At 67.9% G+C, this 54,451-nt stretch carries 66 protein-coding genes (1 of these 66 cut by a window edge); 22 read left to right on the forward strand and 44 right to left on the reverse strand.

Going from position 1 to position 54,451, the window contains the following annotated elements:
• Positions 1–565, reverse strand: partial view of an APC family permease gene (locus tag EXE63_RS10385; RefSeq protein ID WP_168141874.1) — the beginning only. It extends 881 nt beyond the left edge of the window; only the first 565 of its 1,446 coding nucleotides appear in the window; it begins with the start codon at positions 563–565; the stop codon falls past the left edge of the window.
• A gap of 141 nt (positions 566–706) precedes the next feature.
• Here EXE63_RS10385 and EXE63_RS10390 point away from each other — a divergent pair, with 141 nt between their 5' ends.
• From EXE63_RS10390 to EXE63_RS10415, 6 genes are read left to right on the forward strand one after another with little or no spacing between them, the layout of a single operon-like run.
• Positions 707–2,080 carry a PucR family transcriptional regulator gene (locus EXE63_RS10390; protein WP_168141875.1) on the forward strand — a complete coding sequence of 458 codons (1,374 nt, stop codon included), beginning with the start codon at positions 707–709 and terminating at the stop codon, positions 2,078–2,080.
• 23 nt (positions 2,081–2,103) lie between these two features.
• Positions 2,104–3,039, forward strand: coding sequence for an efflux ABC transporter ATPase subunit, DrrA-related (locus EXE63_RS10395; protein WP_168141876.1), 936 nt, complete (start codon positions 2,104–2,106; stop codon positions 3,037–3,039).
• On the forward strand, positions 3,036–3,767 hold the full coding sequence (locus EXE63_RS10400; RefSeq protein WP_168141877.1) for an ABC transporter permease: 732 nt from the start codon (positions 3,036–3,038) through the stop codon (positions 3,765–3,767). The genes EXE63_RS10395 and EXE63_RS10400 overlap by 4 nt, the downstream gene beginning before the upstream one ends.
• The gene (locus tag EXE63_RS10405; protein ID WP_168141878.1) at positions 3,764–4,564 is read left to right on the forward strand and encodes an ABC transporter permease; all 801 of its coding nucleotides are present in this window, start codon (positions 3,764–3,766) and stop codon (positions 4,562–4,564) included. The genes EXE63_RS10400 and EXE63_RS10405 overlap by 4 nt, the downstream gene beginning before the upstream one ends.
• Positions 4,565–4,583: 19 nt before the next feature.
• Entirely contained in the window at positions 4,584–4,955 is a 372-nt protein-coding gene (locus EXE63_RS10410) for a VOC family protein (protein WP_168141879.1), read from the forward strand.
• Between the two features lie 3 nt (positions 4,956–4,958).
• On the forward strand, positions 4,959–5,531 hold the full coding sequence (locus EXE63_RS10415) for a TetR/AcrR family transcriptional regulator (RefSeq protein WP_168141880.1): 573 nt from the start codon (positions 4,959–4,961) through the stop codon (positions 5,529–5,531).
• A 7-nt stretch (positions 5,532–5,538) separates the two neighbouring features.
• On the opposite strand, the gene EXE63_RS10420 is transcribed toward EXE63_RS10415, so the two are convergent.
• From EXE63_RS10420 to EXE63_RS10435, 4 genes are all read right to left on the reverse strand, one after another.
• On the reverse strand, positions 5,539–5,979 hold the full coding sequence (locus EXE63_RS10420) for a DUF5078 domain-containing protein (protein ID WP_372513078.1): 441 nt from the start codon (positions 5,977–5,979) through the stop codon (positions 5,539–5,541).
• A 14-nt stretch (positions 5,980–5,993) separates the two neighbouring features.
• The gene (locus EXE63_RS10425) at positions 5,994–6,323 is read right to left on the reverse strand and encodes a DUF732 domain-containing protein (RefSeq protein ID WP_168141882.1); all 330 of its coding nucleotides are present in this window, start codon (positions 6,321–6,323) and stop codon (positions 5,994–5,996) included.
• Positions 6,324–6,337: 14 nt separating this feature from the next.
• Positions 6,338–9,235 (reverse strand): MMPL/RND family transporter, encoded by a 2,898-nt coding sequence (locus EXE63_RS10430; protein WP_168141883.1) that lies wholly within the window; start codon positions 9,233–9,235, stop codon positions 6,338–6,340.
• Between the two features lie 126 nt (positions 9,236–9,361).
• Positions 9,362–9,790: an MmpS family transport accessory protein gene (locus tag EXE63_RS10435; RefSeq protein WP_168141884.1), complete on the reverse strand. Its 429-nt coding sequence runs from the start codon at positions 9,788–9,790 to the stop codon at positions 9,362–9,364.
• Between the two features lie 197 nt (positions 9,791–9,987).
• Here EXE63_RS10435 and EXE63_RS10440 point away from each other — a divergent pair, with 197 nt between their 5' ends.
• Positions 9,988–10,593, forward strand: coding sequence for a TetR/AcrR family transcriptional regulator (locus EXE63_RS10440; protein ID WP_168141885.1), 606 nt, complete (start codon positions 9,988–9,990; stop codon positions 10,591–10,593).
• On the opposite strand, the gene EXE63_RS10445 is transcribed toward EXE63_RS10440, so the two are convergent.
• Genes EXE63_RS10445 through EXE63_RS10455 form a run of 3 tightly spaced genes read right to left on the reverse strand, consistent with a single transcriptional unit; the run spans position 10,536 to position 12,401 of the window.
• Positions 10,536–10,844 carry a DUF3349 domain-containing protein gene (locus EXE63_RS10445; RefSeq protein ID WP_168141886.1) on the reverse strand — a complete coding sequence of 103 codons (309 nt, stop codon included), beginning with the start codon at positions 10,842–10,844 and terminating at the stop codon, positions 10,536–10,538. The two genes, EXE63_RS10440 and EXE63_RS10445, sit on opposite strands and share 58 nt — an antisense overlap.
• Before the next feature lie 10 nt (positions 10,845–10,854).
• A complete protein-coding gene (locus tag EXE63_RS10450) occupies positions 10,855–11,130 on the reverse strand; it encodes a hypothetical protein (protein WP_168141887.1) in 276 nt (91 codons plus the stop codon).
• Positions 11,131–11,153: 23 nt separating this feature from the next.
• Complete coding sequence (locus EXE63_RS10455) at positions 11,154–12,401, reverse strand: inorganic phosphate transporter (protein ID WP_168141888.1); 1,248 nt, start codon at positions 12,399–12,401, stop codon at positions 11,154–11,156.
• 287 nt (positions 12,402–12,688) lie between these two features.
• On the opposite strand from EXE63_RS10455, the gene menE reads away from it, so the two are divergent.
• Both menE and EXE63_RS10465 read left to right on the forward strand, forming a co-directional pair.
• Complete coding sequence (menE, locus tag EXE63_RS10460; RefSeq protein ID WP_168145507.1) at positions 12,689–13,831, forward strand: o-succinylbenzoate--CoA ligase; 1,143 nt, start codon at positions 12,689–12,691, stop codon at positions 13,829–13,831.
• Positions 13,831–14,463 (forward strand): pyridoxamine 5'-phosphate oxidase family protein, encoded by a 633-nt coding sequence (locus EXE63_RS10465; protein ID WP_168145508.1) that lies wholly within the window; start codon positions 13,831–13,833, stop codon positions 14,461–14,463. The genes menE and EXE63_RS10465 overlap by 1 nt, the downstream gene beginning before the upstream one ends.
• Here the strand turns inward: EXE63_RS10465 and EXE63_RS10470 are convergent.
• From EXE63_RS10470 to EXE63_RS10480, 3 genes are read right to left on the reverse strand one after another with little or no spacing between them, the layout of a single operon-like run.
• Entirely contained in the window at positions 14,457–15,278 is an 822-nt protein-coding gene (locus EXE63_RS10470) for a GNAT family N-acetyltransferase (RefSeq protein WP_210000678.1), read from the reverse strand. The genes EXE63_RS10465 and EXE63_RS10470 overlap by 7 nt on opposite strands.
• 23 nt (positions 15,279–15,301) lie before the next feature.
• Positions 15,302–15,625, reverse strand: coding sequence for a branched-chain amino acid transport AzlD family protein (locus tag EXE63_RS10475; RefSeq protein WP_168141890.1), 324 nt, complete (start codon positions 15,623–15,625; stop codon positions 15,302–15,304).
• Positions 15,618–16,274, reverse strand: a complete 657-nt coding sequence (locus EXE63_RS10480; protein ID WP_168141891.1) for an AzlC family ABC transporter permease — start codon at positions 16,272–16,274, stop codon at positions 15,618–15,620. The genes EXE63_RS10475 and EXE63_RS10480 overlap by 8 nt, the downstream gene beginning before the upstream one ends.
• Positions 16,275–16,317: 43 nt before the next feature.
• Between EXE63_RS10480 and phoU the strand changes: the two genes are divergently transcribed.
• The gene (gene phoU / locus EXE63_RS10485; protein ID WP_168141892.1) at positions 16,318–16,980 is read left to right on the forward strand and encodes a phosphate signaling complex protein PhoU; all 663 of its coding nucleotides are present in this window, start codon (positions 16,318–16,320) and stop codon (positions 16,978–16,980) included.
• A 127-nt stretch (positions 16,981–17,107) separates the two neighbouring features.
• Positions 17,108–17,812: a cutinase family protein gene (locus EXE63_RS10490; protein ID WP_168141893.1), complete on the forward strand. Its 705-nt coding sequence runs from the start codon at positions 17,108–17,110 to the stop codon at positions 17,810–17,812.
• Here EXE63_RS10490 and EXE63_RS10495 read toward each other — a convergent pair.
• A complete protein-coding gene (locus EXE63_RS10495; RefSeq protein WP_168141894.1) occupies positions 17,792–18,622 on the reverse strand; it encodes an adenylate/guanylate cyclase domain-containing protein in 831 nt (276 codons plus the stop codon). The genes EXE63_RS10490 and EXE63_RS10495 overlap by 21 nt on opposite strands.
• Positions 18,623–18,639: 17 nt before the next feature.
• Complete coding sequence (locus tag EXE63_RS10500; RefSeq protein ID WP_168141895.1) at positions 18,640–19,770, reverse strand: nitronate monooxygenase; 1,131 nt, start codon at positions 19,768–19,770, stop codon at positions 18,640–18,642.
• A gap of 96 nt (positions 19,771–19,866) precedes the next feature.
• On the opposite strand from EXE63_RS10500, the gene EXE63_RS10505 reads away from it, so the two are divergent.
• Entirely contained in the window at positions 19,867–21,222 is a 1,356-nt protein-coding gene (locus tag EXE63_RS10505; protein ID WP_168141896.1) for a hypothetical protein, read from the forward strand.
• On the opposite strand, the gene EXE63_RS10510 is transcribed toward EXE63_RS10505, so the two are convergent.
• Genes EXE63_RS10510 through EXE63_RS10530 form a run of 5 tightly spaced genes read right to left on the reverse strand, consistent with a single transcriptional unit; the run spans position 21,148 to position 24,670 of the window.
• Positions 21,148–21,627: a hypothetical protein gene (locus EXE63_RS10510; protein ID WP_168141897.1), complete on the reverse strand. Its 480-nt coding sequence runs from the start codon at positions 21,625–21,627 to the stop codon at positions 21,148–21,150. The genes EXE63_RS10505 and EXE63_RS10510 overlap by 75 nt on opposite strands.
• A complete protein-coding gene (locus EXE63_RS10515; protein WP_168145509.1) occupies positions 21,624–22,715 on the reverse strand; it encodes a molybdopterin-dependent oxidoreductase in 1,092 nt (363 codons plus the stop codon). The genes EXE63_RS10510 and EXE63_RS10515 overlap by 4 nt, the downstream gene beginning before the upstream one ends.
• A 5-nt stretch (positions 22,716–22,720) precedes the next feature.
• Positions 22,721–23,350 (reverse strand): class I SAM-dependent methyltransferase, encoded by a 630-nt coding sequence (locus tag EXE63_RS10520; protein ID WP_168141898.1) that lies wholly within the window; start codon positions 23,348–23,350, stop codon positions 22,721–22,723.
• A gap of 1 nt (position 23,351) precedes the next feature.
• On the reverse strand, positions 23,352–24,008 hold the full coding sequence (locus EXE63_RS10525; RefSeq protein ID WP_168141899.1) for a TIGR04282 family arsenosugar biosynthesis glycosyltransferase: 657 nt from the start codon (positions 24,006–24,008) through the stop codon (positions 23,352–23,354).
• Positions 24,008–24,670 (reverse strand): glycosyltransferase family 2 protein, encoded by a 663-nt coding sequence (locus EXE63_RS10530; RefSeq protein WP_168141900.1) that lies wholly within the window; start codon positions 24,668–24,670, stop codon positions 24,008–24,010. Before EXE63_RS10530 ends, EXE63_RS10525 begins: the two co-directional genes overlap by 1 nt.
• A gap of 104 nt (positions 24,671–24,774) precedes the next feature.
• Here EXE63_RS10530 and EXE63_RS10535 point away from each other — a divergent pair, with 104 nt between their 5' ends.
• Both EXE63_RS10535 and EXE63_RS10540 read left to right on the forward strand, forming a co-directional pair.
• Positions 24,775–25,482 (forward strand): response regulator transcription factor, encoded by a 708-nt coding sequence (locus EXE63_RS10535; RefSeq protein WP_168141901.1) that lies wholly within the window; start codon positions 24,775–24,777, stop codon positions 25,480–25,482.
• The gene (locus tag EXE63_RS10540; protein WP_168141902.1) at positions 25,479–26,495 is read left to right on the forward strand and encodes a sensor histidine kinase; all 1,017 of its coding nucleotides are present in this window, start codon (positions 25,479–25,481) and stop codon (positions 26,493–26,495) included. Before EXE63_RS10535 ends, EXE63_RS10540 begins: the two co-directional genes overlap by 4 nt.
• A 7-nt stretch (positions 26,496–26,502) precedes the next feature.
• Here the strand turns inward: EXE63_RS10540 and EXE63_RS10545 are convergent, their stop codons facing one another.
• The 3 genes from EXE63_RS10545 to EXE63_RS10555 are packed head-to-tail and all read right to left on the reverse strand — an operon-like array spanning position 26,503 to position 28,528.
• The gene (locus EXE63_RS10545; RefSeq protein ID WP_168141903.1) at positions 26,503–27,534 is read right to left on the reverse strand and encodes an NAD-dependent epimerase/dehydratase family protein; all 1,032 of its coding nucleotides are present in this window, start codon (positions 27,532–27,534) and stop codon (positions 26,503–26,505) included.
• A complete protein-coding gene (locus EXE63_RS10550; protein WP_210000680.1) occupies positions 27,531–28,310 on the reverse strand; it encodes an S-methyl-5'-thioadenosine phosphorylase in 780 nt (259 codons plus the stop codon). Before EXE63_RS10550 ends, EXE63_RS10545 begins: the two co-directional genes overlap by 4 nt.
• Entirely contained in the window at positions 28,307–28,528 is a 222-nt protein-coding gene (locus EXE63_RS10555; RefSeq protein WP_057170085.1) for a hypothetical protein, read from the reverse strand. The genes EXE63_RS10550 and EXE63_RS10555 overlap by 4 nt, the downstream gene beginning before the upstream one ends.
• Positions 28,529–28,611: 83 nt before the next feature.
• Here EXE63_RS10555 and EXE63_RS10560 point away from each other — a divergent pair, with 83 nt between their 5' ends.
• Positions 28,612–29,481: a 1,4-dihydroxy-2-naphthoate polyprenyltransferase gene (locus EXE63_RS10560; RefSeq protein WP_168141905.1), complete on the forward strand. Its 870-nt coding sequence runs from the start codon at positions 28,612–28,614 to the stop codon at positions 29,479–29,481.
• Positions 29,482–29,560: 79 nt separating this feature from the next.
• On the opposite strand, the gene EXE63_RS10565 is transcribed toward EXE63_RS10560, so the two are convergent.
• Positions 29,561–30,247 carry a DUF3159 domain-containing protein gene (locus EXE63_RS10565; protein WP_168141906.1) on the reverse strand — a complete coding sequence of 229 codons (687 nt, stop codon included), beginning with the start codon at positions 30,245–30,247 and terminating at the stop codon, positions 29,561–29,563.
• Between the two features lie 64 nt (positions 30,248–30,311).
• On the opposite strand from EXE63_RS10565, the gene EXE63_RS10570 reads away from it, so the two are divergent.
• Positions 30,312–31,052: a helix-turn-helix domain-containing protein gene (locus EXE63_RS10570; RefSeq protein ID WP_168141907.1), complete on the forward strand. Its 741-nt coding sequence runs from the start codon at positions 30,312–30,314 to the stop codon at positions 31,050–31,052.
• On the opposite strand, the gene EXE63_RS10575 is transcribed toward EXE63_RS10570, so the two are convergent.
• Positions 31,032–33,329: a S9 family peptidase gene (locus EXE63_RS10575; RefSeq protein WP_168141908.1), complete on the reverse strand. Its 2,298-nt coding sequence runs from the start codon at positions 33,327–33,329 to the stop codon at positions 31,032–31,034. The genes EXE63_RS10570 and EXE63_RS10575 overlap by 21 nt on opposite strands.
• A gap of 81 nt (positions 33,330–33,410) precedes the next feature.
• Complete coding sequence (locus EXE63_RS10580; RefSeq protein ID WP_210000682.1) at positions 33,411–33,683, reverse strand: DUF4229 domain-containing protein; 273 nt, start codon at positions 33,681–33,683, stop codon at positions 33,411–33,413.
• A 79-nt stretch (positions 33,684–33,762) separates the two neighbouring features.
• On the opposite strand from EXE63_RS10580, the gene EXE63_RS32875 reads away from it, so the two are divergent.
• Positions 33,763–33,924, forward strand: coding sequence for a hypothetical protein (locus EXE63_RS32875; protein ID WP_234904436.1), 162 nt, complete (start codon positions 33,763–33,765; stop codon positions 33,922–33,924).
• Here EXE63_RS32875 and EXE63_RS10585 read toward each other — a convergent pair whose 3' ends face one another.
• The 7 genes from EXE63_RS10585 to hemL are packed head-to-tail and all read right to left on the reverse strand — an operon-like array spanning position 33,925 to position 40,833.
• A complete protein-coding gene (locus EXE63_RS10585) occupies positions 33,925–35,064 on the reverse strand; it encodes a MinD/ParA family ATP-binding protein (protein ID WP_168141910.1) in 1,140 nt (379 codons plus the stop codon).
• A gap of 3 nt (positions 35,065–35,067) precedes the next feature.
• Positions 35,068–36,033: a c-type cytochrome biogenesis protein CcsB gene (gene ccsB / locus EXE63_RS10590; RefSeq protein ID WP_168141911.1), complete on the reverse strand. Its 966-nt coding sequence runs from the start codon at positions 36,031–36,033 to the stop codon at positions 35,068–35,070.
• Positions 36,030–37,592, reverse strand: a complete 1,563-nt coding sequence (gene resB / locus EXE63_RS10595) for a cytochrome c biogenesis protein ResB (RefSeq protein ID WP_168141912.1) — start codon at positions 37,590–37,592, stop codon at positions 36,030–36,032. Before resB ends, ccsB begins: the two co-directional genes overlap by 4 nt.
• Complete coding sequence (locus tag EXE63_RS10600) at positions 37,589–38,269, reverse strand: cytochrome c biogenesis CcdA family protein (RefSeq protein WP_168145510.1); 681 nt, start codon at positions 38,267–38,269, stop codon at positions 37,589–37,591. The genes resB and EXE63_RS10600 overlap by 4 nt, the downstream gene beginning before the upstream one ends.
• A gap of 58 nt (positions 38,270–38,327) precedes the next feature.
• The gene (locus EXE63_RS10605) at positions 38,328–38,888 is read right to left on the reverse strand and encodes a TlpA disulfide reductase family protein (protein WP_168145511.1); all 561 of its coding nucleotides are present in this window, start codon (positions 38,886–38,888) and stop codon (positions 38,328–38,330) included.
• 23 nt (positions 38,889–38,911) lie between these two features.
• On the reverse strand, positions 38,912–39,499 hold the full coding sequence (locus EXE63_RS10610) for a histidine phosphatase family protein (RefSeq protein WP_168141913.1): 588 nt from the start codon (positions 39,497–39,499) through the stop codon (positions 38,912–38,914).
• Between the two features lie 23 nt (positions 39,500–39,522).
• The gene (gene hemL, locus EXE63_RS10615; protein ID WP_168141914.1) at positions 39,523–40,833 is read right to left on the reverse strand and encodes a glutamate-1-semialdehyde 2,1-aminomutase; all 1,311 of its coding nucleotides are present in this window, start codon (positions 40,831–40,833) and stop codon (positions 39,523–39,525) included.
• 360 nt (positions 40,834–41,193) lie between these two features.
• On the opposite strand from hemL, the gene EXE63_RS10620 reads away from it, so the two are divergent.
• A complete protein-coding gene (locus tag EXE63_RS10620) occupies positions 41,194–41,577 on the forward strand; it encodes a nitroreductase family deazaflavin-dependent oxidoreductase (RefSeq protein WP_168141915.1) in 384 nt (127 codons plus the stop codon).
• Here the strand turns inward: EXE63_RS10620 and EXE63_RS10625 are convergent.
• Genes EXE63_RS10625 through EXE63_RS10640 form a run of 4 tightly spaced genes read right to left on the reverse strand, consistent with a single transcriptional unit; the run spans position 41,561 to position 43,743 of the window.
• The gene (locus EXE63_RS10625) at positions 41,561–42,040 is read right to left on the reverse strand and encodes a pyridoxamine 5'-phosphate oxidase family protein (RefSeq protein ID WP_168141916.1); all 480 of its coding nucleotides are present in this window, start codon (positions 42,038–42,040) and stop codon (positions 41,561–41,563) included. The genes EXE63_RS10620 and EXE63_RS10625 overlap by 17 nt on opposite strands.
• Positions 42,041–42,049: 9 nt before the next feature.
• The gene (locus EXE63_RS10630; RefSeq protein WP_168141917.1) at positions 42,050–42,244 is read right to left on the reverse strand and encodes a hypothetical protein; all 195 of its coding nucleotides are present in this window, start codon (positions 42,242–42,244) and stop codon (positions 42,050–42,052) included.
• Between the two features lie 37 nt (positions 42,245–42,281).
• On the reverse strand, positions 42,282–42,881 hold the full coding sequence (locus EXE63_RS10635) for a TetR/AcrR family transcriptional regulator (RefSeq protein WP_168141918.1): 600 nt from the start codon (positions 42,879–42,881) through the stop codon (positions 42,282–42,284).
• Positions 42,868–43,743 (reverse strand): oxygenase MpaB family protein, encoded by an 876-nt coding sequence (locus EXE63_RS10640; RefSeq protein WP_168141919.1) that lies wholly within the window; start codon positions 43,741–43,743, stop codon positions 42,868–42,870. The genes EXE63_RS10635 and EXE63_RS10640 overlap by 14 nt, the downstream gene beginning before the upstream one ends.
• Positions 43,744–43,845: 102 nt before the next feature.
• On the opposite strand from EXE63_RS10640, the gene EXE63_RS10645 reads away from it, so the two are divergent.
• Positions 43,846–44,445 (forward strand): hypothetical protein, encoded by a 600-nt coding sequence (locus EXE63_RS10645; protein ID WP_168141920.1) that lies wholly within the window; start codon positions 43,846–43,848, stop codon positions 44,443–44,445.
• 77 nt (positions 44,446–44,522) lie between these two features.
• The gene (locus EXE63_RS10650) at positions 44,523–46,226 is read left to right on the forward strand and encodes an HNH endonuclease signature motif containing protein (protein ID WP_168141921.1); all 1,704 of its coding nucleotides are present in this window, start codon (positions 44,523–44,525) and stop codon (positions 46,224–46,226) included.
• An 11-nt stretch (positions 46,227–46,237) separates the two neighbouring features.
• Here EXE63_RS10650 and EXE63_RS10655 read toward each other — a convergent pair whose 3' ends face one another.
• Genes EXE63_RS10655 through EXE63_RS10695 form a run of 9 tightly spaced genes read right to left on the reverse strand, consistent with a single transcriptional unit; the run spans position 46,238 to position 53,013 of the window.
• A complete protein-coding gene (locus tag EXE63_RS10655) occupies positions 46,238–46,471 on the reverse strand; it encodes a hypothetical protein (protein ID WP_210000435.1) in 234 nt (77 codons plus the stop codon).
• Entirely contained in the window at positions 46,468–46,959 is a 492-nt protein-coding gene (gene mce1N, locus EXE63_RS10660) for a transport-regulating membrane protein Mce1N (RefSeq protein WP_168141922.1), read from the reverse strand. Before mce1N ends, EXE63_RS10655 begins: the two co-directional genes overlap by 4 nt.
• Positions 46,956–47,399, reverse strand: coding sequence for a hypothetical protein (locus EXE63_RS10665; protein ID WP_168141923.1), 444 nt, complete (start codon positions 47,397–47,399; stop codon positions 46,956–46,958). The genes mce1N and EXE63_RS10665 overlap by 4 nt, the downstream gene beginning before the upstream one ends.
• A gap of 12 nt (positions 47,400–47,411) precedes the next feature.
• Positions 47,412–47,837 (reverse strand): hypothetical protein, encoded by a 426-nt coding sequence (locus EXE63_RS10670; RefSeq protein WP_168141924.1) that lies wholly within the window; start codon positions 47,835–47,837, stop codon positions 47,412–47,414.
• Positions 47,834–48,814 (reverse strand): porphobilinogen synthase, encoded by a 981-nt coding sequence (gene hemB, locus EXE63_RS10675; protein WP_168141925.1) that lies wholly within the window; start codon positions 48,812–48,814, stop codon positions 47,834–47,836. The genes EXE63_RS10670 and hemB overlap by 4 nt, the downstream gene beginning before the upstream one ends.
• On the reverse strand, positions 48,814–50,481 hold the full coding sequence (locus tag EXE63_RS10680) for a bifunctional uroporphyrinogen-III C-methyltransferase/uroporphyrinogen-III synthase (RefSeq protein ID WP_168141926.1): 1,668 nt from the start codon (positions 50,479–50,481) through the stop codon (positions 48,814–48,816). The genes hemB and EXE63_RS10680 overlap by 1 nt, the downstream gene beginning before the upstream one ends.
• A complete protein-coding gene (gene hemC / locus EXE63_RS10685; RefSeq protein WP_168141927.1) occupies positions 50,478–51,413 on the reverse strand; it encodes a hydroxymethylbilane synthase in 936 nt (311 codons plus the stop codon). Before hemC ends, EXE63_RS10680 begins: the two co-directional genes overlap by 4 nt.
• A complete protein-coding gene (locus EXE63_RS10690; RefSeq protein WP_168141928.1) occupies positions 51,410–52,753 on the reverse strand; it encodes a glutamyl-tRNA reductase in 1,344 nt (447 codons plus the stop codon). The genes hemC and EXE63_RS10690 overlap by 4 nt, the downstream gene beginning before the upstream one ends.
• 50 nt (positions 52,754–52,803) lie before the next feature.
• A complete protein-coding gene (locus tag EXE63_RS10695) occupies positions 52,804–53,013 on the reverse strand; it encodes a glutaredoxin family protein (protein WP_234904437.1) in 210 nt (69 codons plus the stop codon).
• A gap of 80 nt (positions 53,014–53,093) precedes the next feature.
• On the opposite strand from EXE63_RS10695, the gene EXE63_RS10700 reads away from it, so the two are divergent.
• Positions 53,094–53,894, forward strand: coding sequence for an HAD family hydrolase (locus tag EXE63_RS10700; protein WP_168141930.1), 801 nt, complete (start codon positions 53,094–53,096; stop codon positions 53,892–53,894).
• A 26-nt stretch (positions 53,895–53,920) separates the two neighbouring features.
• Entirely contained in the window at positions 53,921–54,451 is a 531-nt protein-coding gene (locus EXE63_RS10705; RefSeq protein ID WP_168141931.1) for an FAS1-like dehydratase domain-containing protein, read from the forward strand.

A 54,451-nucleotide genomic window follows, 5' to 3' on the forward strand; every position in this document is an offset into this window, starting at 1 on the left:
CGCCGGTGAAGAGCACCGACAGCGAGTTCTGCCGGTGGAACAGCAGCAGCCACGTGCCCAGCACCACCGAACCGATGACCTCGGCGATGATGCTGCCGATCATGAAGATCTTCAGCGCCTGCCGCCCGGCCAGGTTGACCGCGGTGCCGGCCAGCAGGATCACCAGTGCGATGAGGGCCAGCGTCGTCCCGGATGGCTCTTCGATCCCGAAGATATTGGCGGCGAACCCGGCCGCACCGAGCGCGACCGTGGCCATCGCGATCACCAACGTCCACATGTACGCCCAGCCGGCGAACCAGCCGTAGGTGGTGCCCAGCAGGCGGCGCGACCACTGGTAGATGGAACCCTCCAGCGGCCAGCGTGACACCAGCATCGCGAAGACCAGCGCGACCAGGAACTGGCCGGCGAACACCAGCGTGAAACCCCACCAGAAGCTGGGGCCGGCCGCGGACAGGGCCAGGCCGAAGATGCCGTACAGCGCGACGATCGGTGAGATGAACGCGAAGGCGAACGCGAACGCCGACCAGAGGGAGAACTCGCGGCGCAGTACCTGTGGCTCGGTCATGGACGAACTATCACGCGCACGCCAGGTGAGCGCCATCGTTCGCGGCGAAGACGCTGCGAACCCACCGCAGCCCCGTCACCCCATTGTGCGATCGCACAATGCTTCCGGGCATTCATGTGACACCGACGTTACGATCGACCCATGAGCGAGCCGGGGGCCGACCAGGACGGCGTCGCCCCGACGTTCCGCGACCTGTTGATGCGGTCCGGCCTCGGCCTGCACGCCCTGACCACCGACACCGAGCAGCTCGGCCGGACGATCACCTGGTCACACACCACCGAGCTGCACGATCCCTCGCCATATCTGCGTGGCGGGGAGCTGGTGTGCACGGTGGGCATCAGCCTGCGCAGCGCGGCCGACTGCGACACCTTCGTCGACGCGCTGTCCCGGTCCGGGGTGGCCGGCATCTGCTTCGGCACCGGCGATGTGCACGACGCCACCCCGCAGGCCCTCGTCGACGCATGCACCCGGGTCGGCCTGCCGCTGCTGATCGCACCGCCGGCGGTGCCGTTCTCCACCGTCAGCCGCTATATCGCCGACTTCCAGTTCGGCGGCGCGGTCGCCACCGCGCGGGCCACCAATGCGCTGGTGCCCGAGCTGCTTTCCTCCCAGCGACGGCGCGAGTCGGTGCGACAGTTGCTGGACCGGGCCGGTCAGGTGCTGGGCTGCTACTTTCTCCTCGAACCGCCGGGACAGGCCGCCGATGCCGCGGTATCGGTACCGGTCGACGGGATGGGCACCGTGGTGTGGGTCGGGCGCGGCGACCCACCGGAACCCGCCGTGCTGGAGGTCATCGCCCGGTTCGTCGCCGCGGCCCAGGGCGAACGCGATATCGAGGCGGCGCTGGCCCGCGAGCGCGTCGGGCAGCTGCTGTCACTGGTGGAACGCCGGATGCTGCTGCCCGACGCCCTCAACCAGCTGCTGGACTGGCCTGGCCTGACGGCCCGCGAGATCGACTGTTCGGCGTGGCCGGCCGGCGCCGGGGCGCTGCTGTCGATGGCGTTCCCCGACGCGCTGGTCGCCGATGCCCCCGAGGTCTGCCTGGTGCTGAGCACCGGTGCTGACCGACTGGACGAGATCGCCACCGACCTGTCACTGCCCTCCGGTCATGCCGCCGCGGGACCGCTCACCGAACTGGGCGCCTCGATCGGTCAGGCCCGCATCGCGCTGGACCTGGCCCGGCAACGCGGCGGCAGCATCGGCCCCGATCAGCTGAGCACGTTCGGCAGCCTCCTCGAAGGGCTGCCGCCGAGCCGGCTGGCACCGTTCAAACAGCAGCTGATCGATCCGCTCGAAGAACTCGACCGGGATCGCGGCACTCAGCATGTGCGCACCCTGCGGGTGTTCCTGGCGGCCAACGGATCTCTCATCGATACCGCCCGTGAGCTGTTCCTGCACAGCAATACCGTGCGGCACCGGCTGGCCCGGATCGGCCAGATCACCGGCCGTAATCCGCTCGACTTCGAGGATCAGGCGGCCTTCACGATCGGCCTACGGGCAGCGGATCGACTTTAGGTTAGGCATGCCATACTCGGCCGGTGCCGGAGTATGCGATCGAACTGGACGACATCACCAAGTCCTTCGGGGAAAAACAGGCCCTGAGCGGCGTGACGTTCCGCATGCCGGCCGGCACCGTGCTCGGGGTGCTCGGGCCCAACGGCGCGGGCAAGACCACCACCATCAACGTGCTGTCCACGCTGATCCGGCCGACCTCCGGATCGGCGAAGGTCGCCGGCTACGACGTCGTCACCCAGGCCGCCCAGGTGCGCAAGAGCATCGGGCTCACCGGCCAGTACGCCGCGATCGACGAGATGCTGACCGGCCGGGAGAACCTGGTGCTGTTCGGCGAACTCAACGGGCTGACCCGCGCGCAGGCCCGCGCCCGCGCCGACGAACTGCTCGAGGCGTTCAGCCTGACCGAGGCCGGCGGGCGCCGGGTCGGCACCTACTCCGGCGGGATGCGCCGCCGCGCCGATATCGCCTGCGGGCTGGTCGCCGAGCCCGCGGTGGTGTTCCTGGATGAGCCGACGACCGGGCTGGATCCGCGCAGCCGGCGCGAGGTCTGGGATCTGGTGAGCTCGCTGACCGGCCGCGGCACCAGCGTGCTGCTGACCACCCAGTACCTCGACGAGGCGGATGCGCTGTCGGATTCGATCGTCGTCATCGATCACGGCAGGGTGATCGCCGAGGGCACCGCCGACGAACTCAAGGAACGTGTCGGCGGCAGCTTCTGCCAGGTGACACCGGTACACACCGCCGACGGGCCGCGCATAGCGCAAGCACTGTCCGGACTCGGGGACGTCAGCACGGACCCGGACACCGGGGCACTGTCGATTCCGGCACCGGGCGGCCTGAGCACGCTCAGCGAGGTGTTCCGCCGGCTCGAGGCACTCGATATCGAGGTCGGTGACATCGCGCTGCGCAAACCCTCGCTGGACGAGGTGTTTTTCACCCTGACGGCCCCGGCGCCGTGACCGCACTCGGCGCGCTGACCCGGCGGTCGGTGCTCGGCACCCTGCGCGGCGGTGACCTGGTGTTCGCCGTCGGCGGGCCGATCGCATTCTTCGTGTGCTTCGACATCACCCTGCGCAATGTCATCGACACCGGCACCATGAGCTACGCCCAGTACATCCTGCCGGTCATCGTGGTGCAGGCGATGATCTTCACCGCCATGACCACCGCCGACCGGGCAGCGCGAGACAACCTGAGCGGTATGGGTATTCGGATGCGCTCACTGCCGATCACCGCGCTGGCACCGGTGACCGCCCGGATGCTCTCGGCGCTGGTGCGGGCAGGCGCGGCGATGGTGGGCGCGGTCGTCATCGGATATCTGTTCGGCTTCCGGTTCTCCGGCGGTGTGGGCGCGGTGGCTGTCTTCGTGGGACTCGCGCTGCTGCTGTCGCTGGCGTTGTCGCTGGGCGCGGACGCCCTGGGATCACTGGCCGGCAGCACCGAGGAGGCCGGCCAGACCCTGTTGATCCCGCAACTGCTGCTGGTGATGCTGTCCACCGGAATCGCTCCGGCGGAGGCGTTCCCGTCCTGGCTGGGACCGTTCGTGCGGCACCAGCCGGTGTCGGTGATCGCCGAGACATTGCGGGGGCTGGCCATCGGCGAGTACCGCCACCTCGCGCTCAGCCTCACCTGGTGTGCCGGGCTGTTGGTGGCGTTCGGCGCGATCGCGGTCCGGATGCAAGGCCGATGAGCGCCTGCGCGAAGAGCAACGGATCCAGTGCCGTCGCGTTGTTGCGCCAGAGCCGCCTGCAGGCCCGCCGGCTGCTGCTGGGCTGGCAACGCGCCCCGGTCGTGTTGATCCAGTCGCTGATTTTTCCCACCTTCCTGCTGATCGTCTACAAGCAGGTCATCGGCGAATCGGTGCTGCACCTGACCGGCGGGAACAGCCTGTACGGCCTGGTACCGATGTGCGCGATCGCCGGGGCCCTGTTCGGCGCGATGGGCACCGGCGCGGCCATCCCCGACGAACGTGAGTCCGGTCTGCTCAGCAGACTGTGGGCACTGCCCGTGCACCGGGCCAGCGCGCTCACCGGCAGACTGCTCGCCGAGGGAACCCGGGCCTTCGTCGGCACCCTGGTGATCACCGCCGTCGGCGTCGCGATGGGCCTGCGCTTCGGCCAGGGTTGGCCGGCCGCACTCGCTTTCGTGGCGATCCCGGTGTTCATGGTGGTCGGGTTCGCCGCCGTCATCGTGGCCGTCGCCGTGCAGTCGAACGGGAAGAACATCATCACCGGCCTGTCCACGGTGTGCTTCCTGCTGTTGTTCTTCAACTCCGGCATGGTGCCGGTCGACGTGTTCCCGCACTGGCTCGAACCCGTGGTGCGGGCCCAGCCGATGTCCCCCGCGATCGAAGCGATGCGAGGACTGGCCGCCGGCGGGCCGATCCTGTGGCCCGTGCTGCAGTCCTCGGCGTGGGTCATCGGGTTGCTGGCGGTGTTCGGACCCATCGCGGTGCGCGGCTACCGTGTCGCGGCCGAATCCGCCTGACCCGTGCTAAACACGTCATATGGAGATCCTGGCCAGCCGGATGCTGATACGGCCGGCCGACTACCCGGCGTCCGTTGAGTTCTACCGCGACCGGATCGGCCTGGCCATCGCCCGCGAATACGGCGGTGGCACCGTCTTTTACGCCGGACAGTCGCTGATCGAGCTGGCCGGGCACGGCGAGCCCTCGGCGGGCGGGACTCTTTGGCTGCAGGTGCGCGACGTCTACGCCGCCCAGACCGAGCTGACCGGCCGGGGTGTGCCGATCGCGCGGGCCGCCGCCGAAGAGCCCTGGGGTTTACACGAGATGCACGTCGCCGATCCCGACGGTGTCACGTTGATCTTCGTCCAGGTCCCCGACACGCATCCGCTGCGCCGCGACACCAGGGACTGACGCATGGCCAAATCCGTGTTGGGGCGCGGCACTGCCCGCGCCCGCGTGCTGGAGGCCGCGCTGGCGCAGTTCGCCGAGCACGGTGTCAGCGGCACCACCCTGCAGATGATCGCCGACAGCATCGGCGTGGGTAAGGCGTCGGTCTACTACCAGTTCCACTCCAAAGAGGAGATCGTGGCGGCCGCCGCGCAACCGATGTTCGACGACATGGCGCGCGTGGTGACGATCGCCGAGGCGGTGCCCGACCCCGAGACCCGGCGCGAGATCACCATCAGCGGTTTCATCGAGTTCAGCGTGCGGCACCGGCGGCTGGCCGCGGTGCTGGCCGGCGACCCGGTGCTGGAGAGCCTCGTGCAGTCCCGCGAGGATCTCACCGATATCGTCGACCGCTTCACGAACCTACTGCTCGGCGGTGGGCACGGCCCGGCGGGCCGGGTCGTCATCTCGATGGTCACCAACGGCATCTTCGCCGCGGTCACCGACAAGTCGTTGGACGATGTCAGCGACGAGGACCTGCACCGCACGCTGCTGGAGGTGGCGCAGCAGTTGACGCGCACATCCTCCTACTTCGAATGAGCCCGCCCTACCAGGTCCAGACGCCGGGATCGCTGGGCGGATAACTCGCGCACTTCTTCGTGCCGTGCGCGACGACACCCTTGTTGTTGAAGAACAACTTGGCCCAGTTCGGCCAGTTCCAGGCCAGCTGTTCGTAGAACGCGTTGGTGGCGGTGTCCTCGGAGTACTGGCGCCGGCCCGCATAGTCCATGGAGAAGAACCAGGTGATGCGATCCCGCGCCCACCGCTGCACGTCGGGGGACTTGTTGTTGTAGTCGATCATGTAGCGCTCGTAGTACACCGGATTGGTGTCGCGGACCGCGGCCATGTACTGGTCCACGGTGCAGGTGGTCTTGAGCATGTTGCTCGGGATCGGATACTCGTCGGTGGCATCGGCGGCGGCGATGCCCGGCGTGGCCAGCAGTGCCGCGACGGCACCTGCGGCGGCGATGAATCGGTTGCGGCGGATCACGTTCGGTCCTTTCAACGTCGGTCGGCGGCGCGTTGCAATGCGGGCGCCTGTTCGGGGCAGTAGAGCGGGATCGCTCCGCCGACGAACTGCCAGGCCTGATCCGTCGTGGCCCCCCGGTTCAGTTGTTCGTGGACGAACTCCGCCGAGGCAAAGGCGTCCGCATCGTGCCCGTTGTTCAAACGCTTGCACATCAGCTTGGCTATCCAGGCGTTGAAGTCCTTCTGGCCATAGATCCCGTAGTCGTGCAACTGATCTGCAAACGCTTCATCGCGGTCGGCCTGCGCCACCGGTGCGGTCGCGACGGCCAGTGCCGCGACGCACCCGGCGATGGCCGACTTCATCATCGAAAACCTCATCACACCAACGCATCCTGTGGTCGACGCTGAATCGGCGGCCAGGCTTGCGGTTTCGGCCGCTGGCGCACATGTTGGGGCCACCAGAACCACTTGCCGAGCAAGGCGGCGATAGAAGGTGTCATGAACGAGCGGATCACCAGGGTGTCGAACAGCAGACCGAGACCGATCGTGGTGCCGACCTGACCCATGATCGTCAGATCGCTGACGGCCATCACCATCATGGTGAAGGCGAACACCATGCCTGCCGCGGTGACGGTGGAACCACTGCCACCCATGGCCCGGATCATGCCGGTGTTCAGCCCCGCATGTATTTCTTCCTTCATGCGGGAGACCACCAGCAGGTTGTAGTCCGCGCCCACCGCAAGCAGGATGATCACCGCCATCGGTAACACCATCCAGTGCAACTCGATTCCGAGCAGGTGCTGCCAGAGCAGCACCGAGACACCGAAGGACGCACCCAGCGAAAGCACCACCGTGCCGACGATCACCGCTGCCGCGACGATCGCCCTGGTGAGAATCAGCATGATCAGGAAGATCAGACCGATCGCGGCGATCCCGGCGATGATCAGGTCGTACTGCGTCCCGTCGGCCATGTCCTTGAAGGTGGATGCGGTACCGCCCATGTAGATCGTCGAGCCCTCCAGCGGGGTGCCCTTGATAGCGTTCTTGGCCGCGGTCTTGACCGGATCGATCCGCTCGATACCCTCGGCGGACATCGGATCGCCCTCATGGTTGATCATGAATCGCACCGCGTGTCCGTCCGGCGACAGGAACTGCTCCAATCCCTTTGCGAAATCGGGATTGTCGAACGCCTCGGCCGGCAGATAGAACGAGTCGTCGTTCATCGCATCGTTGAAGGCCTTGCCCATCTCGGTCGACGTCTCCGACATGATGCGCTGCTGCTCCTGCATACCCTGCTGGGTCTGCTGCATGGTCTGCATCATCTCTTTCATGTTGACCATGGTCTGCTTCATCTCGGGCATGATCGCAATCATCTGCGGCATCAGTTCGTTGAGCCGATGCATCTGCGGCATCATGTCGTTCATGTTGGTGGTCATCACATCGATGCCGTCGAGCACGTCGAAGACGGACCGAATGGACCAGCACATCGGGATGTTGTAGCAATGCGGTTCCCAGTAGAGGTAGTTGCGCATCGGCCGGAAGAAGTCGTCGAAATTGGCGATGCTGTCCCGCATGTCCTCGATGTCACCGACCATGAGGTCCATCGAGGACACCATCTTGGACGTGGTGTCGGCCATCTCCTCGGTGATCGTCTGCATCTTGTCCATGCTTGCGATGGTCCGGTCCATGTCCGCCACCTGATTGGTCATGTCGGCGGTGCGGTCGGAATTGTACTTCTCGTTCAACCGCTGCAGCGTGCTGTTCTGACTGATCATGTATGGGATCGAGGTGTTCTCGATCGGCGTGCCGTCTGGCCGGGTGATGGTCTGCACCCGGCCGATACCGTCGACCTGGAAGATGGCCTTGGCGATCTTCTCGATGACCAGGAAGTCGGCTGGGTTCCGCAGATCCCGATCACTCTCGATCATCAGGATCTCCGGGTTCAGCCGGGCCGGTGAGAAATGGCGTTCTGCCGCCGCATAACCCTGGTTGGCACTGATGTCATCCGGTAGGTACAACCTGTCGTTGTAGCTGGTCTTGTAACCCGGCAGAGCCAGCAGACCGATCAACGAGACGGCGATCGAGGAAATCAGGATCGCACCGGGCCAGCGCACCACCGCGGCCCCGACCTTGCGCCAACCCCGCACGCGCCCGGCACGTTTGGGATCCAGGAAGCGCGCGCCCACGGTGACCATGGCCGGCCCGAAGGTCATGGCCGTGACGATCAGCACCAGCATGCCGACGGCCAGTGGCACACCGAGGGTCTGAAAGTACGGCAACCGGGTAAAACTCAGGCAGAAGGTGGCGCTTGCGATGGTCAGACCGGAGCCGACGATCACGTGCGCGGTTCCACCGAACATGGTGTAGTACGCCTGTTCTCGATCCTCGCCGGCGCTCCTGGCCTCCTGATATCGGCCGATGAGGAAGATCGCATAGTCCACCGATATCGCGATGGCGAGCGTGACCAGCAGACCGGTGGCAAACGTCGAGAGACCAATGATCTCGTAATAGCCGAGCGCGGCCACCGCGCCTCGCACGGTCAGTAGGCTGACCGCGACCATCACGATCATCATCACCATCGTCATGAACGAGCGGTAGATGATGAGCAACATGGTGATGATGACCACGAAGGTCAACGCCTCGATCAACCGCATACTGCCGTGGCTGGCCTCGGTCTGCTCGGCCGTCATCGCTGCGGAGCCGGTGACAAAGACCTCGACTCCCGGAGGCGCCGCCACGCTGTGCACGATGTTCTTCACGGCTTCAATGGACTCCAGCGACAGCGCCTCGCCCTGGTTGCCGGCCAGGTTTGCCGAGACGTAGACGGCCTTACCGTCCCCGCTCTGCACACCGGATGCGGTAAGCGGATCGCTCCACAAGTCTTGAACGTGCTCAACGTGTTTGGTGTCCGCGCGCAGCTTTTCGATCAACTCCGAATAGTAGCGACGAGAATCGTCACCAAGCTTGTCCTTGCCCTCCAGCACGATCATCACCGAGCTGTTGGACTCGTATTCGTCGAAGACGCGGCCGATGTGCTCGGTGGCGATGACGGCCGGCGCCTCTTTCGGGCTCATTGAGACCGACCGCATCTCACCGACCGCTTCCAGCTGCGGGACGGCAACGTTCAGTAGGACCGCAATGGCGATCCAGCCCAGGATGAAGGGGATGGCCAACTTTCGGAACAGCCGCGCGATCCTGCCGAAATGGGCGGTTTCGTGTGCAGCGGGCACGACGGCGATGGGCCCGGTGGGCGCATCCGCACTATGCGCGCTCATGCGATCCCCTCGCAGGCTCGGGTCTCGCATGTCACCCGTCGATTCGCTCCGCAAGCCTCGCTCATGCGACCCCCTCGCAGGCTCGGGTCTCGCATGTCACCCGTCGATTCGCTCCGCAAGCCTCGCTCATGCCGACTTCACGATGCAGAAGGTCTGGACGTTGGTGCCGCTGGTGCTGCGCTCATCCTTGGTCTCCCCGTCGACGAGCACCCGACAACCCAGGAAGCTGGTCTTGCCCTGGGCGACGATGTTGGCCGCGGCCGAGGGTTCGGTCGTCTGCAGCGTGACCGACCACGGCAGGATTGCACCGTCGACGCGCTGCGGTTCACCCTGCAGGTCCACGTAGTTCACATCCACTGCCGCCCCTTCCGGGCCAAAGATCTCGTAGGTCACTACTTTTGGATCGAACGGCTCAGGGTCGTTGGCGAACTCGATCGGCGTGACCAGTGGCGGGTCGGATGCGAACATGCCGCGGACGCGGTCCACTGTGAAGCCGGCTACCCCCACCACCACGACGATCACCAGGGGCAGCCAAGCCCGTTTGAGCAGTTGCATGTCCGCTTTCCTCCTGCAGTGACGCGCCGGTTGGCTGGTCCGATGAACCCCTCAGCCATCGGTCGCACTCAAGTTATACAATCGGCTTACTTCATACAAGCCATACGGCTAAGTGTTGCTCATCACAGTGCGTAACATTGACTAGCCAAAGGGACGATATGGGCGTGCTTGAGTGCCGCAGCGAGGGAAAGGGCCCCATGGTCAGAGCACGTGGGGCAGCGCGCGACCGCGTGGTCACGGTGGCCGTCGAGTTGTTCGCCGAACACGGCGTGCAGGGCACCTCGCTGCAGATGATCGCCGACCGGATCGGCGTCGGCAAGGCCGCGGTCTATTACCAGTTCCGTTCCAAGGACGAGATTGTGCTGGCCGTGTTGCGGCCGGTGTTCGACGATGTCGCGCGACTCATCGAGGCCGCTGAATCGTTACCGCACAGCGAGTGTCGACGCGACGCCGCCATCGAGGGAGTCGTCGACCTGATGGTCCGTCAGCGCAACGCGGCGTTCCCGTTCCGCAGGGACCGCTACATCGACCACCTCGTCGCCCGGCACCCCGAGCTTCAAGCCATCGCCGACCGCTTTCGCGCCTTGTTGCTGGGGCCCGATCACGACTACTCGACACGCGTATCGCTGGCCGTGGCCGTCACCGGAAGCTACTACTGCACCACAGTTTCGACGCTGAACGATATCGCCGCCCCGCAGCTGCGCACGGTGCTGCTCAGCTACTTCAAGCGGTGCCTGGTGCCCGCTCAGCGAGCCGGTGCCGCCAGCGGCCAGCCCACCGAGGCCAGCCGCGACGCAACCTGATGCAGCTCTTCGGGATTGGGCTCCTTGGCGATGATCATCTGGATGGCGCCGCTGATCTCGGCCTCGGTCACCGGCGTGTCACCGTTGCTGGACCGCAGGACCGCCTGGGCGGCCTTGACCACTTCGTCCTCGGTGAGTGAACGCTTCAGCAACGCCAGCAGCGCGAAGTAGTCCGTCTGAGGAACGCCCTCGGGGTAACCCTGGTGCAGCCAGCCGAGGACGCTGTCCAGAAAGCTCTTGTTCTCACTCATATCCATGTACTCACTTCTTGGGCAGGAACGGGAAGAGGTCCACACCGGTGTGGTGAATGATCGTGGCCCTGGTGATCCAGAGCACCGCGGTCACGATCACCCAACCGACGAAGACGAACAGTGCGATACCGAGAAACTTCAACGCGGGGTTCGCAGGGGCCGCGGTGGCATCCGCGCCGTCGCCACGGGCGTAGGCCACCAGTCCGAGCGCGAACACGGCGGGCAGACCCGCTCCGAGCAACAGGCCGATACCCAGCACCTTCAGAATGCTCTCCATGTACACCATCAGAATTCCTTAGCTTGTTGCGGTCAGACCGATGCGGCGGGCTTGCTGTCCGAACCGATTTCGCGTAGCTCGGCCGGAACGACGGAGTTGGTCGACGCATCCCAGTCGGCGTTGACATTGCTGTGGTCGACCTTCTGCTGCTGGGCGCGCCACCACATGTAGGCGGACAGCCCGACGAGGAGCAGGAAGATCAGCCCATCGCCGACCAGGTCGGAGCCGGTCAGCGACTTCACCCCGTTGGACAGCCAGTACGACAGTGCGCCGACCAGCCCGGCGGCGGGCAGCGTGACCAGCCAGGCGACGGCCATCCGTCCCGCGACCGCCCAACGGACCTCGGCGCCGGGCTTACCCACACCGCTACCGAGGATCGACCCGGTGGCCACGTGCGTGGTCGACAACGCCATACCGGCGGCGCTGGAGCTCAGAATGATTGCCGCAGAGGAGGCCTCGGCGGCGAAACCCTGAGGTGACTCGATCTCCACCAGGCCCTTGCCCAGCGTGCGGATGACCCGCCAGCCGCCCAGGTAGGTGCCGAGGCCGATGGCGACCGCACAGCTGAAGATGATCCAGAACGGAAGGCCCTGCTCCTTGACATCACCGGTCAGGTGCCCGGTGGTGATGAGGGCGAGCGCGATGACACCCATGGTCTTCTGCGCATCGTTGGTGCCGTGCGCCAGCGCGACCAGCGAGGCCGTGGCGATCTGCCCCCAGCGGAAGCCCTCCCGGCGCTGCTTCTCGGCAACCTTGCGGGTGAGCCGGTAGACCATCCAGGTGCCGCAGCAGGCGACCAGACCGGCGATGACGGGTGCGGCGACCGCGGGGATCAACACCTTCTGGGTAACCCCGGACCAGTTGACGCCCGCGGTGCCCAGCGCGGCCAGGCCGGCGCCGATGAGCCCACCGAAAAGCGCGTGCGAGGAACTCGACGGGATGCCGAACAGCCAGGTCAGCAGGTTCCACAGAATTCCGCCGATCAGACCGGCGAAGATGATGGTCAGGCCCGTCGAAGCATCGATACCCGGCAACAGCGAACCGGTGCTGGAGTCCTGCACCTTCAGCACCGAGGTGGTGACCGTGACGGCCACCTCGACCGAGAGGAAGGCACCCACCAGGTTCAGCACGCCCGCCAGCACCACCGCGGTCTTCGGCTTGAGCGCCCCGGTCGCGATGGAGGTCGCCATCGCGTTGCCGGTGTCGTGGAAGCCGTTGGTGAAGTCGAATGCCAGTGCTGTGGCAATCAGCAACACCAGAATGATCAGCTCAGCGCTCATGCCGCAATTCTGAGACACCTCACAGCATTTCGCGTACTTTCCCCCAAGTCGGGAGTCGTCTCTCACCTGCGGGTTTGGGGTGGAGCCCGAAGTTGTTCTTCCAGCGTTCATGGTCGCGCCGGCCCGCGTTGGAGATTGTCGGCAACATCGGCGCAGGTGACACCCATCTGGCAGGCTGGCGCAGTGAACGCAATGCTGGCGGAAGACGCCGCACGGGTGCGGGCCCGGCTGTCCACCCCGGGCCGGCGCCTCGATGACCCGAGACAACAGGATCCGGAGGGCCCGGCATCACCGTCCTGAGCACTCTCCCCGTCGGCACCGGCGCCGCGGCCCTGGCAATACTGCCGGATCTGGAGACCGCACTCGCCGGGGGCGGGGCCCGTCTGCCGGTGCCGGCCACCGATACCCGCCAGCGCGACCTGCTGACCGCCACGCTGCGCGCCGGCGAACTCATCGACGACGATATCGCGGTCGTCGTGTCGACCTCGGGCACCACCGGAATCCCCAAGGGCGCCATGCTTTCCGCTGCCGCGCTGACCTGCAGTGCCACCGCGACCCACCGGCGCCTCGGCGGTACGGGCCGTTGGTTGCTGGCACTGCCCGCCTATCACGTGGCCGGCCTGCAGGTCCTGGTGCGCAGTGTCGTCGGCGGTAGCGCGCCCGTCGCACTGGGCGCGAGTTTCGAGCCCGCCGACCTGGTCGCCGCGGTGGCCGCAATGGGAACCGGGCGGCGGTACACCTCGCTGGTGTCCAATCAGCTCGACAAGGCGCTGGCCGACCCATCGGCCGCCGCGGCGCTGGCCGAACTCGACGCCGTCCTGATCGGCGGTGGCCCGATGCCGGCGGGGGTGCGCGAGAAGGCCGCGGCCGCTGGGGTTCGTGTGGTGCGGACCTACGGGATGAGTGAGACCTGCGGTGGTTGTGTGTACGACGGTGTGCCACTGGACGGCGTGCAGATACGCCTCGACGCGGGGCGGGTGTCCCTCGGCGGGCCGGTGCTGGCGTCCGGGTACCGCAATCCGGCCGACCCCGACCCGTTCGCCGAGCCGGGCTGGTTCCGCACCGATGACCTTGGTGCGGTGGATGATTCGGGTGTACTGAGCATCCTGGGCCGTGCCGACGACGCCGTCAGCACCGGCGGGCTGACTGTGCTGCCCCAGCTGGTGGAGAACGCGCTGGCAGGCCACCCCGCCGTCGCCGAGTGCGCGGTGTTCGGGGTGCCCGATGCCCGCCTCGGACAGCGCGTCGTCGCGGCGGTCGTGCTGGCGGCCGGGCAGCGCGAACCGACGCTCGCCGAGCTGCGGGCCCATGTCGGCAGGACCCTCGACCCCACCGCCGCACCGCGGCAGCTGCACTTCGTCGATGAACTCCCCCGGCGGGGCATCGGCAAGCTGGACAGGCGGGCACTGATCCAACGATTCGGGGCATGATGGATCGGGTGAGCACCGAACCAGTCGAGATCACGTCGGTTGACGCCCTGCGAGAGATCGTCGGCCATCCCGCACCTGCGGTGGCCAACAAGGTGGGCGACCGCCTGCTCGATGTACACCGGCAATGGGTGGCCAACTCGCCGCTGTGCTTCGTGGCCACCACCGACACCGACGGCCGGGTGGACGTCTCCCCCAAGGGCGATCCGCCCGGATTCGTGCACATCATCGATGACACCACCATCGCCATCCCGGAGCGCCCCGGCAACAAACGGGTGGACGGCTATCTCAACGTGCTGACCAATCCGCACGTCGGCACGATCTTCGTCATACCGGGTCGCGGGGATACCGTGCGGATCAATGGCCGGGCCCGAATCCTTTCCGACGCCGACTATTTCGACGATCTCGCGGTGCAGGGAAAGCGGCCCATCCTGGCACTGGAAGTGCACGTCGACGAGGTGTTCTTCCACTGCTCGAAGGCGTTCCTGCGCTCGGACGCCTGGAAGCCCGAGACCTGGACGCCGGATTCGGTGCCGAGCACCGCGGCGTTGGCCAAGTCGTTCAAGGCCGAGCAGAGCATGGCAGAACTCGAGGCGTACTACAGCGAAGAGAACTACCGCAAGATGCTCTACTGATCGCCCTTGACGAAGACGGCCCGGGTGTAGAGCAGGTGGAAGCCGCGTCGTTGCACATTGCGCTGCGACAGCGACCCGGGCGCCGTGGTGACCACGGCGATATCGGCGCCGGCGTGGACGGCATCGCGCAGGCGGGCGGCGAGCAGTGCGGCCTGAACGCCACGACGGCGGTGGTCCGGCGCGGTGGCCGCGCCGGTCAGCTGCGCCACACCATCGGTGACGCGCATGCTCCCGCCGCCGGCGATAGGCCCATCGACCACCGCCACATAGGGGGTCACGCCGGCCTCCGCGAAATCACGTTCGGCGCGGTCCACCACCTCACGCGGGAACTCTTCGGGGCTGGGAACCCCTTCGCCGTCCGGGTGCGCGAACCCCTCCACCACCACGTCGACCCAGGCGTCGAGTTCGTGTTCGGAAGCCGGACGCACCTCGATACCCTCCGGCACCGGTTCGGGTGTGTCGCCCAGGGCGCGCCCGAGTACGTCCTCGAAGGCCACCACCCGATAGCCGCGGGCACCGAGCAGTTCGGCGATCCGCGGATCGGCGAGGGTGCTCAGTTCGATCGGGGTCGGTGACCCGTGATCGGCGTAGGCGCGCTCGACCGCGCGGATATCCGCCTCGGTGGGCACTCCCGCGAATCCCAGTCCCACCACCTTGTTGAACGGCGCGCCCGGCCCTGCGTAGGCGGCCACCCCGCGGGCCAGCGGCAGCGCGAACCCGTCCGCGCCGCGCCGGCCGGCCGCAGCGACCGCCGCGCCGATGAGCGCAGCTTCGGCGTGCTCGATGCGCCGGCCCAGCTCGATACCGCAGAACAGGATGCTCACGGCGGGACACTTTGTCACCACAGCGACATCAGCGCCACATAAATTCCGGTGCCGACAAAGATGGACAGCAGCGCGTGCCGCCGCCACACCTGCAGGCTCACCGTCACCAGCACCGCGATGACCAGCCAGAGTTGTTGGCGTCCAGCCGCTTCGGGAACATCTCGAACGGTGTAGAGCGCCAGCATGACCATCACCCCCAACGGCATGTGCAGGCTCAGGTACCGGACCACGGTGCTGTGGCGCATCGGCGCCAGCACCACGAACGGCAAAGCCCGCAGCGCCCAGGTGACCGCGGCGCTGACCGCGACCAGCAGCGTGATGTAGCCGGTGTCAGGCATCGGCGATCCGGTACCGGGCCAGCAACAGCACGGTGAACGTCGCGAAGGCCCACACCAACAACTGCCCGGGCGCCACCAGCCAGGCGACGATGGCGCAGCTCACCGCCAGCAGCGCGGTCAACCGGTCCGGGTGCTGGCGGTAGGCATCGATGGCCAGCACGATGAACAGCGCGGTGAGCGCGAACTCAAGACCGTGCAGCCGCTCGATCGGCAGTGCCGCGCCGAGCAGGCCGCCCAGGCCCGCCGACACCGTCCAGGTCAGGTGCAGGCCCGCCTGCATGGTCAGGATCTGGCGGGAGGTCCAGTCCCTGGCGGCGGGACTGACACCGACCGCGTAGGCCTCATCGGAGATGACGTAGGTGCTGTAGAGCTTGCCGGGCAGCCCGGCAACCCGGTGCAGCGGAAAGGACAACGCGTAGAACACGTGCCGGGAATTCACGATCAACGTCGTCAACGCGACCGTCGCGACCGGCGAGCCGGCCGCGGCCAGCCCGACCATCAGGAACTCCAGCGAACCGGCGTAGATCACGGCCGCGAACACCGGCGCCCACCACCAGGCCAAACCGGCGTGCACCACCAGGAATCCCAGCGCCATGCCCAGCGGGAGAAACGCCAGGCCGATCGGGGCCGCCAGCCGGAGAACGGACATCCGGACAGTTTGGCAGCGCCGTCAACGGGTTATCCCGGATGCCATGAGGACTGAATTCCACGCGCAACTCGACCGGCTCACCGCCGAGCTCGGTGAGATGTGTGGAATCGCCGCCGACACCGCCGCCGAAGCCACCACGGCCGTGCTCGTCGGCGACGTAGCCGCGGCCCGGCGCGTTCGCAACCACCTGAGCAGCCTCGACGAGCTCAACGCACAGGTGGACCGGCGCGCCTTTTCGCTGTTGGCTCGGCACGCCCCGGTGGCCCACGACCTTCGTCTCGTCATGACCGCCTTCGCCATCGCGGCCAACGCCGACCGGATGGGCGCGCTGGCCACCAACATCGCCGGAATCGGCACCCGCGGGCGCACCGGTGTCGCCGTGCCGGCGACGGCACTGGGCTTGTTCGCGGACATGGGCCGCCACGCCGTCGATCTCGCCGAGCGGGCCCAGCGCGCGGTGATCGCCGGCGATACCGGCGAGGCCGCCCGCATCCAGCAGGGCGATGAAGCGATGAACGACTTGAACCGGCAACTGCTCGGCGCGGTGCTGAACGATCGCTGGTCCGACGGGGTGGCGGCGGCCACCGATGTGGCGCTGCTCGGCCGTTTCTACGAGCGTTTCGCCGACCACGCCGTGGACATTGCCCGGAAGGTGATTTTCCAGGTGTCCGGAAGGACCCCGGAAGTCGGTCAGATACCGATCTGATCAGCGATTCCGACGCCACAACTAGGTCACAGAATTGGCACAGATGTTAATAGAGTGAATATTGTCAACGATGATGGGCATTGAAGGGGGCACGTAGCCGACCAGACACCCTCGAGGAGAACACGTAATGGCCGCCCGAAGACTGGCCGTGCTCACTGCTGGGCTGGTGCTTGCCCTGAGCCCGCTCACCGCACCCATCGCATCGGCGGCACCGGAATGCTCCGATATCGAAGTCGTCTTCGCGCGCGGCACCGATGAGCCGCCCGGTATCGGCAAGGTCGGCAAGGCGTTCGTCGACACCCTGCGCCCCATGGTCAAGGGCTCCTCGGTCAAGACCTACGCGGTCAAATATCCGGCGACCTGGGACTTCATGAAGGCCGCGATCGGGGCCAACGATATGAGCAAGCGTATCCAGACCATCGTCGCGCAATGCCCGAAGACCAAGATTGTGCTGGGCGGATACTCGCAGGGTGCCGCCGTGGTGGACGTCGTCGCCACCGCACCCATCGCCGGCCTCGGCTACACCGCGCCGCTGCCGGCGGCAGCCGTCCCGCACATCGCCTCGGTGGTGGTGTTCGGCAACCCGTCGGCCCGCATCGGTAACCCGCTGACCCGGATGAGCACGGTCTTCGGGTCACGCACCGCTGACCTGTGCGCACCCGCCGACCCCATCTGCTCACTGGGCCGAGACTGGGACGCCCACGTCCAGTATCAGGAGTCCGGTCTGGTCAAGCTCGGTGCGGAATGGACGGCCAAGCTGATCAAGGCGGCGGACAAGAAACCCGAGACCACCAAACCCGTTCAGAGCACGTCAGCGTCCACGCCACGTTGACCCGTCCACCGGGTAGAGCACATGGGTGCCCCGCAGCCCCTTGAGTTCGACCTCACGCGGGGCGCCGAGCAGGATGTCGTCGAGACCGGCGACGGCCTCGCCCACCGGTGCGCTGAGCAGGATCTCGCCGCCGTCGGCCTGACCGGCCACCCGGGCCGCCATGGCGACATCCAACCCGAACAGGTCCTCGCCGCGGCGCACCGAGGTGCCCATGTGCACTCCGATGCGCACCTTGATGGACTCCCAGCGCTGCGGGTTGTCCTCCAACGCGGCCTGCACGTCCGCACTGCAACGCACCGCGTTCTCCGGGTCGGCGAAGGCCATCATGAAACCGTCGCCCTGGTTCTTCACCACATGGCCGCCGTGCTTACCGACCAGGGATTCGATCAGCTTGTTGTGCTTGCCCAGCACCCGCACCCAGGCCCGGTCCCCCATCGACTCGTTGAACTCCGTGGAGCCCTCGATATCGGAGAACACGATGACCACCCGGCCGTCCGCGGTGAGCCGGGCCAGGTCGGGCCGTTCGATCTGGGCCCAGCCCGCGAGGTCTTCGATCGAGTTGCGCACGGTGGCACCGAGCCCCTTGTTGATCAGCATGTCCGCGGTCTGGAACACCGTCTTGAGCGCCAACGGGGCGACGCCACGGCGACGTCGCCGGCGCTGAACGTCCTGCTCGGCCAGCATCCGGCTGAGTTCGCGGCGGACGTTGCCGAGTTGGCGGCGCGCGACGAGGAACAGCACCAGGAAGGTGATCAGTCCCGCGAGCAGAAGCCCGGCGGCGCCCAACAGGATGAGTTCGGTGCCGGCCACCCGCCGAGTATGACGGCTCAGTCGGGAAGCGAGTTGCTCAGACGCTCGGCGGCGGCCAGGTAATCCTCGATGAACTCGAGCACCACATCGCGGGCCGGCTTGACCTTGTTCATCAGGCCGACACCCTGACCGACGAAATACGTCGACAGCAGCCGGGCCCCCTCGTGGCCCTGATCGGCCAGCGCATCGATGCGGCGCAGAACCGGCTCGGACAGCATGTTCTGCAGCGGCAACGGCAGCGGCTGCTGACCGCCGGGGCTCGGCGCCCAGGCATCGGTCCAGTCCGAGCGCAGCTGGCGCGACGGCTTACCGGTGCGCCCCGCCGAGCGCACCGTGTCGCGCGAGCTGGCGGCCAGCATCTTGGTGACGGTGTGCGGCTCGGTCTCGGCCTCTTCGGTGGTCAGCCACACCGAACCGGTCCAGGCGCCCGCGGCGCCCATCGCCACCGCGGCGGCCATCTGCCGCCCGGTGACGATACCGCCGGCGGCCAGCACCGGCACCGCATCGTCGATGGCGTCGATGACCTCGGGGACGACCACCAGCGTGGACACCTCACCGCAGTGCCCGCCGGCCTCGGTGCCCTGGGCGACGATCAGGTCCACACCCGCCGCGACCTGCTTGACCGCGTGTTCCTTGGCGCCGACCAGCGCCGCGACCGGGATACCCCGCTCGCGGCCTGCCTCGATCATGTAGTCCGGTGGCACGCCGAGCGCATTGGCCATCATCGTGATCGGGTGGCTCATGGCGACCTCGAGCAGTTCCTCGCCGTTGCCGCCGGAGAGCACCGGCTTGCCGGTGCGGACCTTCGTGTCGGGCTCGATGCCGTGGTCGGCCAGCAGTTTGTCGACGAATTCCCGGTAGCTGTCCGGGATACGGGAGGCCAGGTCCGTACCGGACAGTGTTTCGCCCTTGCCCTCGAATTTGGCCGGCACGATGATGTCGATGCCATAGGGCTTGCCGTTGACGTGCTGGTCGATCCAGGTGAGCTCGCGGTCCAGCTGCTCCGGTGAGTACGCGGCACCGCCGAGGACTCCGAAACCACCGGCGTTGCTGACCGCGGCCACCACATCACGGCAGTGACTGAACGCGAAGAGCGGGAAGTCGATGCCGTAACTCGCGCAGAAGTCCGACGAAGATGAGGATGCCATCCGCCCATTATCGACAGGTGTCAACTCTGCGGTGAAGGGGCCCCCGTCACCGAATCGTCAGCAATGCTCCAGCCGGCGACCCATAGTGTGGACGGCATGCGCATCGGTCGACGAGAAGCAGTGGCGCTGACCGCAGGAGTGACACTGCTGGTCGCGGCGTTCGTGGTACCGCATCTGAACCTCGGCATCGTCACCCCGATGATCAACAGCACCCCCGAACGGCTGCGCGCGTTCGCCGATACCGCGCCGATCTTCGGGTGGTGGAATGCCCACGTCGGCTGGGGCACGGTGCCGGCGCTGCTGATCGCCGCGGCGGTGGTGTGGTGGGGCCCGACCGTGGCCGGCGCACTGCGCTGGCGTTCGCTGGTGGGCCTCACCTGGGCCACGTCATTCCTGTGGGCATTCTCGCTGGCCATGATCGACGGCTGGGAACGCGGTTTCGCCGGACGCCTGGCTGCGCGCCACGAATACCTGCGCCAGGTCCCGACCGTCACCGACATCCCCGAGGCGCTCCGCACGTTCTCGAGCAGAATCCTGGACTACCAACCGGATTCGTGGATCACCCACGTCTCCGGTCATCCGCCCGGGGCACTGCTGACCTTCGTCTGGCTGGATCGCATCGGCCTGGGCGGCGGCGCGTGGGCCGGACTGCTGTGCGTGCTGGTGGGTTCCAGCGCCGCCGCGGCGATCATCATCGCCATCCGTGCCGTCGCCGACGAGGCCACCGCGCGCCGTGCGGCCCCCTTCGTCGCGGTGGCTCCGACCGCCATCTGGATCGCGGTATCGGCCGACGGTTACTTCGCCGGTGTGGCCGCCTGGGGGATCGCCCTGTTGGCACTGGCCGTGCACGGCTCGACACGCTGGTCGATACCCACCGCGGCCGGTGCCGGGCTGCTGCTGGGTTGGGGCATCTTCCTCAACTACGGCCTGGGCCTGATCGCGGTCCCCGCGGTGGCGGTGTTGCTGACCGCCCCCGGGTGGCGCGCGGCGCTGCGCAGCCTGCTGCCCGCCGTCATCGCGGCACTGGCGGTCGTGGCGGTGTTCTACACAGCAGGCTTCTGGTGGTTCGACGGCTACCTTCTTGTCCAGGAACGCTATTGGCAGGGCATCGCCAACGACCGCCCGTTCCAGTACTGGGTGTGGGCGAACCTGGCCTCGACGGTGTGCGCGATCGGCCTGGGCAGTGTGGCCGGACTCGGCCGGGTCTTCGACATCAAGGCGCTGCGCGCGCGCTCCGGCGTGCATGTCCTGCTGACCGGAGCCTTCCTGTCGATCGTGCTCGCCGATCTCAGCATGCTGAGCAAGGCCGAAACCGAACGCATCTGGCTGCCGTTCACGGTGTGGCTGACCGCTGCCGCGGCGCTGCTGCCGCCGCGGTCACACCGGTGGTGGTTGGCGCTCAACGTCATCGGCGCCCTGGCGCTCAATCACCTGATCCTGACGAACTGGTGACCGCGAGCCCGCGACGCGCTTGAGGATGTAGTACACCGGCACGCACACCCACACCACGCCCACGGCGATCCAGAACCCGAGTGGATAGTCGCGGTCCAGCACCGTCGGGTTGTCGGGCCGCATCCCGGGCCTGCCGTAGACCGGAATGGCGAGCAGCGCCAGCACCACGGTGCACAGCCCCGCCACGGCGACCGGCGATTGCCAGCGCGCCGGCAGCAGCCTGCGCCCGCCCCAGCCCGCCGCCGCACACAGCGGCGCGAACACGAAATCGTGTACGACCGCGGCGACGACCGCCCACACCAGGATTCGCAGGATGATCACCGGCGGGTTGTCCAGCACCAGCAGCGCGCCATAACCGCCGAGACCGATCCCCGCCAGGGCCAGCAGAATCCGTATCGGCGTCACGACATCACCTCGATGCGGGACAGCCATTTGGTCTGCAGGACGCCCGGGCGGCTCGGGGCGATCAACCGGCACGGAAAGCCGTGGTCGAGATTGAGGGTCTCGCCGTTGACCTGCAAGGCGATCAGCGTCTGCGAGTCCCGGGCGTGCCGGGCGGGCAGCACCGTGCGCGAGTACGGGCCGGGTGGCTCCAAGGACACCATGCGTACGTCGGCATCCGGCGAACCACCCACCGTGGCAACGATTTCGGACAGCACCACGCCGGTCCATTCGGCGTCGGCGCTCCAGCCCTCCACACAGGCTATCGGCAACCTGAAGGTGGCCTGCGGCATCGCACGTAGCTCATCGAGGCTGAATTCCCGGGTGCGCGCACCGTTGGCCACCGTCAACCGGTACTGCGGTGATGACGCGGCCCGGCCAACCCCGGCCGCCGCGGCCGAGCGGTTCACCGGAACCCCTTGTGGCCCTTCCCCGGTACGCGGGGCGAGCACCGATACCCGGCGAAACACCGGGACCGTCTGGCCCACGGTGACCACCGTCGCCGCCGCCACCGCCAGCCAGGTCCCGCGCAGCACGGTGCGCCGACTCGGACCGACACGACCACCGTCGGCGAGATCGTCGAGTGGTTCACCGAGGGCGCGCCGGATGACCGGAAGCTTCACGGCCAGGTGCACGAGCACCGCCCCGGCCGCGACATAGGCCATCGCGTAATGCGCTGTGGGGAAATAGAATTCGAAGGCGTACCACTGGGCGATGTTCAGCAGGCCGGTCGACAGCTCGAACAGGATGGCGGCCACGAGCACCAGGATCGATGCCCGCTCCAGCATTCGGGCCGGCCCCCCGATGACGGGCCGCTCGAACAGCTTCGGCCATACCGACCACAGCTTCACCACCACCAACGGGATCGCGGCGATACCGGAGGCGACGTGCAGTCCCTGCGTCAGCCGGTACAGCCATACCGGCCGGGTGGGCCAGAAGAACCACGGTTGCGGATGCTGGATGAAATGGCTGATGAGCCCGGTGGCAAAGCAGACGGCGATCGCGACCCCGAGGGCGATACCCACCCGTGCGGTGACGGCGGTGCTCCGCAACCGGGTCACCGGGCCACCAGGCTCGCGATCACCCGGTCACCGATCGGGTGCACGGCCCGCATCACGAGTCCGACGTCCGCGGCGATGCGCGCCGCCGCGTCCAACCCCACCGAGGCCCAACGGAACCACGGGCCGATGGCATCGGCCGACTCCAATCGCACCCACTGGGACTCGACTCCTTTTTTGGCCGTGTCGAATTCGGCCAGGCACTCGCCGCCGCGACGCAGCAACTCACCGGCGCGCTGCAACACCCGCCAGGGATCGCCGCCCAGACCGACGTTCCCGTCGGCCAGCAGTGCGGTGTGCCAGCGGCCGGTTCCGGGTAACGGGCCGAACAGGTCTCGGCACAACACCGGCACGCCGCTGTCACGGGCAAGTGCCACCGCGGCGACGGACTGGTCGACCCCGAGCGCCGGCAAACCGCGCTGCACCAGGCCGGCCACCAACCGTCCCGGGCCGCACCCCAGATCGATGGTGGGGCCGTGGCACAGGTCGACGATGGCGCGGTCGAAGAGGCGATCGGACTCCGCCCCGACCAGCCAATCGCGTACCGGCAGCCGCTGCAACCGGCCGTCCTGGTGCCGGATCCAGCACCGCTCGCCGTCCAGGGCCCGTTCGTACAGGTTTCCGTGCATGTCAGACCCCGACCATGCGGGTGGCTTGGGCAAACCGGCCGGTGGGAGCGCACAACCGCCGCACCTCGGCGATATCGGCCACCGTGTCGACATCGGCCAGTTCGGTGACCAGGTGCACGCGAAGCCCGGCGTCGCGCAGCGCGGCCAGGGTGCGCGCCCCGGTATCGGGCTGCGACATCGGCACATCCCGCAGGCAGCCGGCCATCGCCGCGTCCCGCACACCGAGCACCCACCAGCCACCGTCGGCGGCCAGGCCGAGCACCGCATCCGCCACCAGTGCCCGTCCACATTCGGCGAGCAGATCCGGGCTCACCTGTGGTGTGTCCATCCCGATCTGCACCACGGGCAATCCCGGTGCTGCGGCGTCTTCGTGCGCACCGGCCAGCCGCTCGGCAAAACCGTCACCGCGTTGCGCGATGACGGTGAAATCGGCCAGCCGGTCCGCGATCTCGTCGGACCGACACGCCATCCGGAGGTCGCCGGTGAGTGCCACCACGCGCCGGGACACCGGTGCGGCGGCCACCGCATCCAGCGTGTCCAGCAGGGCGGCCGCCGCGATGTCGGCGGCGACCTCGGCGCCGACATCGGCGGCCAGCCTGGTCTTGGCCAGCCCGGGCACCGGGGCCTTCGCGACCACCAGCAGGGTTCCGGGCCACATCAGATTGCTCGCCAGAAATCCAGCGCGGCAATGGCGCTGCCGCGCACCGAGCCGCTGACCTTGGATGTGCCGCCCGTCCGTGGGCCGTAGACCACGTCGCGCTCCACCACCCGCCAGTCCGCCTGCGCGGCGCGGACCAGCAACTCCAGTGGGTAGCCGGACCGGCGGTCGGTCACGCCGAGGTCCAGCAGCGCGTCGCGGCGGGCCACCCGCATCGGGGCGATGTCGTGCACCGGCAGGTGGTAGCGCCTGCGGAGTCGCCAGCACACCGCGGCGGTGCCCAGCCGCGCGTGCCAGGGCCAGCGCAGCCCGGGGACAGCCCGGCGCCGGCCGATCGCCATATCGGCGCCGGCACCGAGTTCGGCGACCAGGGCGGGCAGTTCCTGCGGATCCAGCGATCCATCGCCGTCGAGGACCGCCACGATCGGCGTCCCGGCCGCGACCACCCCGGCATGTACCGCCGAGCCGTAGCCCGGCCGCGGTTCGGCCACCACGACCGCACCGTGCGCGCGGGCCACCTCGGCAGTCCGATCTGTGCTGTTGTTGTCCACCACCAGCGCGGTATACCCCGTCGGGATCGCCGCCAACACTCCGGGCAGTGACTGCTCCTCGTTCAGGCAGGGCAGCACCACCGTGACGGACGGACAGACGGGGTCGGCCATGGCTACGACGCTAGGCGGCCACCGCGCCGCGCACCACGCCAGATCCGTGACGAAATCATGACACCGCCGTTTCGCCGGGGCCCGGACGGCTAGCCTCGGAGGTTGTGACCCGGGTGCTGATCGCCGACGACGACACCGTCGTGCGTGATGTCGTCCGCCGGTATCTGGAGCGCGACGGACTCGATGTGGCGATCGCCCACGACGGTACCCAGGCCCGGCGGCTGCTGGAGTCCGGGCAGATCGACGTGGCGGTGCTGGATGTGATGATGCCCGGATCGGACGGCCTGACACTGTGCCGCGACCTGCGCCGCGACGGTGACTACAGCCTGCCGGTCATCTTGCTGACCGCGCTCGGCGAGCAGGACGACCGGATCGCCGGGCTGGAGGCCGGCGCCGACGACTACCTGACCAAACCGTTCAGCCCGCGCGAGCTGGCACTGCGGGTGCGATCGGTACTGCGGCGCACGAATGGACCCATATCGCCTGCGCCTGTGGAGCTTTCGGTGGGCGACCTGTTCGTCTCGACCACGGCTCGCTCGGCCACCGTGGCTGGACGGCCCCTCAGCCTGACCAATCGCGAGTTCGACCTGCTGGTGTTCTTCCTGACCCACACCGACACCGTTTTCTCCCGCGCGGAGTTGCTCAAGCACGTGTGGCGCTGGGACTTCGGTGATATGTCCACGGTTACGGTGCACGTCAAACGGTTGCGTGCCAAACTCGGTGATCAGCACCGGGTGCAGACGGTGTGGGGCCGCGGCTACCTGTGGAGTAGCGGCGATGAGCGCCCGCGCGAAGAGCAGAGCGTCCGGTGACCGACCTCTGGGAGATCGCCGGGTGGGCACTGGCCTGCTCGCTGCCGGTCGTGGCGGCCGGGGCGGTCGTGATCCGGCTCGCGCGGTCCTGGTCGCTGGCGGTCAGCATGGTGGCGCTGGTGCTCATCCCCACGCTGGCCACCTTCACCGGTGTGCTCGGCGCCAGCGGGTTCATGATCACCGAAACCTTCGCGCAGATCGCCGTCGTGCTGGTGATCGTGTCGGTGGTGACGATTCCGGCCGCCGTCATGCTGGCCCGCTACCAGGCCCGGCGCACCGTGTGGGAGCAGGAGATCCGCGATTCGGAGCGGGCTGCCGAACAGTCCCGGCGCCGGCTGGTGGCCTTCGTCAGCCATGACCTGCGCACACCGCTGGCCGGGATCCGCGCCGTCTCCGAGGCCATCGCCGACGGCGTCGTCACCGATGACGAGGTGCGCAGCCAGGCCAAACACATCGAACAGGAATCGATCCGGCTCGCCGATATGGTCGATGACCTGTTCGAGATGTCGAAGATCAACGCCGGCGCGGTGGCCCCGACCCACGAACCGGTGGCACTCGACGAGGTGGTCGACGATGTCCTTGCCGCACACCGTATTCCCGCGCAGCGGGCCGGAGTGATGCTACGTGCGGAGCTCACCGAACAGCCGGTGCGCATCGTGGGCAGCGATCGTTCCCTGGTACGGGTGCTGTCGAATCTGGTGGCCAACGCCATCGCCCACACGCCGGAGGGTGGCAGCGTCACGCTGGCGGTCGGCTCCGATGGTGGGCACGCCTGGGCCCGGGTCGATGACACCGGGGTCGGCATCGACGAGAACGATCTGCCGCGAGTTTTCGATGTCGCGTATCGCGGCTCCAATGGCCGTGTGCCACGTGCGGATTCGACGCTGCCCAGCGGCTCGGGCCTGGGTTTGGCGATCGCCGCAGGCCTGGTGCAGGCGCATGGCGGATCGCTGACCGCCCGCAATCTGGACTCCGGTGCCCGGTTCGAGGTACGGCTGCCGCTGTCGGGCTGATCCAGGGCTAATCCCGCAGCGGCGCGAACGCGAACTCGGCCAGGCCATCGTGCGGGTCCACCGCCGCACGGAAGCCCAGTAGCTCGGCGGCCCGCGCCGGGTCGGCGACGATGTGGCGGACATCCCCGTTGCGGTACTGCCCGGTGACCACCGGAGCGGGCGCGTTGCGCGCTTCGCTGAGGCGGGTGGCGACGTCGAGGATCGACACCGGCCGCCCCGAACTGACGTTGAACGCGGTGAATCCGCCGAGGTTCGCCTCGACCGCAGCGACGTTGGCCGCCGCCACATCATCGACGTGCACGAAGTCGCGCATCTGCCCACCGTCCTCGTACACCTTGGGCACGCCGCCCGCCTCGAGCTGCGAGCGGAAGATCGCCGCCACCCCCGAGTACGGGGTGTCGCGCGGCATCCCCGGGCCATACACGTTGTGGTAGCGCAGCGCGACGACCGAACCACCCACCGAATCGTTGAACGCCAGGGCGTAGTGCTCCTGGGCGGTCTTGCTGGCCGCGTACAGGCTGCGTGGCTTCAACGGCGCGTCCTCGCCGACCAGCCGCCACCGCAGTGGTTCACCGCCGATCGGACAACGATGGTCGAAGACACCGCTGTCGAGGTCGGCGCGGCTGCGTGGCAGCGGTTCGACCGGTCCGTGTTCAGGGCAGTCGTAGCCACCCTGCCCGTACACCACCATCGAGGAGGCCAGCACCAGCCGCGAGCAGCCCGCGGCGAACATCGCGGCGAGCAGCACCGTGGTGCCGTAGTCGTTGTGGCTGCCGTAGGAGGGTGCATCCGCGGCGTTGACGCCGGCACCGACCACCGCGGCCTGGTGACAGACGACGTCGACACCGTCGAGCAGACCTGCCACGGCGTCGGCGTCGCGGATATCGAGCAGCCGGCAGTGCGGCGGCGGCTCGGCACCGTCGCGATGGGCGGCGGGCAGCATGATGTCGACCGCGACGACGTCGTGGCCCGCCTCGGCCAGCCGCGCCCAGATCCGGCTGCCGATGAACCCGGCGGCGCCGGTGAGCAACACCCTCACGGCAGTTCGAACGGGAGCGTGACGCCCTCGTGTGCCAGGCAGTGCGTACAGGTGCGTTCGGGCGCGACTCCCGCGATGGCCTCGTGCACAAGCTGCTTGAAGCCTGCGATGTTGCGTTCGAACTCGGCGAATACGTCGACCGCACGCACGCCCGCACCCGCCTCCACGCCGGCATCCAGATCGGTCACCAAAGCAATGGCGGCATAACACATTTCAAGCTCGCGAGCGAGCACCGACTCCGGGTATCCGGTCATGTTCACCAATGCGAAGCCCTGAGTGGCCCACCACTGGCTCTCGGCGCGGGTCGAGAACCGCGGCCCCTGGATGACGACCATGGTGCCGCCGTCGATCACCGAGGGCAGCTCCGATGCCGCGGCCCGCAGCGTCGGGCAGTACGGGTCGGCGAACCCGACGTGGATGCCGCCGGAGTCGAAGTAGGTGTCCGCACGCCCGCTGGTCCGGTCCACGAGCTGGTCGGGGACCACGATGGCGCCCGGTCCCAGCGCCGGGGTCAGGCTGCCGACGGCGCACGGGGCGAAGATGCGCCGCACCCCGAGCGCCCGCAACGCCCACATGTTCGCCCGGTACGGCACCGTGTGCGGCGAGAACTCGTGGTTGAGCCCGTGCCGCGGCAGAAACGCGACATCGTGGCCGGCGACGGAGCCGACGGTGATCGCCGCGCTCGGCGCTCCGTAGGGGGTGTCCAGGTTGATGGTTCGGGCGTCCGGACCGAAGAAGGTGTAGAAGCCGCTACCTCCGATGACGCCGAGCATCAGGCGTCGGGCTGCCCGTCCAGTTCGGCCCGTTCAGCGGCTTGGCGGGCGGCATCGCGAATGGCGAAGGCATCGGTGGCCAGCCCACCGATCGCATTGGCCACATCCTTGACCGCGGTCGTGATGATGGTCGCGACCTCGCCCACCGTGGATGCCACGGTCTCCACACCCTCCTGCAGGGCGTCCTTGGTGATTTCGCTCTTGCTGAGTCGGTCAGTCATGTGCTCAGTCTCATGCGGGTCGCACGATGTGACAAGGTGCGCCGCATCACGCCAGCTCAGGCACACATGCAACGATGGCGCGCGTGGCTACCGTTGCGCAGTGGATCGAGGGCGCCCGTCCGCGCACCCTCCCGAACGCGATCGCGCCCGTCATCGCCGGCACCGGCGCAGCGGCGTGGCTCGGTGCGGCCGTGTGGTGGAAAGCGCTGCTCGCGCTGGTGGTGTCGCTGGCCCTGATCGTCGGGGTGAACTACGCCAACGACTACTCCGACGGCATCCAGGGCACCGACGATGTGCGCAGTGGGCCGCTGCGACTGGTCGGTTCCAAGGTGGCCTCCCCGCGCGCGGTGCTGACCGCGGCGCTGGTGAGCCTGCTGGTGGGCGCCGGGGCCGGACTGGCCCTGGCGATCGTCAGCCAACCCTGGTTGATCGCCATCGGCGCCGCCTGCATTGCGGGCGCCTGGCTCTACACCGGCGGCGCCAAACCGTACGGCTACCGCGGGCTCGGCGAGGTGGCGGTCTTCGTGTTCTTCGGGCTGGTCGCGGTGCTGGGCACGCAGTACACCCAGGCGCTACGGGTGGACTGGGTGGGCCTGGCCATGGCGGTCGCGATGGGCTCGCTGTCCTCGGCGGTGCTGGTGGCCAACAACTTACGAGACATTCCCACCGACACCGACTCCGGCAAGATCACGCTGGCCGTCCGCCTCGGCGATGCGAAGACCCGGATCCTCTACATCGGCCTGCTGGTAGTGGCCTTCGCGGCGACGCTGGTGCTGATGGCGGCCACGCCGTGGGCCGCGGCCGGGCTGGTGGCGCTGCCGTTGGCGCTGCGCGCGGCCGGACCGGTGCGCCGCGGACTGGGCGGCCGGGAGCTCATTCCCGTGCTGCGCGACACCGGGCTCACCATGCTGGTGTGGGCGATCGCGGTCGCGGCGGCCCTGGCGTTGGGCTGACCCGCCCCGGAGCCCTCGATGCGAGATCGACGTGAGGGTCGTGATCTCGCCGGAACTGCCCCGAATCACGACCGTGGAGTCAATCTCGGCCCGAGCACTCCGACCGCATTGCCGCCGGGGCCAGCGTGGTCGGCAGCGGGGGTTCGCGCTCCTCGACCACGGTGACCGATCGCCGGTTCGCCCGGCGGACCGCCCAGAACACCACCAGAAGCGCCACCGCGAGCAGCGGATACCCCATCGCGATGCGCGCGATCGCCAGCCACCCGGTGTGGCCGCCATCGTAAAGCCATTGCTGGACAATGAATTTGGTGGCGAACATGACCACGAACGCCAGCGTCGCGATGTCGAACCCGCGCCGCACCACCTTGTCGGCGTGCCAGACCGGGTCGGGTCCACTGCTGCGTAGCAGGTTCCAGATCACCCCGATCAGCGGCCTGCGAACCAGGATGGATACCGCGAAGACCGTCGTCATGGCCAGGCTCGACCAGATCCCCGGCAGGAAATAATTCTCCGCTGATCCGGTGAAGTACGCGATCAGGGCGGCGAAGACGACACCGAGCAGTCCGGACACTGCAGGCTGGATCGGTTCGCCGCGCATCCGGCGCACCACGATCAGTGCTGCGCTGACGCCGACGGCGACCACCACTGCCACGGTGAGTCCGGCGATCGCGTTGACGATGACGTAGGCGAAGGTGGGGATGGCGGCGTACACCAGCCCCGAGATACCGCCCACCCTCTCCAGCACGGTCGGTTGAGGTTTGTTCATATCCACATCGGACACTCGGACGTAACGGCACAGTCAAGTCGGGGCCCTGGGCCAAGATGGACCCGTGGCGTGGAGTACCCGTGAGATCGCCGAACTCGCCGGCACCAGCCTGCGGGCCGTCCGGCACTACCACCAGGTCGGCCTGCTTCCCGAGCCCGAACGGCGATCCAACGGCTACAAGCAGTACGGGGTCGCGCACCTGGTCAGGTTGGTGCGCATCAAACGACTCGTCGATCTCGGGTTCTCGTTGCCGCAGATCGCGGCGCTGGGCGACAAAGACGACCATCCCGAACAGGCCCTGCGTGAACTGGACGCGGAACTGGCCACGACCATCGAACGGCTGCAGCGGGCCCGGGACGAACTGGCCGAACTGCTGACCAACTCGGCGCCCACCGATCTGCCGCCCGACTTCGCGGCACCCGACGCCGTCGCCAAGATGACCGATGCGGATCGCAAGCTGATCGTGGTGCTCACCCGGGTGCTGGGCCCCCGCGGCCGGCGGGCCTACGCGGACATGATGCGTGACACCCCGGAAGATCCGGCCGCCGCAGAACTGGACCACCTTCCCGCCGACGCCGATGAGGCGACCCGCAAGGACCTCGCCGAGCGCTTGGCCCCGCACATCCGGGCGGTCCGAGAGGCCCACCCCGGACTCACCGAAGCCCGTTCCGACGCCCCGCGTGGGGCGCGTTTCGCCGAGAAGGCGATCGACGCTGCCATGGCCGATCTCTACAACCCGGCACAGCTCGACGTGCTGCGCCGGGCCGGCGAAATTCTGCGCGGCTCAACCACCCAGGGCCGGTAGCGGCAGCGGCGCCAGCCGGTGGCCAGGCGGTTCGGTACCGTGCAGGTGCCGCACGAAATAGTCCCAGGTGCGGCGTAGGAAGTAGTGCTGGGCGCCGATCAGCGCGTGCTCGGCACCGGGGATCATGATCAGGTCGAAATCCTTGTCGGCCTTGATCAGTGCGTCGACGAGCCGCATCGTCATGTACGGGTGCGCGTTGTCATCGAGCTCACCGTGGATGAGCAGCAGCTTGCCGGTGAGATTGCCGGCCAGCGTGGCATTCGAGATGGCACGCCTGCCTTCCTCGCTGAGATCGCCGTGATAGTGCTCGGCCCACATTGCGAGGTTGATGTTGTTGTCGTGGTTACCCGATGTCGCGACCGCCACGTGGTAGGCCTCGGGATACATCAGCACCGCACGCGCGGCGGCGAAGGCACCCGCGGACTGGCCGGTGATCCCGACCCGTCCGGTGTCCAGCCACGGATACCGGTGCCCGAGTTCCCGGATCGCCGCGACATGGTCATCCAGGGCGCCACCGTTGCCGAGGTCGCCGTAGGAGTGGTCATGAAATGCCTTGCCGCGCGCCGCACTACCCCGTCCGTCGATGGCCACCACGGCGAAGCCGAGCGCCGCGAAGGCCTCCGGTTCGCCCTGATGCGGCGGATCGAACGACGGTCCTGCCCGGTAGACCTGCGGACCCGGGTAGATGTGTTCGATGATCGGGTAGCGCCGTTGCGGGTCGAAATCGTGTGGGCGCCAGAGCAGACCGTAGATCGGAGTCCTGCCGTCCGCGGCGGTGGTGCGGAAGCGCTCGGGCGGGCTCCAGCCGAGCGCTTCCAGTGCCGCCGTGCCGGGTGATTCGAGCTCGACGGTCACCTTCCCGTCGGCGTCGAGCACCACCGATCGGGGCGCCATGCTCGACGAGGATGCCCGATCCACGATGTAGCCGCCCTCGGGTGGGCTGACGGCGTCGTGGTCGAGATGGTCGTCGGTGAGCCGGGTGAATCCGGAACCGTCGAGGTCGATCCGGCAGATCTGCCGGATGTACGGATCGTCCTCGACGAGGCCGCCGGCGATGAACCACAGCTGCCTGCGTTCCTCGTCGACCCACAGCAGCGAGCGAACGAGCCACGGCCCCCGGGTGATCTGGGTGCTGCGCTGCCCGTCGGCCGAGTACAGATACAGGTGGCCCCAGCCGTCGCGCTGCGACCACCAGACGATCTCGCCGGACTCCAGCACGTGCACCATATGCGGGTCCCCGAGTTGCACCGCGGGATCGACGCGCGTCTGACCGGTCTCGGTGATCAGCGTGGTCGTGGCACCCGTCTCCGGGTCGAGCCGGCGCAACTCGAGGGTGCGGGCGTCGCGGGAGTGGTGCAGGAAGTGCACGGCATATTTCCCCGTCGCTTCGCTCGCCCCGATGTCACCTCCCGTCCACCACGCGTAGACGAGCGCCGTGTTGTGCATGATCGCCGTCGGCGGGTCCTGCTGTCGGACCATCGAACGATCGGCGACGTCGAGGACGTTCCACGTCATGTGTGCGACCGCGTCCTCACCGGGCATTGTGTAGCGGGTGCGGTGTTCGACCGGGCGGCCGCCGTCGCGCGGTGTGGATTCGACGAGCACCAGCTCCGGCAGATCGCGTTGGTCGATGCGCTGCACCAGGATTCGCGCGGAGTCCGGCGACCAGTGGAAGAACAAGGGGGCAGGCAGGCCGAGGATGCGCATCAAGGCCTTCGCCCCGGTGGTCTCGGGCAGTCCTCCGTAGTCGAAATGCGGTTCGGCGTCCTCGGTGAGTGCGAACTCCTCGTCGGTTCCTGCCCGGCTGCGCTGATCCCCCGGTCGCTGCGCTCCTGCCCGCCGGACCCAGATGTTGCCGTCCCGGCCAAATGCCACCCACTGCTCATCCGGGGACGGCACCTCACCGGGCCGGGGCGTCGCATGCTCGGACTCGCGCAGACCCGCATCGTCGGACCATTCCCACGTCTTGTCGAAGGCGCTGAACCGCATCGCATCACCGCGGAACGTCACCGCAAGTATCGGCAGGTCGTCGCCGTTCACCGCATGCCCCGATGCCACCGAGAGCGCCGCGGCCAACCGGTCATGGTCGAACGCGGCGCGGCGGCTACCCGCGACCGGATCGACCATCACGTAACGGGCGCCGACCTGGTACCAGAACCGCTTCCCACCGGAAAGCCACTGCGGTGCCAGCGTGCTGCCCGGTACCTTGCGTGCCCGGTAGGGCGCAAGAAGCTGCTCGGCACGTGCGTAATCGGAGTCGGTCAGGATTCGTGTCACACCACCATGCAACACCCGGACGTAGCGGCACGGTCAAACCTCGGAGTCGCGGGCGCTGGCCGATCTCGAACCGGCGGTCGGCTAGCTTTCCTCGCCGCGCAGCCGCGCCTGTAGCGTCTCCTTGTCCTTGCGGCGGCGCTCGTCGAACTCGGCGATGCTCAGGGTGGCACGGCGGCGCAGCGGCGCGAAGATCCAGATGCCCAGTGGCAGCGCCAGCACCAGCGCGAACAACACCGCCACCACGACCGGGAACTCGCGCAGCCCGACCAGATGGCCCGCGCCGATGATCACGCCGGTGAGGACCGCGGCCAACGCCAGCCGGGCGAACAGGTAGGCACCGACATCACGCATCATCCGGGGACCCGGCCGAGAATCAGACACGGCCCGAGCCTACCCACGCAACGCGTATATTCGGAGCAAGGAGGTTATTCGCTTGCAGTACTTACTCCTGGCCCTGATTCTGGCCGGGCTCGCATACGCGACATACCGATTGGTGCGCGCCTCGGCCAATCGCCCGAGGCCGCGCGTGATCGGACCGGATGACGATCCCGATTTCCTGCGCAGGCTCCGCGACGGCGACAACCCGCGCGGTTAGTCAGGTCGCGGCTGGGAACCCCGCGGCCACCACCGCTGCCAGCCGTAGCAACGCTTCCCGCGTCGGTGGCTTAAGGCGCTCCAGGCTGATCTCGGCACCCTCTTCGAGGTGTGGGTCGAACGGCACCTGAAGCACCGCCCGGCACCGCCGGGAGAAGTGGTCGACGACCTTTTCCAGGTCGACCTTGCCCGAGCGCGGGCGCACCGCATTGACCACCGCGACGGCGTTGCGCACCAGGTCCTGATGGCCGTGCGCGTCCAGCCAATCCAGCGTCGCCGACGCCGAGCGCGCGCCGTCCACCGAGCCGGAGCTGACGACGATCAGCACATCGGCCTTCGACAGCACCGCGGCCATCGCCGAGTGCAGCATCCCGGTACCGCAATCGGTGAGCACCAGGCTGTAATAGCGCTCCAGCAGTTCGACGGTGCGCGCGTAGTCCTGCGAACTGAACGCCTCGGAGACCGCCGGATCGGATTCCGAGGCCAGCACCTCCAGCCGGCTGGGCCCCTGCGAGGTGTAGCGCCGGACATCGCTGTAGGAGGCGATCCCCTCGGCGTCACGCAGCAGGTGCCGCACGGTGGCCGGGGTCTCCAACGGCACCTTCTGGCTCAGGGTGCCGCGGTCGGGGTTGGCGTCGACCGCGATGACACGGTCACCCCGGGCGGATGCGAAGGTGGCGCCCAGTGTCGCGGTGACCGTCGTCTTGCCGACCCCGCCCTTCAGGGACAGCACGGCGATGCGGTAACAGCCCCGCAGCGGCCGGCCGACCTCTTCGAGCAGGGTGATCTGGTTGGTGACCTTCGGGCTCTCACCGACGTTGAGCAGTGTGAACGACGCGAGATACAACCAGCGGCGCCAGCCACTCGTGGGGGCCTGCTTGGGCTGGCCGAGCAGCGCGACCGTGGACAGATCGAGGTAGGGCGCCGGCAGCGGGACCGGGCTGGTCTGTGGGGGCAGGTCCGGCGGCGCGCTCGCCCCGGTCACATTCCCCGTCGCTGCGCTCGCCCCGGCCACATTCCCCGTCGCTGCGCTCGCCCCGGTCACCGCGGGGAACCCGCGCGGTGGTGTCGGTGCCGTCCACTCCGGCGGCACCTCCTGTGCGGGATCGACAAACCGGTTCTGCTCCCGAAAGCTGGGCACGACTCAGACCCCCGCGTACGAGTGCAGACCCACCGTGACCAGGTTGATGAAGAACAGGTTGAAGATCATCGCAATGAACCCGACGACGTTGATCCAGGCGGCCTTCTTGTCGCGCCAGCCGGCGGTGGAGCGGGCGTGCAGGTAGGCGGCGTACACCACCCACGCAATGAACGAGACCGTCTCCTTGGGATCCCAGCCCCAGTACCGGCCCCAGGCCTCCTCCGCCCAGATGGCACCGAAGATGACACCGAAGCCGAACACCGGAAAGGCGAAGATGGTGGTGCGGTAGGCGATCCGGTCCAGCAGCTGCGCATCCGGAAGGCGCGCCAGCATCCGCCCGAAACCGTTGTCCCGCTGGGCAAGCGGGGACATCTTCAGCAAGAACAGCACGCTGGCCACACCGCCGACCAGAAAGACTCCCGAGCCCAGGCTGACCACCGAGACGTGGATCGGCAGCCAGTAGGACTGCAGCGCGGGCATCACCGGCGCGGCGTGGGTGTAGAGCCACTTGCCCGAGACCGTCAGCAGGACCAGTACCGGCGGCAGCACGAAGACCCACAGGCCGCGATACTGCGGACGGCGCAACACCACTGCGGCGGCGACCAGACCGGAGAAGCACGTCAGGTTGATGAACTCGTACATGTTGCCCCACGGCACCCGTGAGGTCGCCAGGCCGCGCAGCACGATGCACGCCGCCAGCAGGGCGATACCGACATAGGTCAGCGCGACACCTGCGCGTCCGATGCGCTCGTCGGCGGTGCGGGCCGCAGCGTCGGTGACGATGCCGGGAGTGGCGCTGTCGGCACCCACCGCGGCCCCGACCAGTTCACGGGCCTCGACCTTGCGGCCGCGCGAATAGGCCAGTTCGACGGCCAGCATCAGCAGCGCCAGCACCAGGACCACCACCGACGAGGTGAAGGCCCAGTCCGAGTACCTGGCCAGCTCGATATCGATGTCGGTGCTGTTCATGAATGCTTACCTCCGTCACTGAGCAGGCGGTCCGTCAGCCGCTCGAACTCGTCGCCCCACCCGGAGTTGTCGGTGCGGGCCAGTCCGCCAAGCTCGACGCTCACGGTACCCGCAGGTGCGGGGGTCATCCGAACCCAGATGCGGCGGCGGCGCACCACCAGCGACACCACCAGACCGGCCATCATGGTCAGCGAGAACACCAGCACCCAGATCTGGGCGGGATCGTGGGACACCTGCAAGTTGATGAACGGCACGGCCCCGTCGAAACGGATGGTGGTGCCGTCCTCGAGGCGCTTCTCCTCGCCGACGTTGAGGTTGACCCTGGCCTCCTTGTTGAGGCGGCCCTGCCCGATCAGCCGGGGGTCCAGGTCGAAGATGGACTGTGGGCGCCCGGTGTCCAGGCCGGCGTCGCCGCGGTAGATGTCGATGGCCACGGCGGGCTTGTTCATTGCCGGGAAGCTGGACGACAGCAGGGTGCCCTGCAGGAATTCGGTCGGGGCGAACAGCCCCTGGATCGCGATCTGTTGTTCGCGGCGCTCATCGGGATCGGGATAGGTGCCCGCCGGCGGGTCCACCCGGATGACCCCGGAGGACAGCAGGGTCAGCGGATCATCGGGGCGCCACTGGACCGTGCTGGTGCGGGTCTGGCCGTCGGGGAAGATCACGGTGAATGTCGGCGCGTACCCGTGACCCTGCAGGTACACCCGGTCCCCGCCGACACGCAGCGGGTGGTTGACCTCGAGCCGGTAGTCGTTCCAGGTGTTGCTCTCCAGATCCGCGCCGGCCTGGTATTCGATGTTCGCGGCGAAGGTGACGGCCTGCCCGCTGGGCAGGTAGTCGGCATCGAAATCGTTGACCTTCACACAGATCGGGTACAGCGAGGTGCCGTCGACGGTGTTGCCCGCCCGGAACGAGTCGAAGGCGGCCGGGGACGCCGAACAGAACCCGGGGCCGCCGTTGGCGATGACGATGACGTTGCCCTCGTAGCCGAAGAGCTTCCCGGCGGCGATGGCGACCAACAGGCCGAGCAGCGAGAAGTGGAAGACGATATTGCCGAACTCGCGCAGGTAACCCTTCTCCGCGGAAATCTCGGTCATCTCGTCCGTTGTGCGGGTGGTGCGCCGCCAGCCCTTGAGCCGGTCATCGATGGCGGCCGCCAGTTGCGCGGTATCCCCGGATACCTCGGCCTCGTGGTGTTTGGGCAGCCGGGACAGGTTGCGCGGCGCGGGAACCGGCACCGCGCGCAGGCTCTTGATGTGCTCGGCCAGGCGCGGGGTCAGGCACCCGACCAGCGAGATGAACAACAGCACATAGATGGCGGTGAACCAGAAGCTGGAGAAGACGTCGAAGCCCTGCACCCGGTCCAGCCACGGCCCGATGGTCGGGTGCTCGAGAAGATACTCGTCGACCTTCGCGGCGTTGAGGCTGCGCTGGGGCAGCAGGGCCCCGGGTATGGCGGCCAGCGCGAGCAGGAACAACAACACCAGCGCGGTGCCCATGGAGGTCAGGGTGCGCCAGGTGTTGCGGATCAGCGCCCATATGTTCCGGATGGCCCTCATATCGGCAACCTCACGTCGGACACGAACGCATCGCGGACCCACGCCACGAAATCACCCCAGAGTCCGGTCACCAGAGCGATTCCGACCGCGATCATCAGCACACCACCAAAGATCTGGATACCGCGGGTGTGTGCCCGCAGCCAGCCCAGGCCGCGCACCGCCCGGGCCGACCCGAAGGCCAGCAACACGAACGGCAGTCCCAGGCCCAGGCAGTAGGCGATCACCAGGGTGATCCCGCGGGCCACCGCCGACCCTTCCGTCGCCGAGGACACCGCGATCACCGCGGTCAGCGTCGGGCCCAGGCACGGTGTCCACCCCAGCGCGAACACCGCGCCCAGCAGGGGCGCACCGCCCAGCGTCGAGAGTTGCCGCGGCGCGAACCGGGCGTCCCGCTGCAACAGCGGGATGAAGCCGATGAACACCAGGCCCATCGCGATGGTGACCACACCGCCGATGCGTTGCAGCAGTTCCTGATTGGTGATCAACGCCGTCGTCATCCCGAGTACCGCGACGCTGCCGAGCACGAACACCACGGTGAAACCCGCGACGAACAGACCGGCCGCACCGGCCACCCGGAAGCGGCTGTCGCCGCCGGAGATCGCCGCCAGATACGACAGGTAACCCGGCACCAGCGGCACCACACACGGTGAGGCGAAGGACACCAGTCCGGCCAGCATGCTCAGCCCGACCGCGAACAGCAGCGGCCCGCCGGTGATGATATCCGTCACTGTGCCTTCACTTTTCCGATGCCAGCCGTTCGACCACGGGCTTGAGGTCCGTGGCCAGTAGCTCGCGCAGGAACACCGCGGCCACCCGGTGCCGGCGATCCAGCACCAGCGTGGAGGGGATGACGGTGGTCGGGTACTTGCCACCGAACGCGATCATGGTGCGCATCGACGGGTCGTAGATCGAGGGGAAGGTGACCTTGCGGTCGGTGATGAAATCGACTGCGGCATCCCGGTTGTTGTCGCGGACGTCGATGCCCAGGAATTGCACGCCCAGGTCTTTGGTCTGTTCGTAGACGCGTTGCAGCTCGCCGATCTCGGCGCGGCAGGGGCCGCACCACTGTCCCCATACGTTGATCACCACGACCTTGCCCTCGAAGTCCGAGAGCGCCAGCGTTTTCTCCGGGTCCATCAGGTCCGGTCCCGCCAATTTCCCAGGGACACCCCGTGACTCGGGCGGATCGTAGAAGATGTCGGTCTTGCCGCCGGGCGCGACGAACTCGAAGGTGCCGCCCTGGGCGACGGCGTCGTCACCGGTACTGCAACCGGACACCAGGACCGCCAGCGACATCGCCAGGGCGACAAACCACTTCACTAGATGCCCCAGGGCTCCGTGTAACCCCAGCGGATCAGGCGGTCATCGTCGAAGGTGAACGAGGTAATCGACGCCAGGTTGCACAACCGGCTGTGCGGGAGCGGGAGGTGGGGCAGCTTGCGGCCCGTCATCGCCCGGCGCAGCGTCTCCACCGGAAGCTGATGGCTGACGCAGACGGCCTCGTGGCCGGCCGCCTTCTCCCGGGCGCGGTGCAGCGCGGCCATCATCCGCGGGGCGATCTCGTCGTACGGCTCGCCCCAGGACGGTTTGCGCGGGTTACGCAGCCGCGGCCAGTTGCGCGGGTCGCGCAGGGCGCCGTCCCCGGGTGCCACGCGCTCACCCTCGAAATCGTTCCACGATTCGATCAGGTCGTCGTCGGTGTCGATGTCCAGCCCGTGCACCGCGGCGATCGGTGCCGCGGTCTGCTGCGCGCGCTCCAGCGGCGACGCCACCACATAGCTGATGTCCCTGGGCGCCAACCAGTCCGCCGCCGACTGGGCCTGCAACCGGCCGCGGTCGGACAGGTTGTATCCGGGCAGCCGGCCGTAGAGCACCTTCTCCGGGTTGTGCACCTCACCGTGGCGCATGACATGGACCGTCGTACGTGTCGTCACTGCGTGGCCTCGGCGGCGGCGCGGGCCGCGTGCGGCAGGGCCGCGGCGATCCGGTCGAAGGCGTCATCGTCGAGGGCGGCCGAGACGAACCAGGTTTCGAAGGCACTGCACGGCGGATAGATCCCGGCGTCGAGCAGCGCATGGAAGAACGCGGGGTAGCGCCAGGTCTCGGTGGCCTTGGCGGTGGCGAAGTTGGTCGGCTCGGTGTTCCCGAAAAAGACCGTCAGGAAGTTCCCGGCACGCGAGACCCGGTGCGGCACCGAGGCCTCGGTGAGGGCGCCGGTGATCAGCGCGTCGAGCCGGTCGGCATTGGCATCCAGGGTCGCGTAGACGCCTGCGTCGGCGGCGCGCAGCGTGGCCAGACCGGCCGCCATGGCCACCGGATTCCCCGACAGCGTGCCCGCCTGATACACCGGGCCGAGCGGCGCGAGCTTCTCCATCACCTCGGCGCGGCCGCCGAACGCCGCCGCGGGCAGGCCGCCGCTCATCACCTTGCCGAAGGTGAACAGATCGGCGTCGACGGGATCGAGGCCGTACCAACCGGATCGGCTGACCCGGAACCCGGTCATCACCTCGTCCATGATCAGCAGGGCTTCGTGCTCGGCGGTGATCCTGCGCAGCGCCGCGTTGTACCCCGGCAGCGGTCCGACCGTGCCCATATTGCCCGGGCTGGCCTCGGTGATGACACAGGCGATCTGTTCGCCGTGGGCGGCAAACACCTCCTCGACGGCGGCGACATCGTTGTAGGGCAACACGATGGTGTCGGCGGCGGCGGCGCCGGTCACCCCGGGTGAGGACGGCAGCCCCAGCGTCGCCACTCCGGACCCGGCGTCGGCGAGCAGGGCGTCGCTGTGGCCGTGATAGCAGCCGGAGAATTTGATGATCTTGGGGCGGCCGGTGAAACCGCGCGCCAACCGGATGGCGCTCATGGTGGCCTCGGTGCCGGAGTTGACGAAGCGGATGCGCTCGACGGGGGCCAGCCGGTCGATGATCTCGCGGGCGAGTTCGGTCTCTGCCGGCGTCGGGGCACCGAAGGACAGTCCGTCGGCGGCGACGCGTTGCACCGCCTCGACGACGTCGGGGTGGGCGTGCCCGAGGATCATCGGGCCCCAGGAGCACACCAGGTCCACATAGCGGTTGCCGTCGGCGTCGGTCAGCCAGTAGCCGTTGGCCGAGGTGATGAAGCGCGGGGTGCCGCCGACGGCGCTGAAGGCCCGCACCGGCGAGTTGACCCCGCCGGGGATCACCGAGGACGCGTCGGCGAACAACTTCGCGGATGCCGAAACGGACGAACCGGTACTGCGCATGACCCCCAGTGTTCCAGTCAATGCCAACTCAGCAACTACAGGGTGTAGTGGAGCGGGGGCTGACCGCATCCAGCAAAATAGGCGCCGCGCACTTCACGCACCTTGCCAAATCAGAAATAGTGCCCCTTAGCGGCGGTATCACCACTTGCAAGACACGGGGAGAAACTGTGTGTGAAATCGGACAGCTATCCGTGAGCCGGGCCACGGTTCGCTATCCCTCCGGATTGCCGGAACAGCCCCGGCGCAAAGCGGTCGAGATCGGCCCGACCCGTCTGCTACCGCACGGACCTGATTCGGAGCCGGCCGCGCCGCATCTGCAGCAACCCCGCGGCGGCCATCGGAGAGCTCTAGGATCTGGTCATGTTGTTCGCCCGCCAACGCGCCGAGCTCAACCGCAGGTTCGTCAATCCGGTGGTGGAACCGCTGGCCGGATACGTGCCGCTCTGGTCGGCCGTCGACCATGTCGGCCGCAGGTCAGGGAAGGACTACCGCACGCCGGTGACGGCCTTCCCGACCACCGATGGCGTGGCGGTGCTGCTGCCCTACGGCACCGATACCGACTGGGTGCGCAACCTGCAGGCCTCCGGGTCCGGGCGGGTACAGATCGACGGCCGCAGCCTGTTGGTCGAAGCGCCCCGGGTGGTGCCGTTGAGTGAGGCGCTGAGCGTGCTCAAGGGGCCGTGGCGGCACGTATTGCGCGTTGTCCCGGTGCAATCCGCGTTGTTGCTCACGCGTTCCAGCTGAGCACCGTCCCGCTCGCCGCGGTCATCACGGTGCCGGGCTGCACCCGCAGCCGGTACGGGGCCAGCCGCAGTACGGCGAATGCCGGTGAGGTGGGTGAGTCCCAGCCCGGGATGATGGTCGGGTTGTACCCCAGTGGTTCCGGAGCCTGGACGAACTTGTCCCACACCGTCGTTCGAGTGTCGTCATCGGTGTACCACTCGACAAGGCAGTCGGCGCTGCAGGTGTCGTGGCTGGGCGCCCAGTAGTTCACCGACATGTACGGGTGCACGGCGAGATGCTGCTGCTTGACCGGGGAGGGCACGGTCGCCACCCAGCCGAACAGATCGGTGCCGTCCCACTCCCAGATGGGGTGCAGGACTCTGCTGCGCGGCTTGCCGTCGGCATCCACGGTGGCCACCGAGGCCCATACGATGGAATGCGCCATGTCGACGAAGGCGGGGGCGATCTGTTCCAGCGGCGTCACCCACCCAGCCTAATTCTCCGCAGTCTCGGTTTCTTTGGAGTTCTCGTCGAACTTCGGGTTTCCGTCGTCGTCCAGCCAGTCCGTCACCGCGGTGCCCGATACCGTGCCATTGCTGCCCGGGAGCACGGATGTCGGACGGTTGTCTTCATAGGCGCCGATCTCTTCCGGCGACGCCTCGGACCCGCGATCTTGTTCAGAAGTCATGGCTCACGGCTGCCCGAATATGTGAGCCACCAAACAATCAGGCCGGTACCGACCGCAAAGCCGCAGGCAAGCTGGGCAGGAAATGCCGCGTCGCGAACGCCCGGACGTCGTCGGCGGTCTGCAGCGGCTGCACGCTGGGCAACAACAGCACCATCGCCGCATACCGCAGGATGGTGTCGGCCAGGTCGTTGACGGCCGGGGCGCCGATCCGCTCGGCGAAACCGTCCGGGAAGATCACCAGCAGCGCCGCGGCCATCCGTTCGACGGCGGCACCGTAGTGCCGGTGCAGCATCTCCTGCGCCAGGGCCGGATCGTCGACGATCATCTGGTTGAGCACGCGGTGCCGCCGGAACCTCATGATCGACAGCGTGAAGGCCTCGACGTAGTAGTTCGACTGCGGCTTGGCGTCCTTGTTTTCGTTCAGTTCCTTGGCGATATCAGCGAACAGCGACACGTTCTCACGCTCGATGACGGCGCCGACGAGTTCGTCGCGGTTGGCGAAGCGCCGGTAGATGGTGGTCCGGCTGACGCCGGCCCGCCGCGCGACATCGTCGAGGGCGACCTTGCGGAAACCATGCCGTTCCAACTCGACGAGTGCCGCGTCGAGGATGGTTTCTCCGGCGTCAGCCCCTGGCATAACCGGCTTGGGCGAACTTGCTGTAGCGCACCGACATCGGCAGCCGGTCCCATGCCCAGTTCACCGGGCGCGACCGGCAGAACGCGGCGAAACGCTGGTAATTGCGTTCCTGCCGCTCGGTCCACGGCAGGCCCAGCAGGTCGCGTGCCCGCGGCGGCAGCCCGCCTGCGGTGATGAACGCCGCCACCGGGTCGAAGACGTTCGCGATGATCTTCCAGGCCACCGGGTTCATGCCCTTGGGGCACGGGAATCCCTTGGTGACATAGCCGACCCCGTATCTGGCGGATTTGTGCGGTACGGCGACCTCGTCGAGCATCCGGTTCCAGTAGTGCACGAACTCGGCGTAGGTGGTCGGCTGCGGGCGGTCACTGACCCCGTAGCGGCGGTACCACGTCTTGGACTCCAGAAAGATCTGTTCCTTCTCGGCCTCGCTGAGGCGCTTGACGAAGGTGTCGGCGAAGTAGATGACCTGCTCGACGAACGTGGCGTGCGCCCAATAGTAGGTCTCCGGATCGAGGGCGTGGTATCGCCTGGCGGGTGTACCGTCCGGGCCGGGCATATCGCCCTTGATGTTGTGGTGGAAGTCGCGCACCTGGGTGCCCGCGTTGTCCTCCTCGGAGCCGTACACCGTCTTGAAGATCGGCGGGATGGTGCGCTTGAGCCGCTCGGCGGTATCGGAGAAGAACGTCGAGTGGTCCAACACGCCCTGGCCGAGTTCGGCGAGCATGTTCTGCAGCACCGCGGGTCGCGGCCCGATGAGATACATCCGGTTCTCACCGAAGTACTTCCACACCAGCGAGTCGGGGCCGAGCGGCAATGCGTCGTCGAGAGCCCCGGGTGCGTTCTCCGCCAGTTCGGTCATGCGGAACAGTGTTACAGATATTGAACTTTGTTCCAATGGATGTGATGCGGGTCATATTTGCCAACGCAAGTATCAACCGGCATCCACCCCTAGATTTGGAGCGTGACCCACACGTTGCGCACCCTCACAGCAGCCCTATTCATCGGAAGCACGCTCGTCGCGTGCGGCGGCAGCGAGTCTCCGACCGCATCACCATCCAGTTCCACCGAGTCCGCCGCCACGGATCCCGCGGCCACCGTCTTGACACTCGCCACCGTCAACCAGGCGCGGTCGACACTGGAGGAACTGACGGGCGCGCCGCTGAACACCATCCAAGTGCAGTCGATGTCGATCGCACCGAGTGGAGACATGAGCGCCGACGCACTGGATCCGGACAAGCCCACCGAGCTCAACAAGTACGTCGCCTATCCAGACGGCCGCACCGATATCCGCCCGTACGACTACGGGGGTGCGGAAAAATATGACGCGCTGCTGACGACAATGTTCGGCGCCGACCTGGTGAGCCCCGAGACCATCGTCAGTTCCTGGGAGGACTCGTTCAACCGTGTTGAGGGGGAGCGCGCCGACATGAAGGCCACGGGCGTGACCATCGCCCGGAACAGCGGGTCCGGAGAGATCGAGCTGTATATCGTCAACGGACCGGAGCGGGACCGCCAGACGGTGTACTACGACCCGGCGGGCACCTTCCTCCGCGTGTCCTAGACACCCGCGCGGCAGTTATCCACAGGTTGGCGGATTTTCCGCTGAACTTGTCGGGGCCCGCGGTTACACTAGAACACATGTTCGAAGTGCTGGACCGGGACGGTATCGCCGGGTTGAGTGATGAGGCGCTCATCACGACGGTCACCGCCGCGACCCAACACCAGGGCAAGGCCGCCGCCTACCTGTTGGCGTTGATCGGTGAGGTGACCGCGCGGCAATGCGATGACGAGGACGACGGGATCGCCCACCAAGTCATCGACGGCTGGGCCTGGGCGCAAGCCGCGGTCGCGGCGGCCTGCAACCTCGGCAGCCGTGCCGCCTCCAAACAGATGCGCATCGCCCAAGCGTTGCGGGATCGGCTGCCCCGCACCGCCGCGGTCTTCGCCACCGGTGTGTTGTCGGCGCGGGTCATCGATGCCATCACCTGGCGCACCCATTTCGTCGTCGATGACGAGGCGATTGCGTTGATCGATACCGCGATCGCCGGTGAAGCCGCCCGGTACGGGGCGCACTCAGAGAACGCGTTGATCGACGCCATCGATGCGTGGGTGGAGAAATTCGACCCCGAAGCCGTCATCCGCTCCACACGCAACGCCAAAGACCTCTACGTCGAATTCGACGACAAAGACGACCCCAACGGAGTGGCCTCCTTCTGGGGCCGGCTGCGCGTCACCGACAAGAAAGTGTTGGAGCAGCGGCTCAATGACCTGGCCGACACCGTCTGCCCCAACGACCCCCGCAAACGCCGCGAACTGCGTTCGGCAGCCCTGGGCGCCCTGGGTGTCGTGGGCCCCGGGCTGCAGCGCCTGGCCTGCCAATGCGGGAACCCCGACTGCGAAGGCAGCGGCAAAGACCCCCGCGCCGCCGCCGTCATCATCTACACACTCACCGACCAGAACCCCGCCGCGGGTGAAGACACCCCGCGGCAGACCACACCAGGTGGCGCGAGCACCCCGGCCGCTGAGCCCAGCCAGACCGACACCGAGCCCGCCGCAAGCGAACCTGCTGAACCCGCCGAGCCTGCTGAGCCCGAGTGCGACCCTGCGCCCGAGCCTGCTGAGCCTGCCGAGCCGGCCGCGTCCACACCGACACCGCCGCCCGAACCCGCCGCGCCCGCGTCGACACCGACATCCTCAGAGCCGCCTGCCGTCTACACCCGACCCGCGGCCTGCAACCCCAGTCCGGGGGTCATGCTCGGCGGGGGCATCATCCCCGCCGCCATGCTCGCCGAACTCGCCGCCACCGGCGCCACCATCAAACCCCTCGCCGAGATCGCTAGCCTGGGTGTCGAACGCCAATACCGGCCCTCGACCGCACTGACCGCATTCGTCCGGATGCGCTCGGTGACCTGCAGCTACCCCGGCTGCGACCAACCCGCCCACCGCTGCGACCTCGATCACCTGACCCCATGGCCGGCCGGAGCCACCCACCCCGGAAACCTGGCTCCACTCTGCCGGCAGCACCATTTGCTCAAAACCTTCGCCGGCTGGGCACCCACCCTGGCCCCCGACGGCACCATCACCTGGACAGCACCCACCGGACACACCTACACCAAAAAGCCCGGCGCACAAATGCTGTTCCCGCACTGGAACATCCACACACCCATCCCACGCACACGGGCCATCAGCCTCATCAACGACACCCACCGCGACACCAAGATGCCGACCCGGCAACGCACCCGCGCCCAAGACCGCGCCCAACGCATCACCACCGAACGCACCCGCAACCAACTCCACATCGCCCTCGAACGCATCCACGGCGACAGCGACCCGCCGTTCTGACGGGGCCGCGGCTAGCGGCGCCGGCGCAGCTTCGCCGAGCCCAACACCGCCAGCACGCCCGCCGCGGTGAGCAGCGCCAGCGCCAGCACGATCAGCGGCGGGTAGTACACCACCGTGGTCAGCGACGGCTGGCCCTCCAGGACCGGCTCCATCTGCTCCGGGGAACCGGCGACGAGCCAACTCGCCACCGCGCCGCCCAGCGCCAACGCGGCAAGCACGAGTTGCACCAGCGCGGTCCGCTTCACGATGCCGGCTCCTCGACCAACGATTCCAGGGCCGCGCGTAGCGTGCGGTGCCTGCGGGCCCAGGCCTGCCCGGAACGGCCGTCGGTCAGCTTCACGCCGATCCCGGTACGCCCGCGGGGAATACCGCTGAGCTCGCCGAAGGCGCGGTAGGACTGCCATTTTTCGGTCTCGTGCCGCTTGGGTTCCGGATAGATCTTCACGATCTCGGCGACGGTGACGAACTCGGTGCCCTGCCGCAGCGTGGCGGGCGTCAGCTCCACCGAGGTATGGATGCGGGCGGCCTTGATCTGAATCCACAGGAAGCCACTGACCAGAACGGTGAAGGCCACCGGCACTCCGAACTGCACGCCCACGCCACCGGACAGCTGGATGAACATCATCGCCGCCCCGGCCGCCGGACCGGCCAGCAACCACCACCAGGTGCCGCCCGGTTCGAAGAACAACACCTGCTCGGCGGTATCCGGCGCCGGCGGGTTGCTCTCGGTCACGACACCTCCAGGAACCAGTCCGAGGCGGCCGGCCGCATGAACAGCGTCGCCCCGATGGCCACCGGCACCACCCCGAAAAGGGCCAGCGGCGCGATGGCGAACGGCGCCAGCAGCGCCAGCACGAACACCAATGCCACCAGCACCACCGACAGCCACACCATCGCCCGGCGGTACCGCAGATCGCCGTTGCGGGCGCGACCGGCCAGGAAGCTCAGCACCAGACCCGTGATCAACAGCAGGGCGCTGATACCGCCCCGCATGGTCACGATGCTGCTGACCTCGCTGTCGGACAGCTCTGCGGAGAAGGCGCTGCGCGGCGTGCTGATCGCACTGCTCAGCCCGAGCAGACCGCCGGCCAGCAGCAGCACCGATCCCGCCAGGACCAGCCAGAATGCGATGTTGACGATGGCCGGGCGCGGCGCAGGTGTGGGTTTGGTCATATCGGCGCCAGCCTATCGGGTGAGATATTCGTGAGCGTCCTTGCGGTGCAACAGCACCACGCCACCGAGGATCAGCACCGAACCGATGATGGTGCACACCGCGAAACCGACCGCCGCGAACTCGGACCGGTCCGCGGTGAACAGGCTGGACACCGAGTAGATCACCGCGGTCAGGCCCGCAGCGGTCAGCACGGTGCGCGGCCACCGATACCCCAGCCGCATCAGCACCGCAAAGGTCGCGACGACGGCGATGGTCACCACGACGAACAGACCGGACACGGCATAGATGTAGGCGCCGGCATCCGGCATGCGCGCGGTGGCCAGGTCGATGAGGTAGCCGATCACCATGAGCGGCAGCGCGGCGATCCAGAGCCAGAAGCCGGTGTCCACGTCTTCCGGCCGACCGGCAGACTCGGTGGCGGGCGGTTCCGGGGTCACGCCAGCCAGCCGGCGGCCTCGACCGCCCAGTAGGTCAGCACGATATCGGCGCCGGCACGGCGGATACCGACCAGCGATTCCAGTGCCGAGGCCTGCAGATCGATCCAGCCGTTGGCGGCGGCGGCGCTGATCATCGAGTACTCCCCCGAGATCTGGTAGGCGGCCACCGGCACCGGCGAGATCTCGGCGGCGGCGGCCACCACATCGAGGTAACTCATCGCGGGTTTGACCATCACCATGTCGGCGCCCTCGTCGAGGTCCAGCACGATCTCGTGCACCGCCTCGCGGGCATTTCCCGGATCCTGCTGATAGGTGCGCCGGTCACCGGACAGGCTGGAGCCGACGGCTTCCCGGAACGGTCCGTAGAACGCCGACGCGAACTTCGCCGCGTAGGCCAGGATGGCGACGTCTTCGTGTCCGGCCTCGTCGAGACCGTCCCGGATGGCCGCCACCTGACCGTCCATCATCCCGCTCGGGCTGACCACATGGGCTCCCGAATGAGCCTGAGCCACAGCAAGTTTCACGTACTGCTCGTTGGTGGCATCGTTGTCGACCCGGCCGTGCGCGTCCATCACGCCGCAATGCCCGTGGTCGGTGAACTCGTCGAGGCAGGTGTCGGCCATCAGCACGGTGGCATCACCGAGATCGGCGGACAGATCCGCCAGCGCCACATTCAGGATGCCGTCGGGGTCGAGGCCGACAGAGCCCACAGCGTCTTTGGACTCGTCCCGCGGCACGCCGAACAGCATCAGCCCGCCCACACCGGCGGCCACCGCGTCCGCGGCGGCCCGGCGCAACGAATCCCGGGTGTGCTGAACGACTCCCGGCATTGAGGTGATCGGGCGTGGCTCGGACAGTCCGTCGGCGACGAACATCGGCAACACCAGATGCCGTGGCTCCAGCGAGGTCTGCGCGACCAGCCGACGCATGGCCGGCGTGGAGCGCAGTCGGCGGGGGCGGTGGCGCGGGTACCCCATTACCGACGGCGGCTCTTCTTGCGCGGCGGAGGCAGCGCACCCTCGGCGCGCAGGCGGGCGGCGTGCTCGGCGAGCGCCTCGACCAGCGGACCGACGGCGGCCGTCTCCGGCTGCACGTCGACGCGCAGGCCGAATTCGACTGCGGTTTCCGCGGTCTTGGGCCCGATACAGGCGACGATGGTCCGCGCGTGCGGCTTGCCGGCGATGCCGACCAGGTTGCGCACCGTCGAGCTCGAGGTGAAGCAGACCGCGTCGAACCCGCCGGTCTTGATCATCTCGCGGGTCTGCGCCGGCGGCGGGGCTGCGCGCACGGTGCGGTAGGCGGTGACATCCTCGATCTCCCAACCACGTTCACGCAGGCCCTCGGCCAGCGTTTCGGTGGCGATATCGGCGCGAGGCAACAACACCCGGTTCACCGGATCGAAAATCTCGTCGTAGTCCGGGAATTCGTCGAGCAGACCCAGTGAGGACTGCTCACCGGAGGGCACCAGCTCGGGGTTGATGCCGAAGGCGCGAACCCGATCCGCGGTGGCCTGACCGACACAGGCGATCTTCACACCGGAGAACGCCCGCGCATCCAGACCGAACTCGTTGAACTTCTCCCACACCGCACGGACCGCGTTGGTGGAGGTGAACACCACCCACTGGAACCGGCCGTCGACCAAACCCTTGACGGCCCTTTCCATCTGGGCCGGGCTACGTGGCGGCTCGACGGCGATGGTGGGCACCTCGACCGGCAGCGCGCCGTGGGTGACCAGGCGATCGCTCATCTCACCGGCCTGATCCTTGGTGCGCGGCACCAGCACGGTCCAGCCGTACAGCGCACGGCTTTCCCACCAGTTCAGCTTCGCGCGGTTGGCGACGGTCTTGCCGATCGTCACCACCAGCGGCCCGGCCAGCGGACCCGGGGTACCCCCGGTGGACTCGGCCGCGGTCAGAATCGCCTTGTCCCCCAGACCGGCCAGCGTGGTCTCCACCGAATGCTGCTGGCAGGTGGTGCCATGGGCGGTGACCACGGCCGGGGTGTTCTCGGCCAGGCCGAACTCGACGAGGGTGCGCGCCGCATCGGCCAGATGCGAGGCGGTGGCGTGCAGGATCAGTGGGCCGGGGGCGGCGGCCAGCGCAGCCCAATCGACGTTGGGGTCCCGGACATCGGCCACGGTGTGCGAGGAACCCAGCGGCAGACCGGCATACGTCGGCACCGCGGTGGTGTCCGGCAGGCCGGGCACGATCTCGAAGTTCAGGTGGGTCCGGGCCAGGGTGTTGACCTCGGTGATGACCGCGTCGACCGACAACGGGTCACCGGCCACCAGCCGGACCACGTCCACGCCGTGCCGGGCCTCGGCGGCCAGGGTCTTGGCGACCTCGGCCGGGTCGCCCAGCGCGGGACGCACATCGGGGCCACCGGGCACCACGGCCGCCACCTCGGCGCCATCGGAATCCGAGGCGGGAGCCTCCGGCGCCGGCCCGGACGTGGGCGGCAACTCGGAGCCGACCAGCGCCAGCACCGCCTCGGGTACATCGGGGTCGGTGAACACCGTCGCGGCGTTGGCGAGTACCGTCCGCGCACGGGTCGTCAGCAGGCCTGGATCGCCCGGGCCTGAGCCAACGAACGTGATGCGGCCGGGCCGGATCTTTCGGCCTCGGCTACCTGCGTGCCCAGTCATCTGTCACTCCCAGCATCTGCCAACACGTCACGTGCACCCAGTTCGAACAGCTCCGCGGCCACCGAGAGCCCAAGCTCCCGTGCCCGCTCCGGAGTACCGATCCCGGACGCACGGATCACGTCGGATCCGTCCAGCGCCGCCACGCATGCCCGCAGCGACAGCTCTTCGAAGACCCGGCCGTCCTCATCGATGGACTCGACCACCTCAGCGATGGCACCCACCGGCGCGGAACAGCCCGCCTCCAGTTCGGCGAGCAGGGCACGTTCAGCGGTGACCGCGGCGCGAGTGTCGGCGTCATCCAATTCCGCCAGCACCGCGACAAGCTCACTGTCACCGGCACGACACTCCACTGCGAGAGCCCCCTGCGCCGGTGCCGGCAACATCTGCACCGGTTCGAGAGACTCGGTCACAGCGTCGAGCCGTCCGATGCGTGCAAGACCCGCCCGGGCGACGACGACTCCGTCGAGATCACCGCTACTTACCCTGTTCAACCTGGTGTCTAGGTTGCCTCGTAGGGGGCGAATTTCCAAACCGAGACCCAGTGCTCTAAGCTGCGCGGCCCGTCGCGGGCTGGAGGTGCCGATCGTGGAGCCGGCGGGCAACTCTCCCAGCACCATGCCGTCACGGGCCACCAGCGCGTCCCTGGCGTCCTCACGGGGCGGGATGGCGGCGATGTCGAACCTGGGGTCGGATGCGGTCGGCAAATCCTTGTAGGAGTGCACCGCCATGTCGACGACACCGCCGACGACGGCCTCGCGCAGCGCCGCGGTGAAGACGCCGACGCCGATCTCGGCGATCGGTGCACTGGATTGGTCCCCGGCCGTGGCGACGATGACCAATTCGGCGGGGTGGCCGTTGGCGATCAAGGCATCACGGATGAAGCCGGCCTGAGTCGTCGCGAGCAGGCTGCCCCGGGTGCCGATCCGGATCACTCGGGCTGGTCGTTATCTGTTGCGATCAAAGGCAATTCGCCACCGGAAACGGCGTCGACAGCCTGTGGATCGAGCTCGAAGAGCTCACGCAGCGCCTCGGCGTAGCTGTCCCCGCCGGGGGCCCCTGCCAGCTGCTTCACCCGCACCGTGGGGGCGTGCAGCAGCTTGTCGACGACGCGGCGCACCGTGCGGGCCACCTCGTCGCGGTGCGTGGAGTCCAGCCCGGGCAGCCGATTGTCCAGCCGCAGCAATTCGGCCTCCACGACATCGGCGGCACGCTGGCGCAGCGCCGTCACCGTCGGGGTCACCTCGGCCATCCGCTGCCCGGCCAGGTAGTTGGCAACCTCGGCGGCCACGATGGCCCGGGCCGCTTCGGCGTCGGAGGCGGCCGCGCGGGCGGTGGGCTCGCGCTGGATGCGGTCCATGTCGATGACGTGCACGCCGGGCAGGCCGGCCACCGCGAGGTCGATATCGCGGGGCATACCCAGATCGCACATCACCAGTGGGCGGTCACCGTCGCGCGCCGTGAGGCCGTGGTGCACATCGGCCAGCGACATCACCGGACGGACCGCGCCGGTGCTGCTGACCACCACATCGGCGGTGGCCAGCACGGAGGAGATGTCGTCGAGGGTGTACGCAGTGGCGGGCACACCGAGTTCGGAGATGTTCTCGGCGAGCCGGCGGGCTCGCGGCAGCGACCGGTTGACCACATCGATGCGGTCCACCCCGGCCCGGACCAGGTGCTTGGCGGCCAATGCGCCCATCGAGCCGGCGCCGACCACCACGGCACTGCGGCCCGCCAGACCGCCGATACGCTTCTCGGCCATCTCCAGGGACACCGACACCACCGAGGCGCCTGCGGAATCGATTCCGGTCTCGGTGTGCACCCGCTTACCGACCGACAGCGCGCGCTGGGCCAGTTCGTGCAGGGTGCGCCCGACGGTGTGGTTGGACTCGGCGGCGGCGTAGGCACGCCGGACCTGACCCAGGACCTGCTGCTCGCCCATGACGACCGAATCCAGGCCGCTGGTGACGGAGAACAGATGCTCGACGGCGGCCTCCGCGTAGCGCACGTAGGCGTATTTGGTGAGGTCACCAAGGCCCATACCGGAATGTTCGGAGAGCACCTGACCGATCACCGACAACCCGCCGTGGAATGCCTCGACCACGGCGTACACCTCGACCCTGTTACAGGTCGACAGCACCATGGCCTCGGTGACCAGCGAGGACTGCAGGACCTCGTCGATGATCTTGGCCTGATCGGACTCGTCAGTGCTCAACTGCTCCAGTACGGACACCGGCGCACTGCGATGCGAAACCCCGAATAGCAGCACGCTCACGGCATCATCACCACGGATCCAAAGTAGCCGTTCACCAGCGCGCCACCAAATTAACTGACATCGGCGCGCAACCGGGGTTCGTCGACCTCCCAGTAGCTGTGTTCGGCCCCGTCGAGCAACACGACCGGCAACCGATCGCCGAATTCCGCCCGCAGCGCGGGTTCCCCCGCGGCAGCGGCCGCGTCGACGTCGGTGGAGCTCAGCGCGAACCCCAGTTCTTCGGCCAGCGCGGCCAGCGCCACGGCCGCTCGTTCGCACATGCTGCAGCCGGCTCGTGTGAGCAACACCACCTGATGGTCCACACATCCAGTATCGACCCTGCGTGACTTAGGGTTGAAACGTGTCCGAGACGCCCCCGCCGCCGCCGCCGGACCTGACCGCGGCCGCGTTCTTCGACGTCGACAACACCCTGGTGCACGGCTCGTCGCTGGTGCACTTCGCCCGCGGGCTGGCCGCCCGCAAGTACTTCACCTACGGCGACATCCTCGGAATCGTCTATGCGCAGGCGAAATTCCAGTTCACCGGCAAGGAGAACAGCGACGACGTCGCCGAGGGCAAGCAGAAGGCGCTGGCCTTCATCGAGGGCCGTTCGACCGCGGAACTGGTCGAACTCGGCGAGGAGATCTATGACGAGATCATCGCCGACAAGATCTGGCCGGGCACCCGCGCGCTGGCCCAGATGCATCTCGACGCCGGGCAGCAGGTGTGGCTGGTGACCGCCACCCCCTTCGAACTCGCGGACACCATCGCCCGCCGGCTGGGCCTGACCGGGGCTCTGGGCACCATCGCCGAATCGGTCGACGGTGTGTTCACCGGCCGGCTGGTCGGCGACATCCTGCACGGGGCGGGCAAGGCGCACGCGGTCCGGTCGCTGGCCATCCGCGAGGGTCTCAACCTGCGCCGATGCGCGGCGTACTCGGACAGTTTCAACGATGTGCCGATGCTGTCCCTGGTCGGCACGGCGGTGGCGATCAACCCGGACGCGGCGCTGCGCGATGTCGCGCGTGAGCGCGGATGGGAGATCCGCGACTTCCGCACCGCACGCAAAGCGGCCCGGATCGGGGTTCCGTCGGCGCTGGCCCTGGGCGCGGTGGGCGGAGCGCTGGCCGCGGTGGCGTCCCGCCGCGACGCGGGTCGTTGACCTTCGCGCTGATAGGCTGACCCGCCATGGGAATCGCTGATGAGATCGTCGGAACCCACTTCCGGTACCCCGACTATTTCGAGGTCGGACGGGAGAAGGTCCGCGAGTTCGCGAACGCCGTCAAGGACGAGCATCCCGCGCACCACTCCGAAGAGGGCGCCGCCGAGCACGGTCACGACGCCATCCTCGCGTCGTTGACGTTCATCGCGGTGGCCGGCCGGCGGGTCCAGCTGGAGATCTTCAACCAGTTCGATGTGCCGGTCAACATGGAGCGCGTCCTGCACCGCGACCAGAAGCTGATCTTCCACCGCCCCATCAAGGTCGGCGACAAGCTGTGGTTCGACTCGTACCTGGACTCGGTCATCGAGTCGCACGGCGCCATCCTCACCGAGGTCCGCGGCGAGGTCACCGATGACGACGGCAACCCGGTGATGACCACGGTCGTGACGATCCTCGGCGAAGCCGAACACGAGGGCGAGGCCGATGAGGTCACCGCGCAGATCGCCGCCGCACGCGATGCCGCGATCGCCAAGATGGTGGCCGGACAGAACGCCTGA

It is taken from the genome of Mycolicibacterium frederiksbergense, assembly GCF_012223425.1.
GTDB classification, from domain to species: domain Bacteria; phylum Actinomycetota; class Actinomycetes; order Mycobacteriales; family Mycobacteriaceae; genus Mycobacterium; species Mycobacterium frederiksbergense.

Excerpts from the sequence above, each read along its gene's own strand:
- EXE63_RS10410 (WP_168141879.1), top strand. The coding sequence starts at position 4,584 with ATGGAGATCCTGGCCAGCCGGATGCTGATACGGCCGGCCGACTACCCG.
- EXE63_RS10610 (WP_168141913.1), bottom strand. The coding sequence starts at position 39,499 with ATGCGCCACGGTGAGGTGCACAACCCGGAGAAGGTGCTCTACGGCCGG.
- EXE63_RS10455 (WP_168141888.1), bottom strand. The coding sequence starts at position 12,401 with ATGAGCGCTGAGCTGATCATTCTGGTGTTGCTGATTGCCACAGCACTG.
- EXE63_RS10475 (WP_168141890.1), bottom strand. The coding sequence starts at position 15,625 with ATGCCTGACACCGGCTACATCACGCTGCTGGTCGCGGTCAGCGCCGCG.
- EXE63_RS10390 (WP_168141875.1), top strand. The coding sequence starts at position 707 with ATGAGCGAGCCGGGGGCCGACCAGGACGGCGTCGCCCCGACGTTCCGC.
- EXE63_RS10425 (WP_168141882.1), bottom strand. The coding sequence starts at position 6,323 with ATGAAGTCGGCCATCGCCGGGTGCGTCGCGGCACTGGCCGTCGCGACC.
- EXE63_RS10450 (WP_168141887.1), bottom strand. The coding sequence starts at position 11,130 with ATGGTGTACATGGAGAGCATTCTGAAGGTGCTGGGTATCGGCCTGTTG.
- EXE63_RS10635 (WP_168141918.1), bottom strand. The coding sequence starts at position 42,881 with ATGCCAGGGGCTGACGCCGGAGAAACCATCCTCGACGCGGCACTCGTC.
- EXE63_RS10435 (WP_168141884.1), bottom strand. The coding sequence starts at position 9,790 with ATGCAACTGCTCAAACGGGCTTGGCTGCCCCTGGTGATCGTCGTGGTG.
- EXE63_RS10620 (WP_168141915.1), top strand. The coding sequence starts at position 41,194 with ATGTTGTTCGCCCGCCAACGCGCCGAGCTCAACCGCAGGTTCGTCAAT.
- EXE63_RS10525 (WP_168141899.1), bottom strand. The coding sequence starts at position 24,008 with ATGTGGCCCGGAACCCTGCTGGTGGTCGCGAAGGCCCCGGTGCCCGGG.
- EXE63_RS10520 (WP_168141898.1), bottom strand. The coding sequence starts at position 23,350 with ATGCACGGAAACCTGTACGAACGGGCCCTGGACGGCGAGCGGTGCTGG.
- EXE63_RS10605 (WP_168145511.1), bottom strand. The coding sequence starts at position 38,888 with ATGTCGCTGGCGGTCCTGGTGTCCGGTTGCAGTACCGGTGACGACGCC.
- ccsB (WP_168141911.1), bottom strand. The coding sequence starts at position 36,033 with ATGAACAGCACCGACATCGATATCGAGCTGGCCAGGTACTCGGACTGG.
- resB (WP_168141912.1), bottom strand. The coding sequence starts at position 37,592 with ATGAGGGCCATCCGGAACATATGGGCGCTGATCCGCAACACCTGGCGC.
- hemB (WP_168141925.1), bottom strand. The coding sequence starts at position 48,814 with ATGGGGTACCCGCGCCACCGCCCCCGCCGACTGCGCTCCACGCCGGCC.
- EXE63_RS10490 (WP_168141893.1), top strand. The coding sequence starts at position 17,108 with ATGGCCGCCCGAAGACTGGCCGTGCTCACTGCTGGGCTGGTGCTTGCC.
- EXE63_RS10680 (WP_168141926.1), bottom strand. The coding sequence starts at position 50,481 with ATGACTGGGCACGCAGGTAGCCGAGGCCGAAAGATCCGGCCCGGCCGC.
- EXE63_RS10415 (WP_168141880.1), top strand. The coding sequence starts at position 4,959 with ATGGCCAAATCCGTGTTGGGGCGCGGCACTGCCCGCGCCCGCGTGCTG.
- EXE63_RS10650 (WP_168141921.1), top strand. The coding sequence starts at position 44,523 with ATGTTCGAAGTGCTGGACCGGGACGGTATCGCCGGGTTGAGTGATGAG.
- EXE63_RS10430 (WP_168141883.1), bottom strand. The coding sequence starts at position 9,235 with ATGAGCGCGCATAGTGCGGATGCGCCCACCGGGCCCATCGCCGTCGTG.
- EXE63_RS10665 (WP_168141923.1), bottom strand. The coding sequence starts at position 47,399 with ATGACCAAACCCACACCTGCGCCGCGCCCGGCCATCGTCAACATCGCA.
- EXE63_RS10465 (WP_168145508.1), top strand. The coding sequence starts at position 13,831 with ATGGATCGGGTGAGCACCGAACCAGTCGAGATCACGTCGGTTGACGCC.
- phoU (WP_168141892.1), top strand. The coding sequence starts at position 16,318 with ATGAGGACTGAATTCCACGCGCAACTCGACCGGCTCACCGCCGAGCTC.
- EXE63_RS10580 (WP_210000682.1), bottom strand. The coding sequence starts at position 33,683 with ATGATGCGTGATGTCGGTGCCTACCTGTTCGCCCGGCTGGCGTTGGCC.
- EXE63_RS10480 (WP_168141891.1), bottom strand. The coding sequence starts at position 16,274 with ATGTCCGTTCTCCGGCTGGCGGCCCCGATCGGCCTGGCGTTTCTCCCG.
- hemL (WP_168141914.1), bottom strand. The coding sequence starts at position 40,833 with ATGCGCAGTACCGGTTCGTCCGTTTCGGCATCCGCGAAGTTGTTCGCC.
- EXE63_RS10530 (WP_168141900.1), bottom strand. The coding sequence starts at position 24,670 with ATGGCCGACCCCGTCTGTCCGTCCGTCACGGTGGTGCTGCCCTGCCTG.
- EXE63_RS10440 (WP_168141885.1), top strand. The coding sequence starts at position 9,988 with ATGGTCAGAGCACGTGGGGCAGCGCGCGACCGCGTGGTCACGGTGGCC.
- EXE63_RS10705 (WP_168141931.1), top strand. The coding sequence starts at position 53,921 with ATGGGAATCGCTGATGAGATCGTCGGAACCCACTTCCGGTACCCCGAC.
- EXE63_RS10640 (WP_168141919.1), bottom strand. The coding sequence starts at position 43,743 with ATGACCGAACTGGCGGAGAACGCACCCGGGGCTCTCGACGACGCATTG.
- EXE63_RS10555 (WP_057170085.1), bottom strand. The coding sequence starts at position 28,528 with ATGACTGACCGACTCAGCAAGAGCGAAATCACCAAGGACGCCCTGCAG.
- EXE63_RS10500 (WP_168141895.1), bottom strand. The coding sequence starts at position 19,770 with ATGGCATCCTCATCTTCGTCGGACTTCTGCGCGAGTTACGGCATCGAC.
- EXE63_RS10600 (WP_168145510.1), bottom strand. The coding sequence starts at position 38,269 with ATGCTGGCCGGACTGGTGTCCTTCGCCTCACCGTGTGTGGTGCCGCTG.
- EXE63_RS10445 (WP_168141886.1), bottom strand. The coding sequence starts at position 10,844 with ATGAGTGAGAACAAGAGCTTTCTGGACAGCGTCCTCGGCTGGCTGCAC.
- EXE63_RS10405 (WP_168141878.1), top strand. The coding sequence starts at position 3,764 with ATGAGCGCCTGCGCGAAGAGCAACGGATCCAGTGCCGTCGCGTTGTTG.
- EXE63_RS10505 (WP_168141896.1), top strand. The coding sequence starts at position 19,867 with ATGCGCATCGGTCGACGAGAAGCAGTGGCGCTGACCGCAGGAGTGACA.
- EXE63_RS10695 (WP_234904437.1), bottom strand. The coding sequence starts at position 53,013 with ATGTGCGAACGAGCGGCCGTGGCGCTGGCCGCGCTGGCCGAAGAACTG.
- EXE63_RS10565 (WP_168141906.1), bottom strand. The coding sequence starts at position 30,247 with ATGAACAAACCTCAACCGACCGTGCTGGAGAGGGTGGGCGGTATCTCG.
- EXE63_RS10630 (WP_168141917.1), bottom strand. The coding sequence starts at position 42,244 with ATGACTTCTGAACAAGATCGCGGGTCCGAGGCGTCGCCGGAAGAGATC.